The organism is Yoonia sp. (assembly GCF_965660735.1).
In the GTDB taxonomy this organism is placed as follows: Bacteria; Pseudomonadota; Alphaproteobacteria; order Rhodobacterales; family Rhodobacteraceae; genus Yoonia.
In genome coordinates, this window is sequence record NZ_CBFIBD010000009.1 from 1 (window position 1) to 56,896 (window position 56,896).

A 56,896-nucleotide genomic window follows, 5' to 3' on the forward strand; every position below is an offset into this window, starting at 1 on the left:
AAACCAAGCATGGGACTCCGACGCGCATATAAGAATTACGTCTTCAGCAAAATGAACAATGTCGCGTTCAAAGGATTGGATGTGCCATTCTCCGGCCCGCAATTTTCCAGCGCGATCAGGGAGCAGTTGCAAAACGGTTCTTATGAGATCAGTGAAATCAACGGCCTTCAGGCTGTCATCCGCCCCGCAGACAGGGTGCTGGAACTTGGCACGGGCCTTGGCATCATCACCTCTCTCGCTGCGAGACAGGCCAAGAACGGCCATGTGCTTAGCTTTGAAGCAAACCCCGATCTGATCGGGGACGCCCGCAACCTTGTCCGGCTGAATGGCCTTTCAAACGTAGAGATCCGCCATGGTGTCCTGCTCAAGGAGCCGACGACGGCGGAACAGACCTTTCATGTGGCGGCCTCCTTTGCCGAAAGCTCTCTGCGTCCGATGGCGAACGCAGTCACCAGCATCACAGTGCCCACGCATGATCTGTCAAAGGTGCTGACCGGGTTTCGGCCTGACGTCCTGATTTGTGATATTGAAGGGGCCGAGGCGGATCTGTTACCACAGGTGGACCTTGCCACGATCCGCGCAGCGGTTGTGGAGTTGCACCCGACTATTCTATCAGCAAGTGAGGTTGCGGGGATATACGACCACTTCATCGCTTACCGGCTTTATCCCAAGATAGAGCATTCCGGCGGAACCGTAGTGGTGTTTGAACGATTGGAACCCTAGACGATGCCCCAATCCATCCTTTTCGTCACCGGCACCCGCGCGGATTTCGGCAAGCTGGAACCGCTTGCCATCGCTGCGCGTGATGCGGGGTTTGATGTGGCGTTCTTTGTCACCGGCATGCACATGCTGGACCGCTACGGTCTGACCAAGCTGGAGGTGCAGCGCACCCCCGGTGTGGGTGTGCATGAATTCCTTAACCAGCGTCCGGGCGATCCGCAGGATATGATCCTGGCGAAAACGGTGATCGGATTTTCCGATTTCATCCATGAACACGCCCCCGATCTGGTGGTGATCCACGGTGACCGTGTCGAGGCGCTGGCCTGCGCGCTGGTCTGTGCGACCAATTACATCCGTTGCGCCCATGTCGAAGGCGGCGAGGTGTCGGGCACCATTGACGAGATTTACCGCCACTGCAACAGCAAGCTGGCCAGCCATCATTTCGTATCTTCCGATGATGCCGCCCGCCGCGTCATGGCGCTGGGCGAGGCGGCGGGCAATATCCACGCCATCGGATCGCCCGAGCTTGATTTTCACGCCGGCCCCTCTGGTGTGACAATCGCGGATGTGCGGGCGCGCTATGCCATTCCGTTCGACAATTTCGGGATTGCCGTGTTCCACCCCGTCACCTCTGAGACCGCGACGATGGCTGTGCAGGCACGCAGCCTGTTCGGTGCACTTGATGCCAGCGGGCGCAATTTCGTCGTGATCGCCCCCAACAACGATCCCGGGTCGGCCGATATCTTTGCCGCCCTTGATGCGCTGCCGACCGGCCGGTTCCGGGTGCTGCCATCCATGCGGTTTGCGCATTTTTCCGAACTGATGAAAAACGCCGCATGCATGGTGGGCAATTCATCCGCCGGCGTGCGCGAGGCCCCGTTCATCGGCCTGCCGTCACTGGATATCGGCACGCGGCAGACCAACCGGGCCAAGGCATCATCGGTATTTTTCGCTGATGCGACAGATACTGCGGCAATCGCAGGTTTCCTGGCCGATCAATGGGGGCAACGCTATCCGCGTGACGATGCCTTTGGCGGCGGGAGTGCTGCGGGCCGTTTCGTGGCCGTTCTGCAAGAGCCTGCGTTCTGGGAAGCGCCATTGCAAAAGACCTTCCATGACGCAGATGCCTGACATGCGGCGCGGACTGGCGCTGCGGGCGTATCTGCTGGCCAGCCATATGTTCCCGCCGATTGCCGCGCGCGTCTTGCGCAGACGGCTGGCGCGCGGCAAGGAAAACCCAGACCGCTGGCGCGAAAAGCTGGGGCTTGGGTTGGGGCGCCGTCCCGACGGGCCGCTGGTCTGGCTGCACGCCGTGGGCCTGGGCGAGGTTCTGTCGCTGCGCGGATTGATCGCGCGCTTGGCCGACCAGCGCCCCGATCTGTCATTTCTGGTCACATCCACCACCGTCACATCAGCGCAGGTCTTTGCCAAAAACCTTCCCACCCGCACGATTCACCAGTTTCTGCCCATCGACGCACCCGCCTATCGGGCGCGATTTCTGGATCATTTCCGCCCTGATCTGGCTGTCTGGGTGGAACAGGACATCTGGCCGGGTTTCATCAGCGACACGGCGGCGCGCGGCATCCCGCAGGCGGTGATCGCGGCGCGGATGAACGCCACATCGCACGCATCCCACCGCAAGGCCCGCGCCGTCTATCGCGATCTGTATCGCGCGATGGCACTGGTGACGGCGCAGGATCAGACGACCGCAGATCATCTGATGCAGCTTGGCGCGCGGGACGTCACCGTCACCGGATCGCTGAAACCTGCGGGCCCGCCGCTGGCCTGTGACGCGGCCGAACTGGCCCGGCTGCAAAAAGCGCTGGCCGGCCGCACCATCTGGGCCGTCGCCCCGTCGCACCCAACGGACGAGAGACTGGCCCTCGCGGCGCATGACGTGCTGCGCAGGGCCGACCCGACCGCGTTGCTGATTATCGCGCCACGCTTTCCTGACAGGCGGGATGCGATTACCGTGACGCCGGTCAGGATACGGTCAAAGGGCGAAATGCCCGGTGCCTCGGATCCGCTCTGGCTGTGCGATACCTTTGGCGACCTTGGGCTGATCTATCGGCTGGCCGATACCGTTTTGATCGGCGGCACATTTTGCGCCATTCAAGGCCACAACCCGTGGGAGGCGGCCGCACTGGGTGCCGCCATTTTGCACGGGCCACAATTGGCCAATTTTGCCAGTGATTTCGCCGGTCTGGACGCAGCAGGCGGCGCACGGTCCGTCGCCACGGCGCAGGACATTGCCGATGCGGTCCAATCGCCGGGCGCCTTGGCGGCGAACGCCACACAGATCAGTGTGACCGCAGCAGCGCGCACCGACGCACTGGCCAGCGGCCTGATTTCCCTGCTAAGGCGCTAGGATGCAAGCCCGATTTCCCAGCCTCAAGCTACGCCTTGGCCTGATCGCCTATAGCCTTTTGTGGTGGGTCTCGCTGCCCGCCATCCTGATCTATCTGTGGCGGCGCGGGCGGCGCGACCCCGACTATCGCGCGCATCTGGCCGAACGGTTTGGCATCTATGGGGCGGCGACCAAGGGTGCCGTCTGGGTACATGCTGTCTCGCTTGGCGAAATGCGGTCGGCAACACCGCTGATCCGGGCGCTGCTGGACCGCGGTGAAACCGTGATCACCACCCATTTCACCCCCGCCGGCCGCCGCGAGGCGATCCGCGAATTTGCCCCCGAGATTGCCGCAGGCCGGGTGCGCGCGCTTTGGGTGCCGTTCGAATATGGCTTTGCCTATCGCCGTTTCCTGCGCGCCTTTGCCCCGAAATACGGGTTGGTGATGGAGATCGAGATATGGCCGCGCATGATCATTTCCTGCCGCGCCAATGGCACCCCGCTGTTCATGTGCAACGCGCAATACCCGCAGAAAAGCTATGAAAAAGACGCGGGCGGTCTGCGTGCGGAACTGCTGCGCGGTTTCGCCGGTGGTTTCGTGAAATCCGAGGACCAGCGCGCCCGTTTTGCCGCCACCGGTATGCCGAACCTGCATGTTACCGGCGAATTGCGGTTCGATCAGCCGATCCCGCAGGCGCATCTGAGCGCGGCTGCCACCTTGCGCGATGTTCTGCGGCGGGGCCGCCCGGCCATCACCCTGACCAGCGTGGTCGCAGGCGAAGACGCGCTTTACATCGACATGATCCGCGCCTGTCCGGGCGTGTTTTTCATTTACGTCCCCCGCGCGCCCGAACGGTTTGATGCGGTGGCGACCATGCTGGCCGACGCGGGGATCAAATTTGCCCGGCGGTCGGACATGCTTGATGCCGATCTGCGGCTGACGGGCCCCGCCCCCGATATCGACGTGCTTTTGGGCGACAGCATGGGCGAGATGTATTTTTACCTTGGGCTGTGCGACCGCGCCATCGTCGGCGGCGGCTTTGTCACCAAGGGGGCGCATAATATCATCGAACCGCTGGCGCTGAAAAAACCTGTCATCGTCGGGCCCCATATCTGGACCATTGCCTATCCGGCGGTCGAGGCGATTGCCGCAGGGGTTTGCACCCATGTCCAGACGGCCGATGCGTTGCAGCAGGTGGTGCAACGGCCGCCCGCGATCACCGACGCGCAGATCAGCCGGTTTTACACGGATCACGCCGGGGGTGTCGCGCGGACCCTGGCGGCGATTGAAAAGGCGACGGGCGCTTAGACCCAGACGCGCAAGCGGTCTTTCAAAAAGGTCGCACGCTGTCGCACGTCGTCGTTGATTGCCCCTTTGCGCGGGGGATCGCGCAGGGTGCTGATCCAATGGGGTTGCGGGTGGTGCCGCCGGATCGGGCCATCCCAATGCAGGGCGGCCAATATACCCTGCGCCTGCTGCGGCAGCACAGCGGGGATTTCTGCGCCTGTCAGCGTCGCCCAGACCCCCGCCCATGCCCGCCCGACGGACCACGGGTTATACCCGCCACCACCCAGCACAAGATAGCGCGGCGCCAGCGGGCGCAGCGCGGCAACGATGGCCCAAAGGGCGTTGTTGGACAGGGCAAGGCGCGATTGCGGGTCTTCGGTCACGGCATCCGCCCCGCATTGCAACACGATGGCATCGGGACGGAACGCCGCGACCGCAGGCAGGATCACCTGGTCGCGGATCAGGGCCATGTCATCGTCATGCATCCCCGCAGGCACCGGCAGGTTGAACACCTGCCCTGCCCCGCGATCTGTCAGCGCGCCGGTGCGCGGCCACCGGTTTTGTTCATGCACCGACACCAACAGTGTATCGGGATCATCGGCAAAGGCATGTTCAACCCCGTCGGGATGATGCGCGTCGATATCGACATAGGCGATGTGCCGGGCACCGAAGTGGCGCAATGACTGGATCGCCAGCACTGCGTCATTCAGATAGCAGAACCCGTTTGCACGGTCAGGCAGGCCGTGGTGTGTGCCGCCACCGGGGCTGTGCAAGACGCCGCCATGCGCCAGCAACTCTCCTGCCAAAAGGGACGCGCCGGCAGCCGTCGCAGGACGCCGGAACATTTCGGGATAAACCGGGTTCGACGGTGTGCCCAGCGCGTGACGCGTGCGGATATCGTCGCTGACGGTCTGTGTCGCCTCTGCCTTTTGCAGTTCCGCAAGGTATTCCGGTGTATGATAGCTGGTCAGTGCCGCTGGTTTGGCACGCGGGCTGGTGATGAACTGTGCGGGGGGCAACCAACCCAGCGCGCGGGTCAGATCCATCACGGTTGACACGCGCGGCACTCGCAACGGATGCCAGCCGCCATAGCTGGAATGACGATAAATCTCGGACCCGATAAATCGGGGTAAGGGGGTTGTGGGCTGGCCTGTGGCGTGAATAACTGCGGACATACAAGCGGATGTAATCCAATTCGGGACCGGAACCATGGTGAAAGCATCTGCAACACAACTGCCGCTGAAATTTCCGACGGGCGGCAAGACGGATGTGCGGGCGCAATTCGCGGCCCTGTGCTGGCGGATCAAGGGTGGCAAGCTGCAGATCTGTCTGGTCACCAGCCGGACCCGTGGCCGCTGGATTCTGCCCAAGGGCTGGCCGATGCACAAACAAACCCCCGCCGAAGCCGCCGCAACCGAAGCCTTTGAAGAGGCCGGCCTGTCCGGAAAAGCCTTTGATACCTGCCTGGGGGCCTACAGCTATATCAAACCGGTGGATGCGGAAAGCACACCCATCATCACATTGGTCTATCCCCTGCACGTGCAGAAAGTATACAAGGTCTGGCCAGAAATGGAGCAGCGGCGGCGGAAATGGTTCACCCAGCAAAAGGCGGCCAAGAAACTGTCGGAACCGGCGCTGCAACGGATTGTCGCAACCTTTCAGCCGCACCCGTTCCTGCATGACCCTGCCATTGCAGGCGCTAAAAAACAGTCTATTTAAAAGGTGTCCATGTAACGATAGGCAAAAATGATCCGTTTTCACCTTAAATGCGACCACGACCACAGCTTTGAAAGCTGGTTTCAATCGGGCGATGCCTTTGACAAATTGGCAAGGGCCGGCATGGTGACATGCGCGACATGCGGCTCCGCAAAGGTGACAAAGTCGATCATGGCACCGGCGGTCAGCACGTCTTCGCAGGTTGCATCGCCAAAACCTCTGGATGCGGCATTGGCAAAAATGCGCGCCGCGGTGGAAAAGAATGCTGCTTATGTCGGCGGCAGTTTCGTCAAGCAGGCCCGCGACATGCATGACGGCGTGATCCCCGAACGCCCGATCTACGGCGAGGCGCGTCTGGACGAGGCGAAAAAGCTGGTCGATGACGGTATTCCTGTCATGCCGCTCCCCTTTATTCCCAGCAAGAAAACGAACTGAAAGGTCTGCCATGACAATCCTGATTACCGGTGCCAATCGTGGCATCGGCAAAGCCATGTTTGACAGCTATATCAGCCAAGGCGCCGATGTCATCGGCACCCACCGGGCACCTGATGCGGGTGCGATGCGCCAGCTTGACGTAACAGATCCTGCCAGTCATGCAGTTCTTGCCGGCCGGCTGGGTGACACTGCCATCGACCTTTTGATCTGCAATGCCGGGATTTATCCCGACAAGGGACAAACGCTGAATGACGGCTATCCGGCAGAAATGTGGGCGGATGGGTTTGCCACAAACGTGACAGGCGTGTTCCTGACAATCCAGCACCTGTTGCCGTGTGTGCGCCGCGCACAGGCGGGCAAGATCGCGATCATTTCATCGCAGATGGCATCCGATACCCGCGCGCCCGGTGGCAGCTATATCTACCGCGCCAGCAAGGCGGCCGCGCTGAACCTCGGCCGCAATCTTGCCAGCGATCTGGCCCCCGAGGGGATCAGCGTGGGCATCTATCATCCCGGCTGGGTGCGCACCGACATGGGTGGCGACGCGGCGGCGATTGATACTGGGCAAAGCGCGCGCGGCCTGATCGCCCGCTTTGCGGCCCTGTCGCCCGCCACGACCGGATGTTTTGAAACTTTTGACGGCCAGGTGCATCCTTACTAACTGATTGCCCTTGCAGATGACCACGTTTAAAGGGGGTTCGGATTTGAATGCCTCTTTTACCGGTGGAAGACCCTATGCCGACGCTTGTGATGAAATTTGGTGGCACCTCGGTGGCCAATCTTGACCGGATCGCACGCGCGGCGAAACGGGTCGCCGTGGAAGTGGCCAATGGTTATGATGTCATCGTGATCGTGTCGGCCATGTCAGGCAAGACAAACGAACTGGTCGGCTGGGTCGACGAAACATCACCCCTGTATGATGCGCGCGAATACGATGCGATTGTGTCGTCGGGCGAAAACGTGACTGCCGGGCTGATGGCGCTGCGGTTGCAGGAAATGGATATCCCCGCGCGCAGCTGGCAGGGCTGGCAGGTGCCGGTAAAAACCACCTCCGCCCATTCCAACGCACGGATCGAAGATATCCCGACCGACAACATAAGCGCCAAATTCGGCGAAGGCATGCGCGTGGCGGTTGTTGCCGGTTTTCAGGGGATCAGCCCCGAGGGCCGCATCACCACGCTGGGGCGCGGCGGGTCGGACACCACGGCGGTGGCCTTTGCCGCCGCATTTGGCGCTGAACGCTGCGATATCTATACGGATGTGGACGGGGTCTATACCACCGACCCGCGCATCACATCCAAGGCCCGCAAGCTGGACAAGATCGCGTTCGAGGAAATGCTGGAACTGGCCTCACTCGGGGCCAAGGTATTGCAGACCCGATCAGTCGAACTGGCGATGCGTTACAAGGTGCGCCTGCGGGTGTTGTCGTCATTTGAGGAACCTTGCGCCAGCGCCGGAACGCTGGTCTGCGATGAGGAGGAAATCATGGAATCCAATGTTGTGGCCGGTGTCGCCTATTCCCGCGACGAGGCGAAAATGACCCTCATCTCGGTCGCCGACCGCCCCGGCATCGCCGCTGCGATCTTTGGCCCGCTGTCGGATGCAGGCGTGAATGTCGATATGATCGTGCAGAACATATCCGAAGAAGGCCGCACCGACATGACCTTTTCCTGTCCGGTGGATCAGGTGCTGCGCGCCGAACGCGCGATGCAGGATGCCAAGGCGAAGGGCGATATCAACTTTCACGATCTGGTCGCCGACGAAGGTGTCGCCAAGGTCAGCGTCGTCGGGATCGGCATGCGCAGCCACACCGGTGTAGCCGCGAAAATGTTCCGTGTACTTTCGGCTGAGGGGATCAACATCAAGGTCATCACAACCTCAGAGATCAAAATTTCTGTTCTGATCGACCGGAAATACATGGAACTTGCCGTCCAAGCCCTGCATGATGCGTTCGAATTGGAAAAAGCGGGCTGATCCTTTACCGGATCGGCGCGCGTCAAGGGGCGCCATGCCACATCGGTCTGAAACGGAAAGCCGTAAACTGCTGGGACGGCTGCGCGAGGCGCTGGCCGCTGACAATGCAGGTCAGGAACGGCTGGACGAGGTCGTCGCACTTATTGCCGATTCGATGCAGACAGAAGTCTGCTCGATCTACCTGTTCCGTGATGCGGAAACACTTGAGCTTTGTGCCACCCAAGGTCTGCAAGCCGAGGCCGTTCACCAGACCCGGATGCGGCTGGGCGAGGGTCTGGTTGGTCTGACGGCCCGCACCCGCACGGTCGTCAATACTGCCGATGCGCCCGCCGCCAAAGGCTTTCGCTATATGCCGGAAACCGGCGAAGAACGTTATTCATCCTTTTGCGGTATCCCGATCCAACGGCTGGGCGATGTGCTGGGCGTGTTGGTCGTGCAATCCAAATCAGCCCGCGAATTTACCCCCGACGAGGTTTACGCCCTTGAAATCGTCGCCATGGTCATTGCGGAAATGACCGAACTGGGTGCCTTTGTCGGCGAAGGCGCTGCCTTGTCGGCCCGACACCAACAGGCGGTGCTGTTTCGCGGGTCCGTCGCACAGGAAGGCGCCAGCGAAGGGCAGGTATTTCTGCACGAACCCCGCGTGGTGGTCACCAACCCGATTTCGGACGATCCAGACACCGAACTGGCCCGCCTGCGCACCGCCGTAGAGACGCTGCGCAGATCTGTCGATAGCATGCTGACAGGCGCGCGATCTGTCGACGCGGACCAGATTCAAGTGCTAGAAGCGTATCGGATGTTTGCCAATTCCTCCAGCTGGATCAAGCGGATGGAAGAAGACGTTCAAAACGGCCTGTCCGCCGAGGCGGCCGTGGAAAAGGAACAATCCCTGTCGCGCGCACGGCTGGGCAAGGCCGCCGATCCTTACCTGCGCGAACGCCTGTCCGACCTTGATGATCTGTCCAACCGGCTGTTGCGCATCCTGACGGGCCAGGGGGCCGCGGCCCGCGCGGACATGCCGGAAAACCCGATCCTTGTGGCCCGCAACATCGGGCCCGGGGAACTGCTGGAATACGGCAAGAAGCTGAAGGGGATCGTGCTGGAGGACGGATCGGTCGGTAGCCATGCGACCATCGTGGCCCGGGCATGGGCCATTCCGCTGGTCATCAACGCCAAGGGGATTACCCGCGAGGCGTTGAATGGCGACACGATTCTGGTGGATGGCGATCAGGGCATTGCGCATCTGCGGCCGGACGATACGGTGCATGCCGCCTTTCGTGACAAGATTTCGATGCAGGCCCGCGCACTGGAACGCTATGCCTCGATCCGCGATTTGCCGGCGACCGCGAAATGCGGCACGACGGTTTCGTTACAGATGAACGCGGGTCTGATGGCTGATTTGCCGTCGCTTGCCGGATCAGGTGCCGAAGGTGTGGGGCTGTTTCGGACCGAACTGCAATTCCTGATCCGAAACCAGATGCCGCGGAGGGGCGAACTGTCCGCGCTTTACAGCCGCGTGCTGAAGGCAGCGCAGGGAAAGCGCGTGGCGTTCCGCACGCTTGATATCGGGTCGGACAAGGTGCTGCCCTATATGAAACCCAACGACGAACCCAACCCGGCGATGGGTTGGCGGGCGATCCGGGTGGGGCTGGACAAACCCGGCGTGCTGCGGATGCAGTTACAGGCGCTGTTGCGGGCCGCCAATGGGGGACCGCTGACGGTGATGTTCCCGTTCATCACCCAGATCAACGAATTTCGCGCCGCCAAGGCCGAGATGGACAAGGCAATGGACCGCGAAACCGTTCTGGGCCACCCCCTGCCGTCCAGCCTTGAGGTGGGCGCGATGCTGGAAACCCCATCGCTGGCCTATGCACCCGACGCGTTTTTCGAGGAGGTCGATTTCGTGTCGATCGGGGGCAACGACCTGAAACAGTTTTTCTTTGCCGCCGACCGTGAAAACGAACGGGTGCGCAAACGCTATGATACGTTGGACACCAGTTTCCTGTCCTTCATCGCGCATGTCATCAAGCGCTGTGAAAAGGCCGGCACGCCGCTGTCATTCTGTGGCGAGGACGCGGGCCGCCCGGTCGAGGCGCTGTGTTTCGCGGCCCTTGGTCTGCGCACGTTGTCGATGCGCCCTGCCTCTGTCGGGCCGGTGAAGCACCTTTTGCGCCGCGTCGATCTGCGCGAGGTCAAGGACGTGATGGACAACGCCATCGCCAATGGCGACCAATCGGTGCGCCGGGCCGTGTCCGACTGGCTGGTCTATCAGGTCTGAGGTGGTTTTGCGCCGGCCAGCGCGTGATGAAACACCTCTGTCACGGCCTCTTCTCCGTGGGTGCGGGCCAACCGTCGCAGGCCAAAATGCACATGGGCCAGCGCCACATAGTAATCGACGAAAGCGTAATTCGTGCCTGCCCCCGCAGCAGCGCCCAACACCGGTACGGCCTGCGCGGCCAGTTTTTGCGACAGCACGGCGGCAAATTTCGGCGCGACGCGGGCAATCAAGCCATGCACGGCCGCCCCTGACAGGCTGAGCCGGGCACCAATGAACGCGGTGTCGATCCCATCGTCCTGCGTACCCGGCCCGCCTGCACCGAACACGGCAAGACATTGCATGCGTGTTTCTTCGGCGTCCGGGTCTTCGCCGTATTCGGTGGCGACATGGTGCACCGCGCGAAAGATCACCGTGGTTGCAACGGGCAATTCTGCCAGCGCGGTAGGCAGGCCGCCAAAGCCGCCCATGGCCCCGGACAGCGTGCCCATCAGCCTGTGCAACCGGTCGGATCCGACATTACGCCCTGCACCTGTCCGCGACCTGCTGGCCAGATCATAGCTTTGACGCAGGGCGGTGCGCGCAATGCCGTCAAGCTGCGCGCGCGTGGCCGCTGGCAGCATTTTCAACCCATCCTCGACTTGTCCGCCAAGATATGTGATCGCCCGCATCAGAACGCCATTGGCCTTGCGCTGTCGTGCTGCAAGGGCGGTGATTTCAGCGATCACAACCGGGGTCAGCGGGGCTGGCACGCGGGCGGGGACGGTTTGCTTCATGACAACAGGTGTTTCATCCATGTCTTTCAAATGGGATCAGCCGACAGAAATGCAATCATCGGCCTTGCGCACCGTGCCTTTGACCCGGTCCCAGGCCCCGTCTTTCAGCGGCAGGCCCAACACACGGTCGGGGTTGGTCGGAGGCGGCATGATGACACCCGGCAGTCGGTCAAACCCGAAACGGCGATAATAGGGTAAATCACCCACCAGCAGCATCCGCGACCAGCCGGCATAATAGGCAACGTCAATCGCCTTGTGCATCAAAAGAGCGGCGACGCCTTCGCCCTGCCGCGTCGGGTGAACGGCAATCGGCCCCAGTAAAACCGCCACCTTATCGCCGACATACACCGGCCAGCAGCGGACCACGCCGGCCAGCACCCCGTCAGGGTCGCGCGCTGTCCAGCACAATTCGGGGATGGGTGCGACCCCTTCGCGCAGGCGGTAAGATGACAGCGCCGTGCGCCCCGGTGCAAAGCACAGGTCATAAAGCGCCTCGACCTCCCACCAGTCGTCAGGGGTTTCCGGGGCCAGTTGAACGGATAGTCTTTGCATGTCTCTTTCGTCTGGCCACCAGCGTTTCACCACGCTACCCAAAGGACAATCAGACGAAAAGGCCAGAGCGATGTTTTATGAACCCAAAGACGGGCACGGGCTGCCCCACAATCCGTTCAATGCGGTGATTGCCCCCCGGCCCATCGGCTGGATTTCGACACGTGGCGCGGACGGGCTGGATAATCTGGCCCCTTATTCCTTTTTCAACGCTGTGGCTTATGTGCCGCCGCAGGTGATGTTCGCCTCGACCAGCGCCAAGCCCGACCGCGACGGCACCAAGGATAGCGTCGCCAATATCCGCGACACAGGCGTCTTTGCCGTAAATGTCGTGGAATACGCCGCCCGCGACGTGATGAACAAGACATCGGGCAGCTGGGACCGGAATGTTGATGAATTCGCGCTTGCAGGCATCGAAAAAGCCGCATGCGAAACGGTCGATTGCCCGCGCGTCGCCAATGCCCCGGCCACACTGGAATGCAAGCTGACGCAGATCGTGCAATTGCCCGGAGAAGCCAATTTCGTCGTCTTCGGCGAGGTGACAGGCGTGCATCTGCGTGACAACTGCATCGTGGACGGCATGTTTGATGTCACCACGTTCAATCCACTCGCGCGGTTGGGCTATCGCGATTATTCGGTTGTGCGCGAGGTTTTCAGCCTGAACCGCCCGGGCGAATGAAGGCGGCGGCAGGCATGCTGATCTGCTTTCAGACGATCAGCGCCAGCGTATAGGCAACATAGGCTGCAACAAAGCCGACACCAGCACCCAAGGCCAACCGTCCCCGCAACACCAAGACCGCAGCAGGTGCCAGCGCCGCCGCCAGAAACACCCAGAGTGTCAGACCCAACATCTCGGGTGGGACAGACAGCGGATGCACCACGGCCGTGATCCCCAAAATGCCCAGCACGTTAAAGATGTTCGAGCCGATCACATTGCCGATGGCAATCTCGCCCTGCCCCTTGCGGGCGGCAATCACTGACGTCACCAGTTCCGGCAACGACGTGCCAACGGCTACGATGGTCAGGCCAATCACCGCGTCTGACACGGCAAAGGCGCGGGCAATGTCACTTGCCCCGTCCACAAGAAAACGCGCGCCGAACATCACGCCAATTAATCCTGCCAGAAACAGGCCCGCACCGCGCCAGACAGGCGGAGGTGGCACATCCTGCCCAACCTCCGGTGTCGTGCTCTGGCCTGACCGCAGGGTCAGTGTCAGGTAAACCGCCAGCACCGCAAGGCAGACCACCCCGGCCAGCCGCCCCACCGTGCCAGTCCACATCAGCGTGGCGCACAGCCCCGTCACCGCCAGCATGACCAATCCGTCACGCCGCAAAAACGCCTCCCCCGGCAGGGCGGCAATCACGGCAGACAGGCCCAAAATCAACAGAATATTTGCGATATTGCTGCCCACGACATTGCCTAGCGCGATGCCCGGCAACCCCTCGAACGCGGCGATGAGGCTGGTCATCAATTCCGGTACGGATGTGCCAAACCCCACCAGCGTCACCCCGATCACAAATGGCGAAAGCCCCGCGCGCAGGGCCACGGCCACCGCCCCGCGCACAAGCAGATCACCCCCAACGACAAGGGCCACCAGCCCACCCAGAACCAGCATCATATCGACAACCATCGCCAAAAATCCCGGTCGCTGCGTTTGCAGGGTGCAGCGCGCCAGCGACCGGGCGCGCACTGCGCAAGATGATGCCATATCAGCCGCAGTTCAAGTAGAGCATGCCACAACATACGGCCCGGGCTTCACATTTCACGGGTTCCGGTTCAGTCTGCGCGTGGCAGCGGTAAAGGATACAGAATGAAGACAAAAATCGGAATCATCGGCGGTTCTGGCGTCTATGACATGGACGGGTTGCAGGATGCGGCCTGGATCAGCGTCGACAGCCCTTGGGGTGCGCCGTCGGATGCCGTGCTGACAGGCACGCTGGACGGGGTCGCCATGGTGTTCCTGCCGCGTCACGGGCGCGGGCATGTGCACAGCCCGACAACCGTGCCCTATCGTGCCAACATCGACGCGCTGAAACGGCTGGGCGTGACCGACGTGATCAGCGTCAGCGCCTGCGGTTCATTCCGCGAAGACATGGCGCCGGGCGATTTCGTGATCGTGGACCAGTTCATTGACCGCACCTTCGCGCGCGAAAAATCATTCTTTGGCACCGGCTGTGTGGCACATGTCAGCGTGGCACACCCGACCTGCGGCAGGCTGTCGGATGCCTGTGACATCGCAGGCCGCGATGCGGGCATCACCATGCACCGGGGCGGCACCTATCTGGCGATGGAAGGCCCGCAGTTTTCCAGCCAGGCCGAAAGCAAGCTATACCGCGCATGGGGCTGTGATGTGATCGGCATGACCAACATGCCCGAGGCGAAACTGGCCCGCGAGGCAGAGCTTTGCTATGCATCCGTTGCGATGATCACCGATTACGACAGTTGGCACCCCGACCACGGCGCAGTGAATGTCAGCGATGTGATCAAGACCCTGCAAGGCAACGGGACCAAGGCGCGTGACCTGATCGCGCGGTTGCCCGCGCTTCTGGGGCCGGATCGCGCCCCTTGCCCGCATGGTTGCGACCGCGCGCTGGAATTTGCGCTGATGACCGCCCCCGACAAACGCGACCCGGCACTGGTCGCCAAACTTGACTCCGTCGCAGGCCGCGTATTGTGAATATTGGAGGCCACATGAAAACCGTTCAGGACTACATCCGCACGATCCCCGATTTCCCGCACAAAGGCATCATGTTCCGCGATGTCACGACATTATTCAGCGACGCACGCGGCTTTCGCATCGCCATCGACCAGTTGCTGCACCCCTACGCGGGCCTGCCCATCAGCAAGGTGATCGGACTGGAAGCACGCGGTTTCATTCTTGGCGGCGCCATTGCACACCAGCTATCCGTGGGCTTTGTGCCTGCGCGCAAAAAGGGCAAGCTGCCTGGCAAAACGGTCGAACAAAGCTACAAGCTCGAATACGGCGAGGCGATCCTCGAAATCCATGATGATGTCATCCAGCCGGGCGAAAAAATCCTGCTTGTCGATGACCTGCTGGCCACCGGTGGCACCGCCGAGGCCGGGATCAAGCTGGTCGAACGGATGGGCGCCGAGGTGATCGGCTGCGCCTTTATCATCGACCTGCCCGATCTGGGCGGGCGCAAAAAGCTGGAAGGTTTGGGTATGAACGTCCACGCACTCTGCGCCTTTGCGGGCGATTGACAAACCGCCCGCTTTCTTCCCACCCATAAACGCCCGCCAGAGGCGCCTGTGTTTTTTTGACCAGGCGCTTTTGGGTCAGACCTGCCGCAAAACCGCGCCGGGGTTCATGATGCCCTGTGGATCAAGTGCCGCCTTGATCGCCCGCAGCATCGCCAGCTTGACCGGATCGGCGTAGCGTTCCAGATCATCGACCTTCAGTCGGCCGATCCCGTGTTCGGCACTGACGGATCCCGCCATTTCGTGCACCAAATCATGCAGAACGCGTTTGACCGCAGGGCGCGCGGCCTCGTCATCGGCACGGGTGCGGCCTTGCTGGGGGAAAATATTATAATGCAGGTTGCCATCGCCCAGATGGCCAAAGCAGTTGATGCGGAAATCCCCGATGCCCGCCAGAATGCCGGGGGCGCGCGCGATAAAATCTGGCACCGCGCTTAGTGGCAGGGAAATATCGTGCGAACTGACCGATCCGATCCGGCGGTTCGCCTCGGGGATGTTTTCGCGGATATCCCACAATTCTTGCCGTTGGCCAAGGCTTTGGGCAATCACACCGTCAGTCACCAATCCGGCGTCGAACGCCACTTCGAACAGCCCTTCCAGTGCGGCATCAGGCGGCAGCCCCGCCGGCAGGCCCACATCGATCAGCACGCACCATTCCGGAATATCATCAAAGGGCTGTTTCACCTTTGGCCCCACCTCGGCCAGAAAATCGAACCCTTGCCGGTGCATGATTTCAAACGCGGACACGCCGTCACCGATCCGGTCACCTGCCAGCGCCAGCAATTCCAGCGCCGCGGTGGGTGATGGCACCGCCATCAGCGCCGCACCTACACCGACAGGCCGCGGCGCGAGTTTCAGCGCGGCCCCTGTGATCACACCCAACGTGCCCTCGGCCCCGATCATAAGGTCGCGCAGATCATAGCCGGTGTTGTCCTTGCGCAACCGCGTCAGCCCGTGCCAGATCGTGCCATCAGGGCGCACCACCTCAAGCCCCAGACACTGCGCGCGCGCATTGCCATAGCGCAGCACATTGACCCCGCCCGCATTGGTCGCCAACAGCCCGCCGATCCGCGCCGATCCTTCGGATGCCAGCGACAGCGGAAAGAGCCGCCCCGCATCAGCCGCCGCTTTCTGGATATCGGCCAGAATCACGCCTGCATCGCAGACCAGCACGTTTTCCATCGGGTAGATATCGCGGATGCGGTTCATCCGTTCCAGTGACAGGATCACCGGTGCGGGCCCATCCGCCATTAATTGCCCCCCCACCAATCCGGTGCCGCCGCCATAGGGCACAACAGGCACACCAGCATCAGCGCAGGCCTTCACGACGGCGGCAACTTCCTGTGTATTGGCCGGGGCCACGACCAGCCCTTGTCCAGTCCAGCGCCCGCGCGGTTCCTGCCGGTAGGGGGCCGTGTCCTCGCGAAAGGCGGCCGCAGACAAAAGGCCGCGCAGCCGGGCTTTGAATTCGGGGGTCACAGGGTTCAGCATCTTGCTGCTCCTTCGTGGATGGCCGGGCCGTTATCCGGCATCTGTCTTGCCGCGCCGGTCGTGGCGCAGGTTGGCATAGAGCACATGGTTCCGCCAGCGCCCGTTGATCTGCAAATAGCTTTGGGCGACACCTTCGTATTTGTACCCGCAGCTTTCCAGCAGGCTGCGCGACGGGGCGTTTTCCGGCAGGCATCCGGCCTCGATCCGGCTGATGTCCAGAACATTGAACGCGTGATGAACAAGGGCCGCAATCGCCTCGCGCATGTAACCCTGCCGGGCATGGGGCGCGCCGATCCAATATCCGGTCGTGCCGGCCTGCGCAGGGCCTCGGCGTATATTGTCCAGCGTGATTGCGCCCAGCAGCACCTCGTCGGTGCGACGCGTCAGGAACAGCGGCACGGCCGTCCCATTGGCGATGGACCGCTGCGCCCAATAGACCCGATTGGTAAAGGCCTTGCGTGAAAAATGATCAGGTGCCCATGTCGGTTCCCACGGCGTCAGGAAATCAGCGCTGTCGCGGCGCAGTGTCGTCCAGGCGCGGAAATCGGAATGCATGGGCGGGCGCAGGATCAGCCGTTCGGTGTCGATCCGAACCTTGCGCCTTGACCCCAGCATCAGGCGGCAAGCCGCGCTTTCAGCGCTGCCAGATCAGGTGCCGCGTCAGCCGGACCATAAAGCGCAAGCGCACTGCCAGCACCCCCCGCCATTTGACCGGCAAAGGTTTTTACATCACCGGTGGTCACCGCATCGATACGTTCGATCGTTTCACTAATATCCGGGATCCGCCCCCAGATCGATAGCAGCCGCGACAGGCGTTCGGCGCGGTTGCCGGGGCATTCCAGCCCCATCAGCAAACCAGCCTTCATCTGCGCACGGGCACGCGCGACCTCGGCGGCTGACATGTCATCGGCGGCGCGCTTCATCTCGTCCATGGTGACGTTGGCCAGTTCTGCGATCTGTTCGGCACTGGTGCCCGCATAGATCGTGGTCAGGCCCGTATCCTCATAGGCACCGGCCTGTGCAAGGATCGTATAGCAAAGACCGCGCTTTTCGCGCACCTCCTGGAACAGGCGCGACGACATGCCCCCACCCAGCGCATTGGCATAGATCTGCGCGGTATAGATCATCGGGTCGCGGTAATCGGGGCCTTCCAGCGCCAGCGCGAAATGGACCTGTTCCAGCTTTTTCAATTCACGCCGTTCGCCGCCGCGAAAGGCTGCGGGCTGCAACAGGGATGCAGGGCGCGTCACTGCGGGCAGATGCCCGAAAAGCGCCTCGGACTGACGGACGATTTCATCGTGATCAATCGCACCGGCCGCAGCAAGGATCATCTGGTTGGGGCCATAATGCTGACCTACGAACCCCTGCAGATCTGCGCGGTTGAATGCGCTGACCCGTTCAGACGGGCCAAGGATCGTGCGCCCCAGCGCCTGATCGGGATAAGCGACTTCTTGCAGCCAGTCGAAAATGATATCATCGGGGGTATCCAGCGCCTGCCCGATCTCCTGCAGGATCACGCCACGTTCAACCTCGATCTCGGCGGGATCGAAAACCGGGTTCAGCAGGATATCAGCAATCACATCCAGCCCAAGTGCGACGTCTTTTTCCAGCACCCGCGCATAATACGCTGTCATTTCGCGGCTGGTGTAGGCGTTGATATAGCCGCCCACATCCTCGATCGCCTCGGCGATTTGCAGGGCGCTGCGCGTCTTGGTGCCCTTGAAGGCCATATGTTCCAGAAAATGGGCGATGCCGTTCTGTTCGATACGTTCGTGGCGACCGCCCGCTTCGACCCAGATGCCGATACTGGCCGATTGCAAGCCCGGCATATGTTCTGTGACAATGCGAAACCCGTTGGGCAGTGTCGTAAGTTCAATCGTCAATTAGCTGATCCGTTCCCTGATAACAGTCTGCAGCGCGGCCAGATCATTTGACACACGGGCCACACGCTCTGGCCGGTCATACAGGTCTGCCATGCGCGGGGGAAGGGGGGGAATGATGCCTGTCGCGTGACTGACGGCATCGGGGAATTTCGCAGGATGTGCTGTGGCCAGCGTCACCATCGGGGTGGTGCCCAGATGCGCCTCGGCTACATGAACGCCCACGGCTGTATGCGGGCACAGCAATTCGCCGTGGTCGGCGCGATACCTTTTGATCGCCGCAGTTGTTTCCTCCTCAGAGACACGGCCGGATTTGAAGGTGTCCTTCAGCATCTGATAGGCACCCTGACTGATCTGAAAGCCGCCGTTTTTCAAGTCTGCCATCTGTTTGGCCACGGTGGCCCCGTCGCGCCCATAGGCATAAAACAGGGCGCGTTCAAAGTTGGAACTGACCTGAATATCCATCGAGGGGCTGATCGTCGGACTGACCCCTTGCTTGGTATAGGCGCCGGTTTGCAATGTGCGGTGCAGGATATCGTTGCGGTTCGTCGCCACCACCAGATCGGCGATAGGCAGGCCCATCTGTTTGGCGATGTAGCCTGCGAAAATATCGCCGAAATTACCTGTCGGAACGGTAAAACTGACCGCGCGATGTGGCGCGCCCAGCGACACGGCAGCCGTGAAGTAATAAACCACCTGCGCCAGAACCCGGCCCCAGTTGATCGAATTGACACCTGCCAGCCGCACCTCTTCGCGGAAGGCAAAATCGTTGAACATGTCTTTGACAGCCGCCTGACAATCGTCGAAATCACCATCCACGGCCAGCGCATGCACATTGGATTCGGTCGGCGTGGTCATCTGGCGGCGCTGCACCTCGGACACGCGGCCGTGCGGGAACAGGATGAACACATCCACATTGTCCAACCCGCGAAACGCCTCGATCGCGGCCGATCCGGTGTCGCCGCTGGTGGCGCCGACGATGGTCACGCGGTCACCCGAGCGCGACAGCGCGGCCTGAAACATCTGGCCGATCAGCTGCATCGCGAAATCCTTGAACGCCAGCGTGGGACCGTGGAACAATTCCAACAGGAAATGGTTGGCATCCAACTGCACCAGCGGGGCGCGGGCGGCGTGGCCGAAACCGGCATAGGCCTGCGCGATCAGGGTGCGGAATTCATCATCGGTAAAGGTGTCGCCGATAAAGGGGCGCATGACATCAAAGGCCACGTCCTCGTAGGTTTTGCCGGCCATTGCTGCGATCTGCGCGTGGGTCAGGGTCGGCACCTGTTCGGGCACATACAGCCCGCCATCGCGGGCAAGTCCGGTCAGCATCGCCTCTTCGAAGGTCAAAACTGGGGCGGTGCCCCGGGTCGAGATATAGCGCATGTGGTCAGGCGTCCTTTGGCCGGGTCGTGCGGAAAATCAGAAACACGGTCATAATGGCCCAGACAAGGGCCAACAGGAACCATGTAATCGCATATTCCAGATGGTCATTCTTGATGTCCGCCGTATTGACGGGAAGTGGGATCAGGCGCGGATCGGCAGGGGTCGTGTCTGTGGCGACCACCATCAGAGGTCGTGTCGACAGGACCTGCGCCATCGTGTCAACGTCCCGCGCAAACCAAATGTTCTTTTCAAGGTCGGGCGCGGGTGTGCCACTGTTTTGATCGTCCGGCCACAACAGCGTCCCGTTCACCTGCATGAAGGCTGTCACTGGATCCGCATCTTTGGCGTCCAGCGGCAAAAGACCAAGGTCGATCATGATCACAGCGCCATTTTCAAGCAGGAACTTGGAAATGACCCGATAACCGGTGCCGGCGGCCGTTCCGGACACCAGTACATGAAGCTCTTCGCCAGTGGGCGTTCCGGCAAGGGTCACACGCCTGTATTCGTCATCTGCCTCATGGCCTGCAAGCGGCACTGAAACCGGGGGTGCCGCAAGGCGGGCGTTGATACCCTCCAGAATGTCTTCTTTCCACGCCAAACGCTGCACTTGCCAGACACCAAGACTGATCAGCACACCGCAGCCGACAGCGCCCAAAAGAAGCGGAAAGATTATTTTGCGCAGCATCATATGCCTTTGACATGAAAAACGCGCGAGCCACCCCGCGCGTTTGTATTGCTGACAGACCCGTTGATCGGGGTTAGCCCCGACTTACCCGCCCCAAACGTAGACAGCGGCAAAGAGGAACAGCCAGACCACGTCAACAAAGTGCCAGTACCAAGCGGCAGCTTCAAAGCCGACGTGCTTTTCAGGGGTAAAGTCACCACGCTGCAACCGGATCAGGCACACCAGAAGAAAGATCGTGCCGATCAAGACGTGCAACCCGTGAAAGCCTGTCGCCATGAAAAAGTTCGCGCCATAGATATTGCCCGCAAACCCAAAGGCCGCGTGGCTGTATTCATAGACCTGAAACACAGTGAACAACGCGCCCAGTGCTACGGCAAGAATCAGGCCCCACTTCATGTCTTCGCGGTTGTTTTCATGCACCAGAGCGTGGTGTGCCCATGTAGCAGCCGCACCCGAACACAACAGGATCAGCGTGTTGATCAGCGGCAGGTGCCACGGGTCGAATGTTTCGATCCCCACAGGTGGCCAGACGCCATCCTGAATCGGGCTCATTGGCCCCATGGGATACATCGCGTGTTTGAAGAACGACCAGAACCACGCAGCAAAGAACATCACTTCGGACATGATGAACATGATGAACCCATACCGCAGGCCGATCCGCACAACGGGCGTGTGATCGCCGGCCCGGCTTTCATGCACCACGTCGGCCCACCATGCATACATGACGTACAGCACCGCGGCAAAGCCGATCAGAAAGATGTATGGCCCAGAGCCATGCATCCAGAGAGTCGCACCAAGCAACATGACAAAGGCACCAACACCGGCAATCAGCGGCCAGATGGAAGGTGGCAAAATGTGGTAATCGTGGTTCTTAGCATGCGCCATGTGCAGCGTTCCCTATCGGCTGGTCTTCAGTTCGTGTCTATGGCGCGTTGCGGCGCCGTTGTCAAAGCTGTTGCGGGGTCTATCGCGGCCTGCGCGTATTCTTCGGGCAAGTCGATCTGATAGAAGGTGTAGCTGAGCGTGATCGTGTGGACATATTGCCCTTCGCGGTCCTTAACGATGGCGGGGTCCACGAAAAAGCTGACCGGCATCATCACGGTTTCACCGGGTTGCAGCACCTGTTCGGTAAAGCAAAAGCATTCGATCTTGTCAAAGAAACCGCCTGCCTCGTATGGCGTCACATTATAGACCGCCTGCCCTGCGACCGGTTCATCCGTCGGGTTGTGCGCCTCGTAAAAGGCCAGCGCCGTTTCCCCGATCCGGACTTCCATCTCGCGGACCTCGGGTGTGAAAGTCCACGGCATATCCCGTTCAAGAGAAGCATCGAACCGCACCTTGATGGTCTGGTCAAGGATCACATCGCTGCCCGCCTCGGCCACATCGGTGATACCCCCAAATCCGGTGACCCGGCAGAACCAATCGTAAAACGGCACTGACGCCCAAGCCAGCCCGCCCATGAAGATCACCACGAAAACGGCCTGCGCTGCAGTGCGGTTCGGCCCTTGCAGGTTTGGGAAAATCTTCATTCTGTTCCCTCCCCTTCGGGGATGATCTGTGGACGTGCCACATGGTCAAATGTTTCGAACTGCTTGGCATTTCCAAGCTCCAACACCTTGACCACAGTCAGCCCGAAAACGATGCCGATAAAGCCCACGAGAAGTAGCCCGACGCCGATGTTGCGGCCCAGACGGCGGTTATGGATTTCATGTTCAACCCTGATCACCATCACCAGCCTCCAAAACCGTAGGGACGCAGGGCCGCCTCGGCCAGCAACGCGCCAAAATGCAGAAACAGATAGTATAGCGAAACCTTGAATACACCGATTTCCACCTTGTGCTTGTCCGCCTCGCAATCTGCATCCGTGCGGCGCCAGATGTCATAGGCCCCTTTCAGGAACCAGACATTCATGACAACCGCAATGGTCATGTAGATAGGCCCGCCGATCGACGTCAGCCCAAGGCCCAGCGCCACGGGCACGAGCAGTAGCGTGTAGATCAGCACATGCCGCCGGGTGATGTCGCGCCCATGCGTTTCGGTCAGCATCGGCACACCCGCACGACCATAGTCGGATTTGACAAACAATGCCAAAGCCCAGAAATGCGGTGGCGTCCACATGAAGATCAGCGCGAACATCAGCGCGCTTTCGATGCTGACAGTGCCAGTTGCAACAGCCCAGCCGATCATAGGGGGAAAGGCACCAGCCGCCCCGCCGATTACAATGTTCTGCGGCGTAGCCCGCTTCAGCCACATCGAATAGACGACCGCATAAAAGAAGATTGTGAAGGCCAGCAGGAAAGCCGCAAGGAAATTAGTGGCCAGCGCCAGCAGCACGATGGAAAAACCCGACAACGCCAACCCAAGGCCCAGCGCCTCGCCCGGGGCGACGCGGCCCGACGGGATCGGGCGGCCGACGGTGCGTTTCATGCGCGCGTCGATGTCCGCGTCCCACCACATGTTCAACGCACCCGATGCACCGGCACCCACAGCAATGCACAAGATCCCGACAAACCCGATGAACGGATGCACCGGCCCGGGGGCCACCAGCAGCCCGACCAAAGCGGTAAAGACGACCAGCGACATGACACGCGGTTTCAGCAGGGCGAAATAATCGCCCATCCCGGTTTCATATGCGCCTTCCTGCAAACTGACGTCGCTCATCTGAACCTTTCAAGCCAGAGTGGATCCTGCCCACCCTGCAAAGTTAACTCCGGTAAGGTGGGGATTGCCCCACCGCACGTTCAAGAGGTGCCTTTGGCCTCTGCAAGCCATTGGTCATATGTTTCCTGACTGACGACCTTGACCGTGATGGGCATATAGGCGTGGTCCTTGCCGCACAGTTCCGAACACTGGCCGAAATAGATGCCTTCGCGTTCGGCGGCGAACCAAAGCTGCGCCAGACGACCGGGGACCGCGTCCTGCTTTACGCCAAAGGCCGGGATCGTCCACGAATGGATCACATCAGCGCCAGTGACCTGCATCACGATCGTTGCCCCCACAGGCACAACGACAGATGTGTCTGTCGCCAAAAGATACTCGTCGCGGCTATAGCCGAACTCTTCAAGCTCTTCCTCGGCCAGCATGAAACTTTCAAAGCTGACACCTTCGTCCACGTATTCGTAACCCCAATACCACTGATAGCCGGTCACCTTGATTGTGATATCAGCCTCGGGAATCTCCTGTTGTTTGAACAGGACCGGCAGCGAAAACGCACCGATGAACACCAGAATCACGATTGGCACGACTGTCCACGCAACCTCTAACGGAGAGTTGTGGGTAAAGGTCGCAGGCTCTGCCTGGCGTTTCTGGTTGTAACGGATTGCGACCCAAGCCAGCAGGCCAGTTACGAACAGCGTAATGGCGGTGATGATCACCAACAGCATCCCGTCCAGCCACTGCACATCGCGCGCCAGTTCGGTCGCAGCGGGTTGAAAGCCCGTCCCGCCCAATGTGGGTTTGCCGATAATCTCAAGCTCTTGATTGACTTGCTGCGCTACAGCGGTGCTTCCCGCCATAATCAAGCCGGCCGTAGCCCAGAGTGAGGTCGCAAAGGTTTTCAGTCGCATATTCTACCCTAACTTCGTGGCGCATCTTGCGCGTCTGTCGCAGGCTCCCTGACAGGAATCCCGTTGTATCTGAACGATCATGTCCCATATCCTGATGAACAACTCAAGAACCGCTGTTGCGGCAAACAGACGCTTTTTCCCCGAAATTGCGGCGGCCAAAGGAAATTCTTTATGTCTACCGATGTTTTTCGTCCTTTCGAAACCAATCTGGATCAGGAAACTGCACTTGCATTGCTGCGCGAAGCAACCGCAGGGGCCGATGATGGCGAACTTTTTCTGGAACGGCGCAAGTCAGAGGTGCTGTCGTTTGACGATGGCCGTATCAAAACGGCCAGCTTTGACGCCGCCGAAGGGTTCGGTCTAAGGGCTGTGCGCGGCGAAACGGCGGGGTATGCCCATTCCACCACCATCGACGAACATGCGCTGAAACGCGCTGTGGCCACTGCGCGGCTGGCGGTTGGCGATGGCGGCGGCACGATGGCGGCCGGCCCTGCCGGGACCAACGTCAAGCTCTATTCCGACGAAGACCCGATGCTGCAGGCCACATTCCCCGCCAAGATCGACCTGCTGCGCGAAATAGATGCCTTTGCCCGCGCGCTTGACCCGCGTGTCGTGCAGGTGTCGGCCACGCTGGCTGCCTCTCATCAAGAGGTGCTGATCCTGCGGCCTGAAGGCACGCTGGTCACCGACACCCGCCCGATGTCGCGGCTAAACATCAGTGTGATCGTCGAAGACAATGGCAAACGCGAAAGCGGCAACATGGGCGGCGGCGGGCGTGCCGGGCTGATCGGGCTGATCGGGCGCGAAAGCTGGGAACCCGTCGCCCGCGAGGCCCTGCGCATCGCCCTTGTGAACCTGGATGCCGAACCCGCCCCTGCGGGTGTGATGGATGTTGTGCTTGGCCCCGGCTGGCCCGGTATCCTGCTGCACGAGGCGATCGGCCACGGGCTTGAAGGCGATTTCAACCGCAAGGGATCATCCGCCTTTGCCGGGTTGATGGGACAGCAGATCGCGGCGAAAGGCGTGACCGTGCTTGATGATGGCACCATTCCCGACCGGCGCGGGTCGATCACCGTCGATGACGAAGGCACGCCCAGTGCGAAAAACACCCTGATCGAGGACGGTGTCCTGGTCGGCTATATGCAGGACCGCCAGAATGCGCGGTTGATGGGTGTGGCACCCACGGGTAACGGTCGGCGCGAAAGCTATGCGCATGCGCCGATGCCGCGCATGACCAACACCTATATGTTGTCAGGCGATGCCAGCCCCGAAAGCCTTGTTTCCGAACTGAAGGACGGCATCTATGCCGTCGGCTTTGGCGGCGGGCAGGTCGATATCACCAACGGTAAATTCGTGTTTTCCTGCACCGAGGCCTACCGCGTGAAAGACGGTATCGTCGGCGCGCCCGTCAAAGGCGCGACGCTGATCGGCGACGGGGCGACCGCACTGCAAAAGATTCGCGGCATCGGCAATGATCTAGCGCTCGATCCGGGCATCGGAAACTGCGGCAAGGCGGGCCAATGGGTGCCGGTGGGCGTGGGGCAACCCAGCCTGCTGATCGGCGGGCTGACCGTGGGCGGGGCGGCCGCGTAGGGGGGACCCCACCCTACAGTCCCGCACTGCATCGCGACCAATGATTCGCAATCTGCAGCACCATGGGCATTTTTCCTGCCGCCGGACCGGAGCTTGCGGCCGGTTCGGCGTTTCCATCTGCATTGCGCAGACCAGAAACGCCGTAATTAGCTCTTCTTTTCAATTTATTGTAATATTCATCGGCGCGATTCACACCTCATTAACTCTGTCGTCCTATCCCTGATCGGGCAATATGGCGGAGCATCGGGATGGTCGGACAAAATCAATCTTCCACTCACCCCCCACTCCTACCCACCACGGAAGAGGATACGGTCAACCGGCTTCGCCTATTGCGCTCTCGGCGGGTCGGGGTGATGACCTATCGGCGGTTGCTGGCCGAACATGGCAGTGCCGCCAGCGCATTGGACGCGCTGCCTGACATAGCGCGGGCGGCAGGTGTCGCGAATTATCAAACCTGCCCGGCCGCTGTTGTCATGGCCGAGATCAAGGCTGGCCGCGCGGCAGGCGCACGTCTGATCTGCGAAGGCAAGCCCGGGTATCCCACGTCCCTGTTAGATATTGCGGACGCACCGCCGATGTTTTGGACCATCGGACAGACCGACCTGCTGGCACGGCCGATGATCGCCCTTGTCGGCGCGCGCAACGCGTCGTCGTTGGGCACGCGCATGGCCAAGCGGCTGGCCGAAGAATTGACGGAGGCGGGATTTGTCGTCGTGTCCGGGCTGGCACGCGGGATCGACACCGCCGCCCACCACGGCGCATTGACCGGTGGCACCATCGCAGTGCAGGCGGGCGGCGTGGATGTGATCTATCCGGCGGAAAACACGCAGCTGGCGCATGACATTGGCAAGAACGGGTTGCGCCTGTCGGAAATGCCGATGGGGCTGCAACCGCAGGCGCGGCATTTTCCAGCCCGCAACCGGATCATATCGGGCTTGTCCCAAGCGGTCGTCGTGGTCGAAGCAGCGGCAAAATCCGGCAGCCTGATCACGGCGCGCAACGCACTCGACCAGGCGCGCGATGTGCTGGCCGTGCCGGGCCATCCGCTTGATGCGCGGGCCGCTGGCTGCAACATGCTGATCCGTGACGGGGCAATCCTGGTGCGCAACGCTGCCGATATCATTGAATCGCTGCAATCGGTCGCGCCACAGGTGGCCGAAATACCTCGCCCCCCTGCCCCGGCCCCGGTGCGGCCCCTGCGCGATACGGCCGCGCTTCATGCCGAAATCCTGGCCCGGCTTGGTCCGGCCCCCGTGGCCGAGGATCAGCTTTTGCGCGACATTGCCGCCCCTGCGACCGCTGTGGCGCCGGTGATTGTCGATCTGGAACTGGACGGCAAGATCGTTCGGCAGGCTGGTGGTTTGCTGTCGCGCAGCGTCTGACACGGTGCCGTTGCGCAACAGTTTTCAGGCTGCATTGACATTCACCAAGCACAGGCCACATCTTGCGCGACCATATTGCATGCTTTGTTGAATAAGGATTCCCATGCCAGTTGTTGTCGTCGAGTCCCCCGCCAAGGCCAAGAAAATAAACGGTTATCTTGGTAGTGGCTACACCGTTCTGGCATCCTACGGGCACGTGCGCGATCTGCCGCCCAAGGACGGTTCCGTCCTGCCGGACGACGATTTCGACATGAAATGGGAAATAGCGAGCGACAGCAAGAAACACATCAAGGCCATCGTTGATGCCCTGAAAGAGGACAACGCACTGATCCTCGCGACCGACCCCGACCGCGAAGGCGAAGCGATCAGCTGGCACCTGACCGAGGCATTGATTGCACGCAAGGCAATCAAAAAGGACACGCCCGTAAGCCGGGTCGTTTTCAACGCGATCACCAAAACGGCCGTCACCGACGCAATGAAAAACCCCCGTCAAGTCGATCAGCCGCTGGTCGAGGCCTATCTGGCCCGGCGTGCGCTGGACTATCTTGTGGGGTTTAACCTCTCACCGGTTCTGTGGCGCAAACTGCCCGGTGCCAAATCAGCAGGTCGCGTGCAGTCGGTCTGCTTGCGCATCATCGTCGAACGCGAAATGGAGATCGAGGCCTTTCGCGCCCGCGAATACTGGACCGTCAAGGCGCTGCTGGAATCGTCACGCGGCCAGACGTACGAGGCGCGGCTGACAACGCTGGCTGGCAAAAAGCTGGATAAATTCGATCTTGCCAATGAAACGCAGGCCGAAATGGCCGTGCAGGCGATCAATTCGCGCGATCTGGTCGTTACATCAGTCGAGGCGAAACCGGCGACACGCAATCCTTCGCCGCCCTTCATGACATCGACCCTGCAACAAGAGGCGAGCCGCAAATTCGGCATGGGTGCCAAGCAGACAATGTCCGTCGCCCAGCGCCTCTACGAGGCCGGCCTGATCACCTACATGCGGACCGACGGCATCGATATGGCCCCCGAGGCCGTGGTCGACACCCGCGATGCCATCAAGGCGAAATTCGGTGGCACCTACCTGCCGGATCAGCCACGCATCTACAAGAATAAGGCCAAGAATGCGCAGGAAGCCCACGAATGTATCCGGCCCACGGAAATGTCGGTGGATACGGCCGCTGCCGGGATTACCGATGCCGACCAGCGCAAATTATACGATCTGATCTACAAGCGGACCATGGCCAGCCAGATGGCCGCCGCACGCCTTGAACGCACGACCGTAGACATCGGCAGTGCTGACGGACAAGTCATATTGCGTGCAAACGGGCAGGTCATGCTGTTTGACGGCTTTATCGCCATCTACGAAGAAGGCCGTGACGACAGCGTTGTCGATGATGACGACAAACGCCTGCCCCAACTGGCCGAAGGCGAGAAAGCCGCGAAGAAAAGGATCGACCCCGAACAGCATTTCACCCAGCCCCCGCCCCGCTATACCGAGGCGACGCTGGTCAAACGCATGGAAGAACTTGGCATCGGGCGCCCGTCAACCTATGCCTCGATCGTGACGACCATCCAGGATCGCGGGTATGTGGAAAAGGACAAGAACCGTCTGGTTCCACAAGACAAGGGGCGCCTGGTCACGGCGTTTCTTGAAAACTACTTCCGCAAATACGTAGGCTATGATTTCACCGCAGATCTGGAAAACCAGCTTGACGAGGTCAGCGCGGGCCACGCGGACTATAAAAAGGTGTTGCGCCAGTTCTGGCGCGATTTTTCCGCCGCCATTGCCGAAACTGCTGATCTGCGCATCACCGAGGTGCTGGAAAAAATCAACGAGGTGCTGGAACCACATCTGTTTCCGCCAACCGAAGATGGCAGCGACCCGCGCCTTTGTCCGAACTGCGGGGCGGGCCGTCTGTCGATGCGCACGGCCCGGTCCGGTGGGGCGTTCATCGGCTGTTCGAATTATCCCGAATGCCGTTACACGCGCCCCTTTGGCCCGCCCGACCCCGAGGCAGAAGCATCGGCCATCCCCCCCGACGGCAAGCTGTTGGGCACGGATCAGGGCGACGAAATACGTGTCTTCAAGGGCCGCTTTGGCCCCTATGTGCAACGCGGCGCAGCAACCGAAGAAACCCCCAAACCGCCGCGCCAGTCCATTCCCAAGGAATGGGAGCCCGAAGAACTTGACCTTGAACATGCGCTGATGCTGTTGTCGCTGCCGCGCGAAATCGGTCCCCACCCGGACGACGGGGTGATGGTCTGGGCGAATATCGGCCGCTATGGCCCTTACCTCAAACACGCGCCCAGCACATCAGACAGGGGCGGCACCAATGCCAATCTTGACGGCATCGACGAAGTGTGGACCGTGGGCATGAACCGCGCGGTGCAGTTGCTGGCGGAAAAGGTCGCCTCGCGCGGTGCGCGTGGCAAGGCCGCCACCCCGATCCGCGAATTGGGCGAACACCCGCAGGCTGGCGGGCCGGTCAATATTTATGACGGCAAATATGGGCCCTATGTGAAATGGGAAAAGATCAACGCGACGATCCCCGACACCATCACCCCCGATGATCTGACGATGGCGCAGGCGGTTGATCTGATTGACGAACGGGCGGCCAAGTCGGGCAAGAAGGTTGCCAAAAAGAAACCAGCGGCTAAGAAAAAACCTGCGGCCAAGCGAAAGCCCGCAGCAAAGAAAGGCTAGTCTACGCTGCGCCGCAGCATGTGAATTGACTTTGGTTGCGACCGGGGTCAGGGTTTCGCGCGAAGCACAAATGGGGATAAAGTCCATGAAAAAGATATACGGCTCGGCGGGCGAAGCGCTGGACGGTTTGTTGCATGACGGCATGTTCATCGCGGCAGGCGGGTTCGGCCTTTGCGGCATTCCAGAACTGCTGCTTGCAGCGATCAAGGATGCAGGCACAAAGGATCTGACCTTTGCCTCGAACAATGCCGGCGTCGATGATTTCGGCATCGGCATCCTGCTGCAAACCCGGCAGGTCAAAAAGATGATCAGTTCATATGTCGGTGAAAACGCTGAATTCATGCGGCAATATCTGTCAGGCGAACTGGAGCTGGAATTCAACCCGCAGGGCACGCTGGCCGAGCGGATGCGCGCGGGGGGCTGCGGCATCCCGGGGTTTTATACAAAAACCGGCGTTGGCACCGTGATTGCCGATGGCAAGGAACACAAGGAATTCAACGGCGACACCTATATTCTGGAACAAGGCATCGTGGCGGATCTGGCGATCGTGAAGGCCTGGAAGGCGGATGAAACCGGCAATCTGATCTTTCGCAAGACTGCCCGCAACTTTAACCCCCCCGCAGCGATGTGCGGCAAGACCTGCGTCGTCGAGGTCGAAGAAATCGTGCCCACAGGCAGTCTTGACCCCGATCACATCCACCTGCCCGGCATCTATGTGCATCGGATCATCCAGGGCGACCATGAAAAGCGTATCGAACAGCGCACCGTGCGGGAGAAAGCATAATGTGGGATCGCAACCAAATGGCCGAACGGGCCGCGCAGGAACTGGAAGACGGGATGTATGTGAACCTCGGCATCGGGATACCGACGCTGGTGGCCAACTACGTCGGCGACAAGGATATCACGCTGCAATCCGAAAACGGCATGCTGGGCATGGGCCCCTTCCCCATCGAAGGTGAAGAAGACCCCGACCTGATCAATGCGGGCAAGCAGACCATCACCGAACTGAACCGCACCGCCTATTTCGACAGTGCCACGTCGTTCGGGATGATCCGTGGTGGCAAGATCGCCGCAGCGATCCTGGGCGCGATGGAGGTATCTGAAACCGGCGATCTGGCAAACTGGATGATTCCCGGAAAGCTGGTCAAGGGGATGGGCGGCGCGATGGATCTGGTCGCGGGTGTAGGTCGTGTGATCGTGATCATGGACCACACCAACAAGCACGGGCAAAGCAAGGTGCTAAAGAACTGCACCCTGCCGCTGACAGGCAAGGCCGTGGTGGACCGCATCATCACCAACCTTGGCGTGCTGGATGTGACCCACAAGGGCCTGCATATCCAGGAACTGGCCCCCGGTGTGACCCGCGAAGCCATGATCGCCGCCACCGAAGCGAAAATTGTATGATCAAAAGGGCGTTGCAGCATCTGGCCGCAACGTCCTCTTTTTGTCCGCTCTGCCCGGTCAGATGCCGTTGACGTTAAAGACGCAGCCATCCGTGATCAGTTCCGGCGGGGTCCGGCACAGCCCCTTTGCAACCTGCCAAGCCGCCAGCACCTTGGGCACATAGGCGCGCGTTTCGGCAAAGGGCGGCACACCTTCATGGCGCGCGACATTGCCCTCGCCTGCGTTATAGCCTGCCAGCACAAGGACCGGGTCATTCCCGAAATGCCCCAAAAGCCAATCCAGATAGGCGACACCGCCCTTGATGTTTTGCCCCGCATCCATGCTGTCGGACACGCCAAAGCGTGCGGCGGTCGCGGGCATCAGTTGCATCAGGCCTTGCGCGCCCGCACTGCTGACAGCATCCAGACGCCCGGCGCTTTCGACGGCAATGACGGCCAGCACCAGCGCAGGGGACACTTTGGTGCCAACGGTTTCCTTGAGGATCGCCGTGCCATGTGCCGCTGCAATGTCTTGCAGTCCTTGCAGGCGCGGTGCCGGTACGCGAACGCCCGACGGAGGGCTGTTGATCTGTGCCATCGCCAGTTCCAAACGGCCCGGGCCCGCGTCAAACAGGCTGGGCGAAACGCCTGCCCAGAACCATTCCATCCCGGACCGCACGGGCGGGATTGCTGCGTTACTGGTTGGCGGAAGGGCTGGCGTGGCATAGACCGGCCCCAATCTGGGTGCATCGGGGTCAATCTGCACGGTGATCCGGTTCCGGGTTCCCGGCGCAGGCACCGTGACACGCTTGGCCGAAAAATCCGGCAACAGTCGTAACACCTCGGCCATTGCCGGCGGCGCCCCCAGGGACAGGGCCCAAGCGATCAAGACAATGATCTTGCGGTTCATTTTCTGCGCTGCCCATCGTGTCTGTTTCCCTGATCATGGCAGAAAACCGCCCTGTGGCCACCGAAACCGGGACAATTTTGGCAATTTGGCCGTATTGCGGGCTTTTCAGCAACGTCAGCACGCAGAACGCGGTATCCGCTGTAGGAATTTACCTATTATTATCAGGATTTTATCAATTTTTTCGACCGGTTATCAAAAGGACATGAAAAAAAAGAGTTCGTGCCAAACTCCCGCCCCATTCGCTTGGCTATATAGGCACATCCAAAGACGGGGCAGCGTATCTTGTTAGTTTGCAGGACACCCGGCCAGGAACAGAACAAACATCAGCGATACCCTGAGGAGGGAACACAATGCTTAACTTTATCAAAAACTTCCGCAATGACGAAGACGGCGCAGTCACAGTTGACTTCGTGGTCCTGACCGCAGCCATCGTTCTGCTGGGCCTGCTGGTCGGCAACACGCTCCGCACCGGCGCCACTGAACTGGCCACCGACATCACGACCGACCTGCAAGGCATCGATCCGAGCAACTCGGCTACGTTTGCAGCACAGTAAATTTGTTAAAGGCCGCGTCGGATTACGACGCGGCCTTTCTACATCTCCATGGATTGCCACAGGGCAAAGCATGGCCGCTCGATCAAGCGTCACGTGACACATCATAAGGTGAACGTTGTGCAGGAAAATCACCGGCAGGTATTCATGACAAAAGCCATTCAGACGTTCGTCGGCGATGAAGATGGCGCAGTCACACTGGATTTTGTGGTTCTGACTGCTGCAATCGCGCTTATGTCGCTTACCTTTATTCCGGCCCTGCGCGGCGGCGCCACCAAAATTGCCACTGAAGTCTCAACCGACATGCAAGCCATTGATCCAGGCAACTCGGCCACGTTTGTCGCAAAATAACTCTGCCAAAGGCGCGCTCTGATCACGACGGGGCATTTCTGCATCACCATGGCGTGCTGCAAGTCAAGATATCGCCGCCCTTTCAAGCGCCATGCGACGCGCAAAAAAACGACCGTTGTGCAAAAAACCGCCTTGATATCAAAGGACGGCATTGATTGGTCAACACCCTGAATATCTCTGCCCGCGACGATTGCGCTCTGTCTTTCCGCTATGCTGTTGAAGACGGGCGTTATTATTGTTTTAACGTGATTTGCTTAAATATGGACCTCAATCGGTGCGGGTGTTATCCGTGGGGCGTGTGCGATGTAGTGCGATGTTGATTGCTTTACGTTGGGCAAAATAATCATGACCTGACATTCGGTGCCGGCCACAGGTCCGAAGGCCGGTGATACTTGAAAAGAGGTGGGCACGATGCGTGCAGTATTTGGTTTGGTGCTATTGATCGGTATGGGCCTTGCGGGTTTTGCCGTTTACATGGTGAAGGGTTATTTTGATACCCAGTCCGTCCAGTTGCAGCGCGAACGCGCGCGTGCGGCTTCTGCTATCGTGACGGTCGATGTCTACGCCCCGACGCGGGCGCTGACCTATGGTGAGCTGCTGATGCCAGAGGATGTCCAGCTGATAAAATATGCACGGGATTTTCTGCCCGAAGGTGTTTTCCAGACCGAAGAAGCGTTGTTTCCCGCCGGGCTGGATACGCCACGCGTGGTGGTTCTGCCCATGCAGATCAACGAACCGATCATGGCAAACAAGGTCACTGAACCCGGTGCCAGCCGCGGCCTGACGGCACTTGTCGAGCCGGGCATGCGGGCGTTTCCGATTTCCGGTCGTGTGGCTTCGGGGTTTGGCGCGTTGCGCCCCGGTGACAGGATTGACGTTTACTGGACAGGGTTGTTGCGCAACGGGGCCGAGGTCACGAATCTTTTGAAGTCCGGGCTTCAGATCATTGCCGTCACCGGTGACCAGTCAGAGCGTGGGGGGCCGCAAAACGTGGTTGTCCAGGTCACACCCGAGGAAGTGGCCCTGCTGACGCAGGCCGATAACAGTGGCGCCTTGACGCTGTCACTTGTCGGTGCGGGGGATGAGGCGACCGTGGGGGCGATCCAGGTAGACAACCAACAGATCACCGGCGAACAGGATGCCGTGGTCGAGGCCGCACCGGAACCCGAGCCAGAGGAAGAAAAGTGCTTTATCATTCAGCGCAGCGGAACGGAGCGGGTGCAGGTCGAGATTGAATGCGCCGACTGATCCCTATCGAAATCAGGCACTAGATGAGGCGCGTCCGGGGTGATCCGGGCGCGTTTTGTAGTGGCCGGGGCGAATGTGTTGCCCGTTATCCACATCCGATTCGCCCTCCAACGCATTGATTATTGCAATAAATGGGGAACTGCCCCATGGTGATCCGATAGCGGGCATCCAAGACCCAAAATGAGGCGTGATCGGAGAGGCAGGTCACTTATGACATATAATAGACTTATGAAGGCTGCATTAATGGGCCTGACGGTGTCGCTTGCTGCGGCGCCTATGGCGGCAACGGCGGAAACACTGCGCGTGCTGAATGGCCCCGCATCGACAAGCCTGAACGTCCCGATGAGCAGGGCGATCGTTGTCGAAAGTGATGTTCCATTTGCAGAATTATCCATTGCGAACCCCGGTATTGCTGACATTTCGTCCTTGTCGGACCGCACGATCTACGTGCTGGGGAAAGAGCCGGGACGCACCACACTGACCCTTTTGGGCGCAGATGGCAGGCTGATCGCCAACGTCGAGGTGCAGGTTTCACCCGATATGAGCGAATTCAAGGAACGGTTGACGCAGATCCTCCCCGGGGAGGATATCGAGGTGCGCACTGCGAACGATGGCATCGTGCTGTCCGGCACAGTCAGTTCCATCGCGCGGCTTGACCGGGCGCTGGAACTTGCAAATCGCTACGCCCCCGACCGGGTGTCCAACCTGATGAGCGTTGGCGGCACCCAGCAGGTCATGTTGCAGGTCCGATTTGCGGAAATGCAGCGGTCTGTGCGTAAATCGCTGTCCAGCTCGCTGGCGTTCAACGGAACTGGGTTCAACAATAAGGCCCTGATCGATGGCGGCAGCGGTAGCGGTAGCTTGACCAACATTCCCGCAAATCTGACCCCTGCCGGCGACAGCAACGGCGCCATCACCTTTGGCTTCGATGTCGGCAGCCTCGAGGTTGGCTTGCTGCTCGAAGCGCTGGAATCGCGCGGCGTCGTCCGGACACTGGCAGAGCCGAATCTGACCGCGCTTAGCGGGCAGAGCGCCAGTTTTCTGGCGGGTGGCGAATATCCCATCCCGGTTTCGGACGATGGCGACATCACGGTTGAATTCAAACCCTTCGGCATCGAGCTGAACTTCATCCCCACCGTGGTCGATGACGATATCATCAACCTTGAACTGCAGGCTGCCGTTTCGGCGGTCGACACCACAAATGCCTTTCAGGCTGGCGGGATCACCATCAACGCATTCTCGCGGCGTGAAACCAAGACCACTGTTGAAATGCGCGACGGCGAAAGTTTTGCGATTGCCGGGCTGCTGCAAGACGACTTTCGGGATCTGAACGGCCAGGTGCCATGGATCGGCGACATTCCGGTTCTGGGGGCCCTGTTCCGCAGTGCCGAATATGAACGGCAGCAGACAGAGCTGGTCATCATCGTGACACCGCATCTGGTTTCACCGACCCGCGGGGCCGCGCTTGCACTGCCGACGGATCGTGTGCGGCCACCATCCGAGGCAGATCTTTTCCTGCTTGGCAAAACCGTCGCCGGAAATGGCCCATCGGGTAGCGCAGGTGAAGTAGCGCGTCAGGACTTTAGCGGGTCCTACGGCTATGTCCTGGACGAATGAATTGGAGCACAGGTCAATGAAAACTCTCATCACTACTGCGTTGGCTGTTGCGCTTCTTGCGGGATGTGCAGAACAGGACGCAAACGACTTCACCGCGCTTCAAAACGAAGCAGGTGCTGTTCTTGACAACGGTACGTTCGGCAATGCCACGATGAACAACGTGCAGCTGCAAAGCAACCAGCAGGAATACACCATCAATCTGGCGCGTCGTTTCGCATCTGAAGTGAATTCGACCGTGAACTTTGCCTTTAACAAGGCCGATCTGGATGCAAACGCCCGCGCGACGTTGATGCGACAGGCCGATTGGATCCGCCAGTTCCCAGAGGTGCGGTTCCGGGTTTACGGGCACACCGATCTTGTCGGCAGCCAGGCCTACAACCGGTCACTCGGGCTGCGGCGCGCGCAGGCTGTCGTGGCCTTCCTGACAGCGCAGGGCATTGATCGCAGCCGGCTAGAGGCTGTTGCCTCTTTTGGTGAAACACAGCCCATCGTGCAAACCGAAAGCCGCGAACGCCGCAACCGGCGCACCGTGACAGAGGTGTCCGGCTTCGTGGAAACTGATCCGATGCTCTTGAACGGCAAATATGCACAGGTCATCTTTCGCGAATATGTGGAAAGCGCCAGCTATCCAACGCGTGTCACCGACACAGCTGGTTTTGCCGACGGCGAATGATCTGCCATCTGTATTTATGACGAACTTTACGCCGGGCCCTGTGTCCGGCGTAAACATTTCAGCATATTATCAAAGATAGTAGCGAAATTTCGCACAATTGCGCTTTTTGGTCGAATTCTCGACATGATTGTTCAGCATAGTTTCTTCACGGCGGCACTGCCGTCTTTGAAGAGGCGGGCCTGGTAAATGTCTGTTGATTGTGTGCGTGTTAAACGGGTGCTTCAGCGATACCGCCAAACAGATGAGGACACGAAACGATGAGCACAGAGCCGGTCGTCCAACACGATCCCCCACAAATCGTCGCCTGCACGATCAGCCGGGACGTGCAACTTTTTGATCTGCTGATCGAAGATATGGAATCCGCGCTTGGTGATTCTTGGGGCGATCTGAGTTTTGATGACGCCGTCACGTTTCTGGGGCAGCCGGAATCGCATGGTTTACAGTTTGTCACCATCGCGATGGATGCCCAAGACGAAGACAATATAGATACCGTGACAGATGTCATTGCCGCCGCCAAGCAGGCCGGGATCAAGGTCATTCTGATTGCCGAAGACGTCAGCCCGACCGCCCTGCACCAGCTATTGCGCCAGGGTGGTGATGAGTTTGTTCCATATCCACTGCCTGAAAACGAACTTGCCCGCGCCATCGAGCGTGTGCTGACTGCGACCCCCGAACGCCCTGCACAAGCCACAGACGCCCAACACAAGAAAACGGGCGACCGTTCAGGGGTCATTATCCCCGTTCAGGGCTTGGCTGGCGGGACGGGCGCGACCATGATGGCCGTCAATCTGGCCTGGGAACTGGCCAACATCGACAAGGATGACCCACCTCTTGTCTGTCTTCTTGATCTGGATTTTCAGTTTGGCACCGCCGCGACCTATCTTGACCTGCCGCGCCGTGAAGCTGTGCTTGAAATGTTGACTGACACCGAGACAATGGATTCCGAGGCTTTCACCCAGGCCATGCTGACCTATGAACAAAAGCTGCATGTGCTGACATCGCCAACGGATATGATCCCGCTCGACATGATCAGCCCCGATGACATCAGCCGCCTGATCGACATGGCACAGTCGAATTTCGACTATGTTATCATCGACATGCCGACCACGATGGTCGAATGGTCGCAGACCGTGCTGGAGGCGGCGCATGTCTACTTCGCGATGATCGAGCTTGATATGCGGTCGGCCCAGAACACGCTGCGGATCAAACGTGCGCTTCAATCCGAGGATTTACCGTTCGAAAAGCTGCGTTTCATATTGAACCGCGCACCCGGTTTCACCGACCTCAACGGCAAAAGCCGCGTCAAGCGCCTTGCTGACAGCCTTGGCATCTCGATCGAGGTTCTGTTGCCGGACGGTGGCAAGCAAGTCGCGCAAAGCGGTGATCATGGCACACCGATGGCTGTCGGACTTGCCAAGAATCCGCTGCGCAAGGAAATTATGAAACTCGCGAAATCCCTGCATGCGGTCAACCAGGCCGACACAGCCGAAGCCAGAGCGTAAGAGGCACACACATGTTTTCAAAATACAAGAAACCGGCAGTTGGGAAAAATGGGACGGCAAATGCTACAGCCGCCAAGACACCCGTGACACCGGCACAGGCCCCCATCGTCGAAGAGCCGCGCAAGAACCTGATGAAGTCCATGCCGATCCGCCCCGCCGAGGTTGGCGCGCATGACAAGGAAAAGCGCCGCAAGGAGCGTCTGGGTGAAATCAAGCTGGAACTGCACAAGGCCCTGCTGGATAACCTGAACCTTGCAGCGCTTGACACGGCAACAGAGCAGGAACTGCGCACCGAAATCAACGCCATCGCAAACGAAACCCTTGAGGATATGGGCGTCGTCCTGAACCGCGACGAGCGACAGACGCTGAGCCAGGACTTGTTCTTTGAGGTCACCGGCCTCGGCCCGCTGGAAACCCTGCTGAAAGACGACAGCGTCAACGATATCTTGGTAAACGGGCCCCAGCAGATCTTTGTCGAACGCGATGGCAGACTGCAACTGACCGACATCACCTTCAAGGATGAACGCCATCTGCTGCGGATCATCGACAAGATCGTATCAGCGGTGGGCCGGCGTGTTGACGAAAGCAACCCCTATGTGGACGCCCGCCTTGCCGACGGTTCGCGTTTCAACGCGATGGTCCCGCCAATTGCTGTCGATGGCAGCCTTGTGTCCATTCGTAAGTTCAAGAAAGACAAGCTCGGTATCGAAGAGCTGGTGAAGTTCGGCGCCTTTACCGAAGAAATGGCCGCCTATCTTCAGGCGGCCGTGTCCACACGGTTGAACATCATCGTGTCGGGCGGGACGGGCTCGGGCAAGACCACAACGCTGAACGCGTTGTCAGGCTTTATCGACGACGCCGAACGCATCCTGACGATCGAGGATACGGCCGAACTCCAACTGCAACAGACCCATGTGGGGCGGATGGAAAGCCGCCCGCCCAACGTAGAAGGCAAAGGCGGCGTATCCCAGCGCGACTGTCTGAAAAACGCCCTGCGGATGCGCCCTGACCGGATCATCGTGGGGGAAACCCGGGGCGAGGAAGTCATCGACATGTTGCAGGCGATGAACACCGGCCACGACGGATCCATGACCACGATCCACGCCAACAGCGCCCGCGACGGTGTATCGCGTCTGGAAAACATGATTGCGATGGCGGGCATTGAGATGCCGATCAAGGCGATGCGCAGCCAGATTTCATCGGCTGTGAACCTGATCGTGCAGGCCTCGCGTCTACAGGATGGCTCGCGCCGGATGACATCAATCACCGAAATCACCGGCATGGAAGGCGATGTCATCTCGATGCAGGAAATCTTTCGATATCAACGGGTTGGCCTGACACCAGACAACAAGATCATTGGCCACTTCACGGCGACCGGCGTGCGCAGCCACTTTTCCGAACGCTTCAAACTTTGGGGCTATGACCTGCCCCCCGCCATTTTTGAACCCATGGTCGCGGAGTAACTGATATGATTTCAGCAGAACCGCTTATCTACGTCATCATATTTGTTGCCGTGCTGGCACTGGTTCAGGGCGCATACCTTGTCATTTTTGGCAAATCCATCAGCATGGATGGCAAGGTGAACCGCCGGCTGGACATGCTGGACAAGGGTGGCAACCGCGAACAAGTGCTTGACCAGCTCCGCAAGGAGATGACCCAGCACATGAAATCGCAAAGCATCCCCATCTATTCGTTGCTTGCTAACAAGGCACAAAAGGCCAACATCGCCTTTACCCCTGCACAGATCATACTTGTGATGATACTTGTCAGCGCGGCCGCATTTGTCATGTTGACGGTCATGACGGACGTCAGCGTAGCCGTGCGTGCACTGGTTGCTGTGCTGATGGGGGTTGGCGGCGTCTATACCTGGATCAGCCGCAAGGCCAAGAAACGGATGGACATGATCGCCGAACAGCTGCCAGAAGCGGTCGAGCTGATGGTGCGTTCCTTGCGCGTTGGCCACCCGTTTTCCTCTGCTGTCGCGATCGTCGCCCGAGAGGTGCCGGACCCGCTGGGCACCGAAATGGGTATGATATCGGACGAGGCTGCATATGGCCGCGACATGGGTGAAACTCTCAAGGCAATGGCAGAGCGCCTGGACATTCAGGATTTGCGCTTTCTTGCGGTGGCTGTGACGATCCAGCAGACATCAGGCGGTAACCTTGCGGAAATTCTTGACGGCCTTGCCAAAGTGATCCGCGCCCGGTTCCGGTTGTTCCGCCGCGTGGCCGCCATCACGGCCGAGGCGAAATGGTCTGGCAAATTGCTGTCGGGCTTTCCCGTTCTGGCGCTGATCGGAATCAACCTCGTGCAGCCGGATTATTTCGACGAAGTGATGGAAAGCCCTCTTTTCATTCCAGCGGTTCTGGTTGTCGCGGCGTTTCTTGTGATCAACCTGATTGTCATGCGCGCATTGGTCGACATCAAAGTCTGAGGAGACGTCAATGGAAGCCATCCAAACCATCATTACCGACACATTAGGCCCCTTCGGCCCACTGATGATTGTCGGGCTTTTGGGGGTGTTCTTGATCCTGATCACCCTGCCTGTGTTGCTCAAGCGCGAGGTTGATCCGCTGGACAAGCTCAAGGCCAGCAACCGGGCGAACACCGATAAACCGACCAAGGGCGAGAAGCTGCGTGCGCCGACAAGCAAGGACAAGCTTGAAAAATATTCCAACTTTCTCGAACCGCAGAACGCCGAAGAATACAGCGCCGTCAAGCTCAAGCTTTTGCAGGCAGGCTATCGCGGCAAGAACTCTGTGCGCATCTACCATTTTGCGCAGTTCGCACTGGGGATTCTGGGGCTCACGCTGGGCGGAATCTATGCGCTGTTGCAATCCATGCAGGGCACGGTTGCGACTCAGGAACTGGCCATCATGATCATGGGTCCGGGCGGCGCGGGATATATCTTGCCGAAATATTGGGTCACACGCCGTCAGGCCATTCGCAAGGTCGCGATCACCAACGGGTTTCCCGACAGTCTGGACATGATGCTGGTGTGTGTTGAAGCCGGGCAATCCATGGACCAATCCATCATTCGGGTCGCCAATGAGCTTAAGTCCGGTTTCCCGGAACTTGCAGAGGAATTCGAAATCGTAAGTCAGGAAATCAAAGCAGGCAAGGACAAGAACAGCGTCCTCAAGGACATGTCGGAACGGGCAGGTGTTCAGGATATTTCCAGCTTTGTCACGGTGCTGGTCCAATCGCAGCAGTTCGGCACATCCATTGCCGATGCGCTACGGGTCTATGCCTCGGAAATGCGGGACAAACGTGTCATGCGCGCCGAAGAGGCGGCCAACAAGCTGCCCACCAAGATGACGCTGGCGACCATGATGTTGACGGTGCCGCCTTTGATGGCCATTCTGATCGGACCATCGATCTATTCGATCGTAAACAACCTTGGGGGCGGTTGATTTCATGCAGGGACGGCGGGCCGCTTTCGGTCTGGTTATGATTGTTCTGGCCGCCTGTTCCTCAGGCGGCTTTGACCGTTCAGACGATGCTGTCTTTGCCCCTGGCGTTGCCGGCCCATCTGATATTGACGGGCTGATCGTCGGCCATCGGCTGATGGGGGCCGGCGAATATGATCTGGCGCTCAAGGCGTACAATCGCGCGGCAGCCCAACAGGGGCTGAATGTGGATACCATGTCGGCGATCGGATCGGCCAACCTCAACCTAGGACGGCTCAATCAGGCCGAACGCTGGCTGCGCCGCGCCACACAAGAAGACCCCGGTTTCCCCCCAGCCTGGAACAATCTGGGTGTGGTTTTGATGGAAAAGGGCCAAGCCAGCGAAGCAAGCGAGGTTTTCCGCCGCGCGTATGCCGCAGATAATGGAAATTCGGACGAAATTCGCGACAATCTGCGCCTGGCGCTCGAAAATTTGGCAAATCCCGGCAATATTGTGTTAGAGAAATCTCAGGACTACAATTTGATCCGGCGTGGCGCAGGCGATTTTGTGCTGATGACGGACCTATAGGCAAGAGCAGCAAAAGGACGCAGAAACATGCGCCACCCCATTATTCTGACGCTATGCGCGGCGGCGTTCGGCCTGTCCGCCTGTGAAAAATCCGGCGACGCAGAGGTTGAACGGGCCCTGCAAGACCTGAATGTCGTCGATGAATCAAATCTGAACGATGTGATGCTGACGGTGGGCGACCCGGACGAGGCTGTCGCCTATTTCAGCCGGGCAAACGCCAGCGACCCGGGCCGGATCGATTTGCAGCGTGGGCTTGCGAAATCGTTGATCCGCGCCGGGCGCAACCCCGAAGGCGCCGCCGCATGGGAGGTCGTGACCATCCATGAAGACGCTGAAAATACCGACAGCGTTGAACTGGCCGATGCACTGATCCGCAATAACCGCTGGGATGATGCCGCAGCCACGCTGAACACGATCCCCCCCACCTTTGAAACCTTCAAGCGCTACCGCCTGGAGGCGATGGTCGCGGACAGCAAGCAGCAATGGGAAAAAGCGGACAGTTTTTATGAAACCGCCGCAGGCCTGACGACCCGGCCGGCAAGCGTTTATAACAACTGGGGCTTTTCGAAATTGACGCGCGGTGACTATCCCGCAGCAGAGCGGCTGTTTGTCGATGCACTGCGTTACAACAGTGATGTGTTTACCGCCAAGAACAACCTTGTTCTGGCCCGTGGCGCCCAGCGCAATTATACTTTGCCGGTCGTGCCGATGACCCAGATTGAACGCGCCCAACTCCTGCACACCATGGCGCTGGCAGCGATCAAGCAGAACGATGTCACAATCGGTAAATCGCTGTTAAACGATGCAATCGAAACGCACCCCCGATTCTTCCCCGAAGCCGTCCGCGCGCTCGAGGCGCTTGACGCCAACGTGATAAACTGAACCTCATGGAACTTACGGCATACGCGGCTTTTTGGTTCCTGCCAGCCGTCATTCCCATCGCGATCTATGTCTCGTGGAGCGACATGAGCACGATGAAAATTCCCAACAAGGCTGTCATGGCGCTTGTCATCGCTTTTGCTGTGCTGGGGCTGTTTGCATTCCCTTTCCAGACATATCTTTGGCAGTGGACGCATCTTGTCGTCGCCCTTGTGGCCGGAATGGGCTTGAATGCGGCGCGCGTCATGGGGGCCGGTGATGCAAAATTCATCGCTGGTGCGGCCCCGATGCTGGGTGTCGGTGACCTAAGGTTGATCGTGTTGCTTTTCGCGTCTTGTCTGTTGGCCGGCTTTGCGGCTCACCGCATCGCAAAACACACTGGCCTGCGCAAATTTGTCCCCACCTGGCAAAGCTGGGAAAGCGGAAAACGCTTCCCCATGGGATTTCCGCTGAGTATGACGCTGCTTTTCTACCTTATCTTGGTCGCAATTTTTCGAACCCCCGGATGATAATGCCTTGGACTAGTGCATGTTTGTTCACGATTTCGCCATAATGCACTGCGATGCATGATCCATGCGGGGTTGACGCGAACCCCGGGTCAAGAATGGGCGAAAGAGTCATGAACATGCAATCCACCAGCGTTCTTGCCCCCCCGGCGCCGCGCAGTCTTGATGCGATGCAGCTGCCAAGGGCGATGATGCGCGACATCCTGATCAAGACGATGTTTCGCATGAATCTGGAACTTGTGTCGCACATCAGCCGTGCAGTGTGCCTGCCGGTGCCTGTGACACAGGAACTGGTGGATATGGCCCGCAGTCAACTGCTGGTCGAGGCGACAGGCACCCTGAACGCCAACAATGGCAACGAAATGGGTTATCAGCTAACGGATGCCGGACGCGCCCGCGCGCTTGATGCGGCAAGCCAGTCGGAATATTTCGGCCCTATGCCCGTCCCGCTTGCGGTCTATCGCGAGCAGATCGCACGACAGTCCATTCGCAACATCCAGATCACCCGCGATCAGCTATCTACCGCAATGGGTCATCTGATCCTGCCCGATGATCTGCTTTCAAACCTTGGCCCGGCTGTCAGTGCTGGCCGATCGATCCTGATGTATGGCCCCCCCGGAAACGGGAAATCCTCGATTTCGAACGGGATCAGAAACGCCTTGGGCGACAAGATCTATGTGCCGCGTGCAATTGAATATTCCGGTCAGGTCATCACGGTTTATGATCCTATCGTCCATTCGGCCGCCGAGGATGACGTGGACGATCCCAACAGCCTGCGCCGTACATCCGGGCGGTTTGACACGCGTTATGTGCGCTGCGAACGCCCGACGGTCATCACCGGCGGTGAATTGTCCCTGTCGATGCTCGATCTGGTCTACAATCCGACCGCCCGCACCTATCAGGCCCCGTTACAGCTGAAATCCACCGGCGGCATCTTTATCGTGGACGACCTTGGCCGTCAGGCCGAACCGCCGCAGACGCTTGTCAACCGCTGGATCGTGCCGCTGGAAGAAAACAAGGATATCCTTGCGCTGCAATCGGGTGAAAAATTCGAAGTGCCGTTCGACACGCTGGTGATCTTTTCAACCAACTTTCACCCCAATGCGATCTTTGATAAGGCGGCGTTGCGCAGGATTTTCTATAAGATCAAGATCGACGGACCAAACCAAGAGGATTTCCTGAAGATCTTTGCGCTGGTCGCACGCCAGCGCAAGATGCCCCTCGATGAAGCGACATTGATTCACTTGCTGAACGTGCGATATCCCGAGATCGACAACACCTATGCGAACTATCAGCCCGTGTTCCTGATTGATCAGATGATTTCAATCTGCGACTTCGAAGGCATCCCCTATCAGATGTCACCAGAACTGGTCGACCGGGCCTGGGCCAACATGTTCGTCAAGGAAGAAGAGATTGTGCGCTGACCAGTACCCTCAGTTTTTGAGACATTCCCAAGCAACTGGCTTCCCTCGACGTTGAGGGAAGCCTTTTTTCTTTTGAGAGGCGCAGCCTTGAAAAAGATCACCCGTATCTTGATCCAACCGGCGCTGGCCCCACCTGCAACCCATGACATCCCTGCCCCCGATCATATCCGACTGGCTGCTATCGCGCGGGTGGTCCATCCACCCCCATCAGCAAGCCATGCTGGACCAGGCGGGTGCCTCTGCCCTGTTGCTGATCGCGCCCACCGGTGGGGGCAAGACGTTGGCGGGTTTTCTGCCCACATTGGCGGAACTTGCCGGGGGGCAACACACAGGGCTGCACACACTTTATGTGTCCCCGCTCAAGGCGCTGGCGGCCGACATCAAACGCAACCTGCGTAAGCCGGTCGCGGAAATGGACCTGCCTATCCGGATTGAGGATCGCACGGGCGATACGACTTATACGCAAAAACGCAGGCAGCGGGCCGACCCGCCACATATCCTGCTGACAACGCCGGAATCGCTTGCTTTGTTGACAAGCTACGAAGACGCGCCGCGCATTTTTGCAGGTCTGAAACGGGTCGTCGTTGATGAAATCCATGCACTTGCCGAAAGCAAACGGGGCGACCAGCTGATGCTGGCGCTGTCCCGGTTGCAAACCCTGGCCCCTGGCCTGCGTCGCGTCGGCCTGTCCGCCACTGTCGAAGATCCCGCCGCCATCGTGCGGCAACTGGCCCACCATCCCGACACGTGCAAGCTGATCAACGCCGATCCCGGCCCTGACCCTGACATCGCGATGCTGATCACCGATGAAAACCCGCCGTGGTCAGGCGGCGGGGCCGCCTATGCCATCCCGGCCGTGCTGGATCAGGTCCGCCAGCACAGGACCACCCTGATTTTTCACAACACCCGGGCGCAGGCCGAAATCTTCTTTCACAACCTCTGGCTGGCAAATACCGACGACCTTCCGATCGGTATCCACCACGGGAGCCTGTCACGCGAACAACGCGAAAGAGTCGAAGCGGCAATGGTCGCGGGCGAATTGCGCGCGATCGTCTGCACGGGATCGTTGGATCTGGGGATCGACTGGGGTGATGTCGATCTGGTCATTCAGGTCGGCGCGCCCAAGAACGTCAAACGGTTGGTCCAGCGGATCGGCCGGGCGAACCACCGCTATAACGCGCCATCCAAGGCATTGCTGGTCCCTGCCAACAGGTTCGAGGTGGTGGAATGTGTCGCCGCACTGGAGGCCGTCAAGGAACACGATCTGGACGGCGACCCAAAGGGCCCGGGCCCCCGCGATGTGCTGTGCCAGCATATCCTGATACGGGCCTGCGCCGGGCCGTTCCACGCAGATGATCTGTTCGCCGAAGTCCGCTCTGTCGGGGCATATCGTGCCCTTGATCGTGCGGCCTTTGACGCCTGTCTGGATTTTTGCGCCACAGGCGGTTACGCCCTGCGCGCCTATGACAAATGGAAACGGCTGATGCAGGCTGCGGATGGCAAGTGGCAATTGCGCGACCCGCGCGCAGCACAGCGTATCCGCATGAATATCGGCACCATTCAGGATACCGACACGCTCAGGGTGCGGCTGAAAGGCGGGTTCAAACCCTTGGGCGAGATCGAGGAGAGCTTTGCTGCGACCCTGACACCCGGCGACACCTTTCTGATCGGGGGCCAGATCGTCCGCTACGAAGGCCTGCGCGACATGACGGTCGAGGTGACACGCCGCGCCGACAAGACCCCAAAGATCGCGACCTTCATGGGCACGAAATTCGCCAATTCGACGCAGTTGTCGCAACGCATCCTGTGCATGTTCCGCCAAAACAACTGGCCCAACCTGCCCCGGCACACCGCCGAGTGGCTGGCATTGCAGCGAGACGTGTCCAAACTGCCCGAGGCAGATCGGATCCTTGTCGAGACATTTCCCCACGACGGGCGCCACCACCTGTGTGCCTACGGCTTTGCCGGGCGCAACGCGATGCAGACGCTTGGTATGCTGCTGACCCAGCGGATGGAGGAATTGGACCTGCATCCCCTTGGCTTTGTCAGCACCGATTACGCAACGCTGATCTGGGGGCTTGATCCTGTCAGTGACCCTGCCCCCCTGTTCAGCGCACCCGATCTGCGCAATGGATTTGAAACATGGCTGTCCGGCAATGCCGTCATGAAACGGACCTTTCGCGGTGCGGCCACCATCGCCGGGCTGATTGAACGCAATCTGCCGCAAGCACGCAAGACCGGGCGGCAAGCAACCTTCAGTTCCGATATTCTTTATGACACGCTGGCCAAATACGATCCGGATCACCTGATGCTGCAAATTACACGCGAAGAGGCACTGCGCGGCCTTGTGGATTTTGCCCGGATTGAGGAAATGCTGACCCGCACCAGGGGCCGGGTCGATCACATCTCACTCGGCCGGGTCACCCCGCTTGCGGCACCCCTGTTTCTAGAGGCAGGGCGCATCCCCATTGCCGGCACCGCGCAAGACAGGCTGCTAGAGCAAACCGCTGCCAGCCTGATGGACACCGCCGGCGTCAGCGGACTTTGACCATTGCAGTGCGGCGCGCAAAGGCGCATGAAATCATTCATGAACGGCCATGACTTCACATTCTGCGGTACACGCTGCACGGCGCTGCCCACTGGCGCGCTGTGCCTGCCGGATCACGCCGCACTCTGCATATCTGATCTGCACCTTGGAAAATCCGACCGAATTGCGCGGCGCAGCGGTGTCATGCTGCCCCCATATGAAACGCGCGACACACTGGAAAAGCTCGACGCCGACATCGCGGCGACCCGGCCCGAGACCGTTATTTGCCTTGGCGATAGTTTCGACGATCCAGAAGCCGCAGACAGTCTCAAACAGGACATGCGCCTTTGGCTGTCCAGGTTACAGGCCGGGCGGCACTGGATATGGATCGCAGGCAACCATGACCCTGAACCGCACGCACTGGGGGGGACCCATCAGGTTCAGACCCGGGTCAACACTCTGACCTTTCGGCATATTGCAACCACTGCAACCGCCGAGGTTTCAGGCCACTATCACCCAAAACACCGGATCGCAGCACGCAGTTACCCGGCTTTTCTGTTTGACGATCACCGCATGATCCTGCCCGCCTACGGCACCTATACCGGCGGGCTGGCCAGTGACTCGCCCGTCTTGCGCGGGATTTTCGCAACGCGACCCACTGCGATCCTGACGGGCCGCAAGGCAATTGCCGTGCCGGTCATTGAAACCCCGAAACCTGCGGCGCGGCGCGGCAGACCGGGTTGACCGGTGGCAATACCGGGCGGTCTAGGCCGTCAGCCCTTCGGGTTCAGGCAAACCATGGGCACGGCAACAGGCCGTGACCGTGTTGGCCAAAAGGCAGGCAATGGTCATCGGGCCAACACCACCGGGCACCGGCGTGATGGCACCCGCTACCTGCGCGCAACTGTCATAATCCACATCCCCCACCAGACGCGTGCCGCCACCCGGTTTGTCGATGCGATTGATGCCCACATCAATGACCGTCGCACCGGGCTTGATCCAGTCACCCGGCACCATCTGTGGCCGGCCAACGGCCGCCACGACGATATCGGCGCGGCGCACGACACCGGGCAAATCCTTTGTCCGGCTATGCGCAATCGTCACGGTGCAGCTGTCACCCAGCAACAGCTGCGCCATTGGTTTGCCCACGATGTTGCTGCGCCCGATGATCACCGCATCCATCCCTGACAACGACCCGTGATAGTCGCGCAGCATCATCAGACAACCCAATGGCGTGCAAGGCACCATGCTTTTCTGTCCGGTCGCCAGCAAACCCACGTTCGAGATATGAAAACCATCGACATCCTTGGCCGGGTTGATCGCATTGATCACCAGATCACTGTCCAGATGCCCCGGCAGCGGCAGCTGCACCAGAATACCATGCACGGTCGGGTCATTGTTCAGCCGGTCGATCAAAGACAGCAGATCGGCTTCCGACACGTCGGCATCCAGTTTATGTTCAAAGCTGGCCATGCCGACCTCGACCGTCATCTTGCCCTTGGATCGCACATAGACCTGGCTCGCGGGATCCTCGCCCACCAGAACAACCGCCAACCCCGGCGTGATCCCATGTTCATCCCGCAGCGTGTCCACATGTGTCGCCACATGTGCGCGCACGTTCGCTGCAAAGGCTTTGCCGTCAATCACTGTCGCTGTCATTTCGCTTCTTCCGAGTAAAAATATCCCCGCCGGAGGCAGCGGGCGGGTGGGTGGGGCGATGGCGCAAGCCGAGCGTCGCCCCACCCGCTTTTTCAGAACAACCCTTCGATCTCGCCGTTTGCGTTCAGTCTGATCGCCTCGGCCGATGGGACACGGGGCAGACCAGGCATGGTCATGATTTCACCGCAGATAACCACGACAAAACCGGCACCGGCGCTCAGCCTGACTTCGCGCACCGGCACACTGTGGCCCGTTGGCGCCCCGCGCAAGTTGGGATCGGTCGAAAAGCTGTATTGCGTTTTTGCCATGCACACCGGCAGGTGGCCATAACCCTGCTCTTCCCATTGGCGCAACTGGTCGCGGATCTTGCTATCCGCGATCACCGCATCCGCGCGATAGATCTTTTTGGCAATCGTGTCGATCTTGTCGAACAGGCTCATGTCATCGGGATAGATCGGGGCGAAATCCGCATCGTCCGCATCGGCGATCGCGGCCACACGCGTCGCCAGGTCCCGCGTACCCTCAGAGCCCAGCGCCCAGTGCTTGCACAGGATCGCCTCGGACCCTTGCGTCGCGACATAGGCCTTCACGGCCTCAACCTCGGCATCCGTATCGGTCACGAAATGGTTGATCGCAACCACAACCGGCACGCCAAAGCTTTTGACGTTCTCGATGTGGCGGCCAAGGTTGGCACAGCCCGCTTCGACAGCCGCGACATTCTCGGCGCCCAGATCAGCCTTGGCCACTCCGCCGTTCATCTTCATCGCGCGCACCGTGGCCACGACCACGACGCAGGAAGGCGCGATGCCTGCCTTGCGGCATTTGATGTTCATGAATTTTTCAGCACCCAGATCAGCCCCGAAACCGGCCTCTGTCACAACGTAATCGGCCAGTTTCAATGCCGTTGTCGTCGCCGTGACAGAGTTGCACCCATGTGCGATATTCGCGAACGGGCCGCCATGGACAAACGCGGGGTTGTTTTCCAGCGTCTGCACAAGGTTCGGCTGCATCGCGTCCTTCAGCAGCACCGTCATCGCGCCGTCTGCCTTGATATCGCGGCAATAGACGGGGCTGCGGTCGCGGCGGTAGGCCACGATGATATCACCCAGTCGCTTTTCCAGATCCTCAAGGTTCCGTGCCAGACACAGAATCGCCATGACCTCGGATGCGACCGTGATGTCAAAACCGGTCTCGCGCGGGAAACCGTTGGCGACACCGCCCAGGCTGGTTGTAATCTGGCGCAATGCCCGGTCGTTCATATCCATCACGCGACGCCACACGACACGGCGGATGTCGATATCAAGTTCATTGCCCCAATAAATGTGGTTGTCGATCATTGCCGACAACAGGTTGTGGGCGGAAGTGATGGCGTGGAAATCACCGGTGAAATGCAGGTTCATGTCCTCCATCGGGACAACCTGTGCATAGCCGCCACCGGCAGCCCCGCCCTTCATGCCGAAACACGGACCAAGCGATGCCTCGCGGATACAGACGGCTGCCTTTTTGCCGATGGCGTTCAGGCCGTCGCCCAGTCCCACGGTCGTCGTGGTCTTGCCCTCGCCTGCGGGCGTCGGGTTGATCGCGGTGACAAGGATCAGCTTGCCATCCGCACGATCCTGAACGCTGTCGATCAGGCGCTGGCTGACCTTGGCCTTGTCGTGGCCGTAGGGCAGCAGATCATCACTGTCGATGCCAAGTTTCGCACCTATTTCCTGAATGGGCCGCTTTTGGGCGGCGCGCGCAATCTCGATATCCGATTTATATTCCATGAAAGACTTCCCTGTCCGAGGCATGTGCCACCCTTGTTCACCTCGCTTCTATCTGCGTCGCAACCCGCCATGCGCGGCGATTGCGACATTTTCGCACCCGGAATCGGCGGCGGTAAATTCAACTGTCGCCGATGGGAAACCTATGGCCGCCATGCGCGCTGATCGGGAATATGCAAACGCACCGTATCCCCCACCTGCATCCGCCCTTCGCGTTCGACCCATGCGGTGACACCGCGCCGTCCCTTGGCCGCCACTTTGAACGCATTCCCCGCACCGGGATGTTGCGCGTTGATGGGCTTGGCCGGCAGGTGACAGGGGCGGTTTTCCATGTCGATCACAAGTGTCGCGCCGCTGGTCATTTGCAACCGCGACGATGGCGGCACATGCGTGAAATCCGGGATTCCCCGGATCACCAGTGACGCGCCCACCAGCGCCGGGTCAAGGCTGTCCAGCCCGCAATCCGCGGCAATCGCGGCAAGATCTTCTTCGGACACGACCGATAATTGCCGGGCATTGCGAATTTCGGTCCCCCTGGGGTGTTGGCTGATCACGCGTGAACACGATGGGCGGGTCAGCCCGCCATGCACCTCGCCGGGGATGCCGGCGAATGTCAGCATGGCCTCGCGGCAGGTTTCAGAGCGCAGCGATGCGTCACGGTCCGGCACATGACCGATCCAGACGACCGCGCCCGTTATGTCGGTCGGTTTCAATGCGGGCATCAACGGTCCTCCGGTTCAATGCAAGGCAGGGCTATCCGATCCACTGTGCTGGTTCAATCGCCTCTAAAGCAGCAGCGGCCATTTCCGGGAGAGACAGGTCGCACACAGCACTGTTTTACCGGAGATTGATCTTGCGCAAAGCGCCGCAAGGACTGGCATGCAATTTTCCGGCCCAGATGGGTGATGCAGCGCCCTTGGAACAGGAAAAGGCCAGCCAGTGTTTGAAAGCCCTCTCGAAGCTCTTTTCAACCCAGATGGGATCGCGGTTTTTGGTGCCAGCGAGTCTGAAACAAGCGTTGGATCAAAGGTGCACGCCAATCTTCTTGCGGGAAAATACAAAGGCGCAGTCGTGGCGGTGAACCCGAAATACGATACGGTTCGCGGACAGACATGTTACGACGGGATCGCCGACGTGCCAGACAGCATCGACCTTGCCGTGATCGCGACACCGGCAGAAACGATACCGGCGATCATGCAGGAACTCGGGGCTGCGAATGTCGGTGCCGCTATCGTGCTGTCCGCCGGATTTCGCGAGGCCGGCGACGAGGGCCGCGCACTTGAAGAAAAGCTCAAGGCGGCGGCACGCAAGGCAGGCGTGCGTTTTCTGGGGCCGAACTGCGTCGGGCTTGTGCGGCCCTGGATCGGGATGAACGCCACGTTCCTCAATTCCGAGGCGCCAAAGGGCCGGTTGGCGCTGGTGTCACAGTCGGGCGCACTTTGTTCGGCCATCGTTGATTGGGCCGAACCGCATCACCTTGGGTTTTCGGCAATCGCAAGCTTGGGCAATTCCGCTGATACGGATTTCGGCGATGTGCTCCAGTTTCTTGCGACTGACGCGAAAACCGATGCGATCCTGCTTTACATCGAAGGCATCAACGACGCCCCCTCTTTTCTGAGCGCGCTTAGGTCAGCGGCACAGTCCAAGCCTGTGATCGTGCTAAAGTCCGGTCGTCACCAGCAAAGCTCGCAGGCCGCGAATACCCATACCGGGGCCTTGATCGGATCAGACGCCGTGTTTGATGCGGCGCTGTCCAGATCGGGTGCCGTGCGCACGACCACGTTCGGGCAGCTATTCGCCGCCGCGGAAATTCTATCGGCCCACAAGCGGACTGACGGCCCACGGCTTGGTATTGTGACCAATGGTGGGGGTGCCGGTGTTCTGGCCGCAGACCGCGCCGGTGACGTCGATGTGGACGTGCCTACACTGTCAGACAAGACGATCGAGACACTGGACAAGCTGCTGCCCCCCTACTGGAGCCGGGCAAACCCTGTCGATATTCTGGGTGATGCATCGGCAGAAACCTATTCGGCTGCGGTCAAGGCCTGTCTGGACGATCAGGGTCTGGATGGGGTTCTGGTGATGCTGACACCGCAGGCAATGACCGACGCAAAATCGGCGGCGCAGGCGGTGATCGACGCGGTGCCCGAGCAAGGCCAAAAGCCGGTGCTTGCCTGCTGGATGGGCGAGATTTCCGTTGAGGAAGGCCGCAAGCTCTTGAGCAAGAGCGGCATTCCCGATTTCACCACGCCGGAACGCGCGGTCGAGGCGTTTTCCTATCTCGCCCAGCATCACCGCCACCAACGCCTCGCGCTCGAGGTGCCGGCCCCGTTGACCGACACACGTTCGCCCGATCTTGAGGGCGCAAGGATGATCATTGACACGGTCATCCGTGAAGGGCGCGATTTGCTGAATGACATTGAAAGCAAGGCGATTCTGCGGGCTTTTCACATTCCCACGACGATGACGGTCGCGGCGGAAACGGCCGCAGGGTCCTTGGTCGCTGCGGAAACGGTCGGCTTTCCGGTGGCGATGAAAATTCTCAGCCGACAGATTTCGCACAAATCGGATGTCGACGGGGTGCAGCTTGGCCTGAAGACCCCAACCGAAGTGATGAGTGCCTTCCGTCGGATCACTGAACGGGCACAGGAATTGCGGCCTGATGCCGTCATAGATGGCGTAACTGTTGAAAACATGGCCCAGGTTGAAGACGCACGCGAACTGGTCATCGGGGTAAGCCGCGATCCGGTTTTCGGGCCTGTCATCATGTTCGGGGCGGGCGGCACGATGGTTGAAATTCTGCGGGACAATGAATTTGCCCTGCCACCGCTGAATGCGGTTTTGGCGAACCGACTGATCGACCGGACAAACGTGTCGCGCCTGCTCGGGTCATTTCGCAGTCAGGAACCGGTGGATCGCGAGGCCGTCGTCAAGATCCTTTTGCGGGTATCGGATATGGTTTGTGAACTGCCCGAAATCCAGGAAATGGATCTGAACCCGTTTTTCGCGGGTCCAAAGGCGGTGATGGCGGTCGATGCGCGCATTTCCGTCCGCCCCCCACCCAGCAAGGATGGCCCCTATGATCATATGGCCATTCACCCCTACCCCCGGCATCTGGTGAAAAAAATCCATTTGACCGACGGTCGGCCCCTGACAATCCGCCCGATCAGACCAGAAGATGCCGAGGCCGAGCGCGCCTTTGTGCGCGGGCTGTCCCCGCAGGCCAAACGGTTCAGGTTCATGGGCACGATCAGCGAACTATCCGCCGAAATGCTGGCGCGTTTTACCCAGATCGACTATCGCACCGAAATGGCGCTTGTTGCCGTGCTGGGGGACAATGGCGCGCAGGAACAGGTCGGCGTCGCCCGCTACACCATCAACCCGGACCGCGCGAGTTGTGAATTCGCAGTCGTAGTGTCTGACAAGGTTCAGCATCAGGGGATCGGAACACGTTTGATGAAGGCGCTCATGGATGCTGCGCGCGATCAGGGCCTGTCGCGGATGGAAGGCATGATCCTGAAGGAAAACAAGCAGATGCTACATCTCATGGAAGAGCTTGATTTTTCCATTGCGCCCATTCCGGATGACCCCGACGTGGTCGCGGCGAAAAAAGAACTATAGGACCGGACGCTGATGCTGGCCTATATTTCTCATGCCGACTGCCTTGGTCACGATGCCGGCGGGCTGCATCCCGATCAGCCCGAAAGGCTGACGGCGATTTCGGATCAGTTGATCATGTCCGGGCTTGATTTCGTGATCCAGCATCGTGATGCGCCAAAGGTGCTGCGCACACAGTTGGAACGGGTCCACGACCCTGCCTATATCAAGCGGATCTACGCCATGGCGGATGCGCAGAAGCCGGTTCAGATCGACGGTGATACGGTCATGTCACCCGGCACATTGCTGGCCGCTGAACGGGCCGCGGGGGCGGGCGTGATGGGTGTGGACCTTGTGATGTCGGGCGATGCCCACGCGGCTTTTTGCGCAGTGCGCCCCCCGGGCCACCATGCGGAACATGGGCGGGCCATGGGGTTCTGCATTTTCAACAATATCGCCGTCGCCGCCGCACATGCGTTGCAGGCCCATGGCCTTGAACGGGTCGCGATCGTCGATTTCGATGTCCACCATGGCAACGGAACAGAGAATATCTTTCGATCCGACCCACGCGTGCTTTTCTGCTCTTCGTTTCAGCACCCTTTCTACCCCTTTACGGGACACGAAAAAGAGACCCGAAACCTTGTCGATGTGCCCCTTGCATCGGGGATGGACGGCCCTGGGTTCCGCACCGCCATCAGCGAACACTGGTTGCCAGCGCTGGACAGGTTTGCACCGGAATTTCTGTTCATCTCGGCCGGATTTGACGCGCATGCCGCAGACGACATGTCGGACCTCCTTTTGACCGAAAGCGATTACAGATGGGTCACTGAACAGCTTGTCAGAATTGCTGGAACCCATGCACATGGCCGGATCGTGTCCATGCTGGAAGGCGGATATGTGCCTGACGTTCTGGCAAGAAGCGTCGCAGCGCACATCAATGCACTGATCGGATAACGCGTTTTGGAAAATCCGTGTCGTGGCACGCGCGATTTTGCAGATGCTGCCCGCGCCGCGCAGATGGAAATCGTCTGCGCACCGGGTCTGTTTGGCTTGCATTGCCGACATATTTCTGAAACGTAAGACCCACCACAGGGGAGCCGCGTCATGCCGCGGCTGAGATGGGGGCGCAAGCCCACGGACCCTCAAAGCTGATCTGGATAATGCCAGCGTAGCAAGGAGGACAGAAATGTTTGCAGGCGCACAAGTTTCCCTTTACCCGATGACCGACGGTTTCGTTGACGTGATCTTGTCATCGCTTGACGCACTTGATCCATGGCGCGACAGGCTGCGGATTGAAACGGACGATATATCAACGCTTGTCGTTGGCCCGCCCGAGGTGCTTTTCCCCGCGCTGCGCGATCTGTACACGGCGGCGGCATCGACTGGGCAGCATGTGGTCTTGCGGGCCACGCTGTCACGCGGATGCCCCGGTGAACCGGACGACCCGATTTGCCAGACCAGCGCGTTGGCCAACCCCGCAGAGCCGTTGAAACTGCGCCAGGAAAACGCGCTTACGGCGATTGCCGCGACACCTCAAAAGGGTCAGACAGCAGATGCGCAATTTTCGCTTTATGTCATGGGCGCCGGCGATCACATGGCCGAGATCATGGGCTGCATCGACTTCCTGCGGCAAAGCGGGACTTTTGACCGGTCCAAAAATTTCTGTACGCGCCTGACCGGTGACGCAGGGCCGGTCTTTGCCACGCTGCAGCAGGCATTCTGCCAGTTCGGTCCGCCAAACGGGCATGTCACGGTTGATCTGACGGTTTCGGCCAACAGCCCCAGCAAACGCTGATCCGATGCAATCCGATGTACCTCGCCGCCCCGGCAGAGGTCTGGCCCGCGGTATCCCTGCCGTCATAAGTGTGGTCAGCGCCTTTCTGATCTGGGAATTTTACGTCCGTTTGTCGGGTATTTCCCCGCTGATGCTGCCCGCGCCGTCGCGGGTGCTGGACCAGATCGTGCTGAACCGTGCCCTGTTATGGGACAACACGGTGCCGACGCTGCAAGCCACCTTTGCTGGATTTTCCTTGTCGCTGACCGTGGCCTTCGGCCTGTCGGTCGTGCTGGATTTCATGCCGCGCGTGCGCCGTGCGCTGTTCCCGATCTTTGTGGTGAGCCAGACATTGCCGCTGGTCGCCATCGCGCCCTTGGTGGTGCTGTGGTTCGGGTTCGATCTGACGCCCAAGGTTCTTTTGGTGGCGCTTGTGACTTTCTTTCCCATGCTGGTGGCCCTTGTAGATGGTTACACCGGGACGGACCCCGAAATTCAGGATTTGATGCGGTCGATGGGCGCCACGCGCGGCCAGATATTTCGCAGCGCACGGTTTCCATCCGCGATGCCG

At 59.8% G+C, this 56,896-nt stretch carries 54 protein-coding genes and 1 riboswitch (1 of these 55 cut by a window edge); of the genes, 36 read left to right on the forward strand and 18 right to left on the reverse strand.

The features are described from left to right. The 4 genes from ACTG4B_RS05545 to ACTG4B_RS05560 all read left to right on the forward strand — a co-directional run. A partial coding sequence (locus ACTG4B_RS05545; protein WP_439154694.1) for an FkbM family methyltransferase occupies positions 1-723 on the forward strand: 723 nt, incomplete at its 5' end. Between the two features lie 3 nt (positions 724-726). After that, a complete protein-coding gene (gene neuC / locus ACTG4B_RS05550) occupies positions 727-1,851 on the forward strand; it encodes a UDP-N-acetylglucosamine 2-epimerase (protein ID WP_439154695.1) in 1,125 nt (374 codons plus the stop codon). Next, complete coding sequence (locus ACTG4B_RS05555; RefSeq protein WP_439154696.1) at positions 1,835-3,088, forward strand: 3-deoxy-D-manno-octulosonic acid transferase; 1,254 nt, start codon at positions 1,835-1,837, stop codon at positions 3,086-3,088. The genes neuC and ACTG4B_RS05555 overlap by 17 nt, the downstream gene beginning before the upstream one ends. Position 3,089: 1 nt before the next feature. After that, positions 3,090-4,376: a 3-deoxy-D-manno-octulosonic acid transferase gene (locus ACTG4B_RS05560; protein ID WP_439154697.1), complete on the forward strand. Its 1,287-nt coding sequence runs from the start codon at positions 3,090-3,092 to the stop codon at positions 4,374-4,376. Here the strand turns inward: ACTG4B_RS05560 and ACTG4B_RS05565 are convergent. Beyond that, on the reverse strand, positions 4,373-5,530 hold the full coding sequence (locus ACTG4B_RS05565) for an acetoin utilization protein AcuC (protein WP_439154698.1): 1,158 nt from the start codon (positions 5,528-5,530) through the stop codon (positions 4,373-4,375). The genes ACTG4B_RS05560 and ACTG4B_RS05565 overlap by 4 nt on opposite strands. Positions 5,531-5,564: 34 nt before the next feature. On the opposite strand from ACTG4B_RS05565, the gene ACTG4B_RS05570 reads away from it, so the two are divergent. From ACTG4B_RS05570 to ptsP, 5 genes are all read left to right on the forward strand, one after another. After that, positions 5,565-6,074, forward strand: a complete 510-nt coding sequence (locus ACTG4B_RS05570) for an NUDIX hydrolase (protein ID WP_439154699.1) — start codon at positions 5,565-5,567, stop codon at positions 6,072-6,074. Positions 6,075-6,101: 27 nt separating this feature from the next. Next, entirely contained in the window at positions 6,102-6,506 is a 405-nt protein-coding gene (locus tag ACTG4B_RS05575; RefSeq protein WP_439154700.1) for a DUF1178 family protein, read from the forward strand. A 10-nt stretch (positions 6,507-6,516) separates the two neighbouring features. After that, positions 6,517-7,167 carry an SDR family NAD(P)-dependent oxidoreductase gene (locus ACTG4B_RS05580; RefSeq protein WP_439154701.1) on the forward strand — a complete coding sequence of 217 codons (651 nt, stop codon included), beginning with the start codon at positions 6,517-6,519 and terminating at the stop codon, positions 7,165-7,167. Positions 7,168-7,241: 74 nt separating this feature from the next. Next, on the forward strand, positions 7,242-8,480 hold the full coding sequence (locus ACTG4B_RS05585; RefSeq protein WP_439154762.1) for an aspartate kinase: 1,239 nt from the start codon (positions 7,242-7,244) through the stop codon (positions 8,478-8,480). A 34-nt stretch (positions 8,481-8,514) separates the two neighbouring features. Beyond that, positions 8,515-10,758 (forward strand): phosphoenolpyruvate--protein phosphotransferase, encoded by a 2,244-nt coding sequence (gene ptsP, locus ACTG4B_RS05590; RefSeq protein ID WP_439154702.1) that lies wholly within the window; start codon positions 8,515-8,517, stop codon positions 10,756-10,758. Here ptsP and ACTG4B_RS05595 read toward each other — a convergent pair. Continuing rightward, the gene (locus tag ACTG4B_RS05595; protein ID WP_439154703.1) at positions 10,749-11,531 is read right to left on the reverse strand and encodes an EcsC family protein; all 783 of its coding nucleotides are present in this window, start codon (positions 11,529-11,531) and stop codon (positions 10,749-10,751) included. The genes ptsP and ACTG4B_RS05595 overlap by 10 nt on opposite strands. 36 nt (positions 11,532-11,567) lie before the next feature. Then, positions 11,568-12,083, reverse strand: a complete 516-nt coding sequence (locus tag ACTG4B_RS05600; protein WP_439154704.1) for a GNAT family N-acetyltransferase — start codon at positions 12,081-12,083, stop codon at positions 11,568-11,570. Between the two features lie 70 nt (positions 12,084-12,153). On the opposite strand from ACTG4B_RS05600, the gene ACTG4B_RS05605 reads away from it, so the two are divergent. Beyond that, entirely contained in the window at positions 12,154-12,759 is a 606-nt protein-coding gene (locus ACTG4B_RS05605; protein WP_439154705.1) for a flavin reductase family protein, read from the forward strand. A 28-nt stretch (positions 12,760-12,787) separates the two neighbouring features. Here ACTG4B_RS05605 and ACTG4B_RS05610 read toward each other — a convergent pair whose 3' ends face one another. Then, positions 12,788-13,789: a calcium/sodium antiporter gene (locus ACTG4B_RS05610; protein WP_439154706.1), complete on the reverse strand. Its 1,002-nt coding sequence runs from the start codon at positions 13,787-13,789 to the stop codon at positions 12,788-12,790. A gap of 102 nt (positions 13,790-13,891) precedes the next feature. Here ACTG4B_RS05610 and ACTG4B_RS05615 point away from each other — a divergent pair, with 102 nt between their 5' ends. Both ACTG4B_RS05615 and ACTG4B_RS05620 read left to right on the forward strand, forming a co-directional pair. Next, positions 13,892-14,758, forward strand: a complete 867-nt coding sequence (locus ACTG4B_RS05615) for an S-methyl-5'-thioadenosine phosphorylase (RefSeq protein ID WP_439154707.1) — start codon at positions 13,892-13,894, stop codon at positions 14,756-14,758. Between the two features lie 14 nt (positions 14,759-14,772). Further along, a complete protein-coding gene (locus ACTG4B_RS05620) occupies positions 14,773-15,303 on the forward strand; it encodes an adenine phosphoribosyltransferase (protein ID WP_439154708.1) in 531 nt (176 codons plus the stop codon). Positions 15,304-15,378: 75 nt separating this feature from the next. Here ACTG4B_RS05620 and ACTG4B_RS05625 read toward each other — a convergent pair whose 3' ends face one another. From ACTG4B_RS05625 to coxB, 10 genes are all read right to left on the reverse strand, one after another. After that, on the reverse strand, positions 15,379-16,791 hold the full coding sequence (locus ACTG4B_RS05625; RefSeq protein ID WP_439154709.1) for an FAD-binding oxidoreductase: 1,413 nt from the start codon (positions 16,789-16,791) through the stop codon (positions 15,379-15,381). A 30-nt stretch (positions 16,792-16,821) separates the two neighbouring features. Then, positions 16,822-17,406, reverse strand: a complete 585-nt coding sequence (locus ACTG4B_RS05630; protein WP_439154710.1) for a GNAT family N-acetyltransferase — start codon at positions 17,404-17,406, stop codon at positions 16,822-16,824. After that, a complete protein-coding gene (locus tag ACTG4B_RS05635) occupies positions 17,406-18,674 on the reverse strand; it encodes a M16 family metallopeptidase (RefSeq protein ID WP_439154711.1) in 1,269 nt (422 codons plus the stop codon). The genes ACTG4B_RS05630 and ACTG4B_RS05635 overlap by 1 nt, the downstream gene beginning before the upstream one ends. Then, the gene (gene thrC, locus ACTG4B_RS05640) at positions 18,675-20,057 is read right to left on the reverse strand and encodes a threonine synthase (RefSeq protein WP_439154712.1); all 1,383 of its coding nucleotides are present in this window, start codon (positions 20,055-20,057) and stop codon (positions 18,675-18,677) included. It lies immediately after the preceding gene. A gap of 4 nt (positions 20,058-20,061) precedes the next feature. Next, positions 20,062-20,742, reverse strand: coding sequence for an SURF1 family protein (locus tag ACTG4B_RS05645; protein ID WP_439154713.1), 681 nt, complete (start codon positions 20,740-20,742; stop codon positions 20,062-20,064). Positions 20,743-20,826: 84 nt separating this feature from the next. Continuing rightward, positions 20,827-21,627 (reverse strand): cytochrome c oxidase subunit 3, encoded by an 801-nt coding sequence (locus ACTG4B_RS05650; protein WP_439154714.1) that lies wholly within the window; start codon positions 21,625-21,627, stop codon positions 20,827-20,829. 26 nt (positions 21,628-21,653) lie between these two features. Continuing rightward, positions 21,654-22,271, reverse strand: coding sequence for a cytochrome c oxidase assembly protein (locus ACTG4B_RS05655; RefSeq protein ID WP_439154715.1), 618 nt, complete (start codon positions 22,269-22,271; stop codon positions 21,654-21,656). Continuing rightward, positions 22,268-22,471 carry a hypothetical protein gene (locus ACTG4B_RS05660; RefSeq protein ID WP_439154716.1) on the reverse strand — a complete coding sequence of 68 codons (204 nt, stop codon included), beginning with the start codon at positions 22,469-22,471 and terminating at the stop codon, positions 22,268-22,270. Before ACTG4B_RS05660 ends, ACTG4B_RS05655 begins: the two co-directional genes overlap by 4 nt. After that, on the reverse strand, positions 22,471-23,403 hold the full coding sequence (cyoE, locus tag ACTG4B_RS05665; protein WP_439154717.1) for a heme o synthase: 933 nt from the start codon (positions 23,401-23,403) through the stop codon (positions 22,471-22,473). The genes ACTG4B_RS05660 and cyoE overlap by 1 nt, the downstream gene beginning before the upstream one ends. A gap of 80 nt (positions 23,404-23,483) precedes the next feature. Then, positions 23,484-24,308 carry a cytochrome c oxidase subunit II gene (coxB, locus tag ACTG4B_RS05670; RefSeq protein ID WP_439154718.1) on the reverse strand — a complete coding sequence of 275 codons (825 nt, stop codon included), beginning with the start codon at positions 24,306-24,308 and terminating at the stop codon, positions 23,484-23,486. A gap of 171 nt (positions 24,309-24,479) precedes the next feature. Here coxB and tldD point away from each other — a divergent pair, with 171 nt between their 5' ends. From tldD to ACTG4B_RS05695, 5 genes are all read left to right on the forward strand, one after another. Further along, on the forward strand, positions 24,480-25,901 hold the full coding sequence (tldD, locus tag ACTG4B_RS05675; RefSeq protein ID WP_439154719.1) for a metalloprotease TldD: 1,422 nt from the start codon (positions 24,480-24,482) through the stop codon (positions 25,899-25,901). A 248-nt stretch (positions 25,902-26,149) separates the two neighbouring features. Further along, the gene (gene dprA, locus ACTG4B_RS05680; protein ID WP_439154720.1) at positions 26,150-27,283 is read left to right on the forward strand and encodes a DNA-processing protein DprA; all 1,134 of its coding nucleotides are present in this window, start codon (positions 26,150-26,152) and stop codon (positions 27,281-27,283) included. A 103-nt stretch (positions 27,284-27,386) separates the two neighbouring features. Further along, the gene (topA, locus tag ACTG4B_RS05685; protein WP_439154721.1) at positions 27,387-29,981 is read left to right on the forward strand and encodes a type I DNA topoisomerase; all 2,595 of its coding nucleotides are present in this window, start codon (positions 27,387-27,389) and stop codon (positions 29,979-29,981) included. A gap of 85 nt (positions 29,982-30,066) precedes the next feature. Next, positions 30,067-30,765 (forward strand): CoA transferase subunit A, encoded by a 699-nt coding sequence (locus ACTG4B_RS05690; RefSeq protein ID WP_439154722.1) that lies wholly within the window; start codon positions 30,067-30,069, stop codon positions 30,763-30,765. Further along, a complete protein-coding gene (locus ACTG4B_RS05695) occupies positions 30,762-31,385 on the forward strand; it encodes a 3-oxoacid CoA-transferase subunit B (protein ID WP_439154763.1) in 624 nt (207 codons plus the stop codon). The genes ACTG4B_RS05690 and ACTG4B_RS05695 overlap by 4 nt, the downstream gene beginning before the upstream one ends. A gap of 57 nt (positions 31,386-31,442) precedes the next feature. Here the strand turns inward: ACTG4B_RS05695 and ACTG4B_RS05700 are convergent, their stop codons facing one another. After that, a complete protein-coding gene (locus tag ACTG4B_RS05700; protein ID WP_439154723.1) occupies positions 31,443-32,273 on the reverse strand; it encodes a lytic transglycosylase domain-containing protein in 831 nt (276 codons plus the stop codon). A gap of 350 nt (positions 32,274-32,623) precedes the next feature. On the opposite strand from ACTG4B_RS05700, the gene ACTG4B_RS05705 reads away from it, so the two are divergent. From ACTG4B_RS05705 to pdeM, 15 genes are all read left to right on the forward strand, one after another. Further along, entirely contained in the window at positions 32,624-32,827 is a 204-nt protein-coding gene (locus ACTG4B_RS05705; protein WP_439154724.1) for a Flp family type IVb pilin, read from the forward strand. 144 nt (positions 32,828-32,971) lie between these two features. After that, positions 32,972-33,175: a hypothetical protein gene (locus ACTG4B_RS05710; RefSeq protein WP_439154725.1), complete on the forward strand. Its 204-nt coding sequence runs from the start codon at positions 32,972-32,974 to the stop codon at positions 33,173-33,175. Between the two features lie 411 nt (positions 33,176-33,586). Next, positions 33,587-34,423 (forward strand): Flp pilus assembly protein CpaB, encoded by an 837-nt coding sequence (gene cpaB / locus ACTG4B_RS05715; protein WP_439154726.1) that lies wholly within the window; start codon positions 33,587-33,589, stop codon positions 34,421-34,423. Positions 34,424-34,633: 210 nt separating this feature from the next. Beyond that, on the forward strand, positions 34,634-36,040 hold the full coding sequence (locus ACTG4B_RS05720; protein ID WP_439154727.1) for a type II and III secretion system protein family protein: 1,407 nt from the start codon (positions 34,634-34,636) through the stop codon (positions 36,038-36,040). A gap of 16 nt (positions 36,041-36,056) precedes the next feature. Next, entirely contained in the window at positions 36,057-36,713 is a 657-nt protein-coding gene (locus tag ACTG4B_RS05725; protein WP_439154728.1) for an OmpA family protein, read from the forward strand. Between the two features lie 257 nt (positions 36,714-36,970). Next, a complete protein-coding gene (locus ACTG4B_RS05730) occupies positions 36,971-38,215 on the forward strand; it encodes an AAA family ATPase (protein ID WP_439154729.1) in 1,245 nt (414 codons plus the stop codon). An 11-nt stretch (positions 38,216-38,226) separates the two neighbouring features. Then, on the forward strand, positions 38,227-39,678 hold the full coding sequence (locus tag ACTG4B_RS05735) for a CpaF family protein (protein ID WP_439154730.1): 1,452 nt from the start codon (positions 38,227-38,229) through the stop codon (positions 39,676-39,678). A 5-nt stretch (positions 39,679-39,683) separates the two neighbouring features. Beyond that, the gene (locus ACTG4B_RS05740) at positions 39,684-40,649 is read left to right on the forward strand and encodes a type II secretion system F family protein (protein ID WP_439154731.1); all 966 of its coding nucleotides are present in this window, start codon (positions 39,684-39,686) and stop codon (positions 40,647-40,649) included. 10 nt (positions 40,650-40,659) lie between these two features. Further along, on the forward strand, positions 40,660-41,628 hold the full coding sequence (locus ACTG4B_RS05745) for a type II secretion system F family protein (protein ID WP_439154732.1): 969 nt from the start codon (positions 40,660-40,662) through the stop codon (positions 41,626-41,628). A gap of 37 nt (positions 41,629-41,665) precedes the next feature. Further along, entirely contained in the window at positions 41,666-42,193 is a 528-nt protein-coding gene (locus ACTG4B_RS05750; protein WP_439154733.1) for a tetratricopeptide repeat protein, read from the forward strand. Positions 42,194-42,220: 27 nt separating this feature from the next. After that, positions 42,221-43,075, forward strand: a complete 855-nt coding sequence (locus tag ACTG4B_RS05755) for a tetratricopeptide repeat protein (RefSeq protein ID WP_439154734.1) — start codon at positions 42,221-42,223, stop codon at positions 43,073-43,075. 5 nt (positions 43,076-43,080) lie between these two features. Next, entirely contained in the window at positions 43,081-43,581 is a 501-nt protein-coding gene (locus ACTG4B_RS05760; RefSeq protein ID WP_439154735.1) for an A24 family peptidase, read from the forward strand. 110 nt (positions 43,582-43,691) lie between these two features. Further along, positions 43,692-45,002 carry an ATPase gene (locus tag ACTG4B_RS05765; protein ID WP_439154764.1) on the forward strand — a complete coding sequence of 437 codons (1,311 nt, stop codon included), beginning with the start codon at positions 43,692-43,694 and terminating at the stop codon, positions 45,000-45,002. A gap of 142 nt (positions 45,003-45,144) precedes the next feature. Beyond that, positions 45,145-47,550 (forward strand): ligase-associated DNA damage response DEXH box helicase, encoded by a 2,406-nt coding sequence (locus ACTG4B_RS05770; protein ID WP_439154736.1) that lies wholly within the window; start codon positions 45,145-45,147, stop codon positions 47,548-47,550. Positions 47,551-47,589: 39 nt separating this feature from the next. Continuing rightward, positions 47,590-48,273 (forward strand): ligase-associated DNA damage response endonuclease PdeM, encoded by a 684-nt coding sequence (gene pdeM, locus ACTG4B_RS05775; RefSeq protein ID WP_439154737.1) that lies wholly within the window; start codon positions 47,590-47,592, stop codon positions 48,271-48,273. Positions 48,274-48,294: 21 nt separating this feature from the next. On the opposite strand, the gene folD is transcribed toward pdeM, so the two are convergent. The 3 genes from folD to ACTG4B_RS05790 form a co-directional block, all read right to left on the reverse strand. Beyond that, positions 48,295-49,188 carry a bifunctional methylenetetrahydrofolate dehydrogenase/methenyltetrahydrofolate cyclohydrolase FolD gene (gene folD, locus ACTG4B_RS05780; protein ID WP_439154738.1) on the reverse strand — a complete coding sequence of 298 codons (894 nt, stop codon included), beginning with the start codon at positions 49,186-49,188 and terminating at the stop codon, positions 48,295-48,297. A gap of 92 nt (positions 49,189-49,280) precedes the next feature. Continuing rightward, entirely contained in the window at positions 49,281-50,957 is a 1,677-nt protein-coding gene (locus ACTG4B_RS05785; protein ID WP_439154739.1) for a formate--tetrahydrofolate ligase, read from the reverse strand. Between the two features lie 140 nt (positions 50,958-51,097). Further along, positions 51,098-51,676, reverse strand: coding sequence for an MOSC domain-containing protein (locus ACTG4B_RS05790; RefSeq protein WP_439154740.1), 579 nt, complete (start codon positions 51,674-51,676; stop codon positions 51,098-51,100). 217 nt (positions 51,677-51,893) lie between these two features. Between ACTG4B_RS05790 and ACTG4B_RS05795 the strand changes: the two genes are divergently transcribed. The 4 genes from ACTG4B_RS05795 to ACTG4B_RS05810 form a co-directional block, all read left to right on the forward strand. After that, positions 51,894-54,575 (forward strand): bifunctional acetate--CoA ligase family protein/GNAT family N-acetyltransferase, encoded by a 2,682-nt coding sequence (locus tag ACTG4B_RS05795; RefSeq protein ID WP_439154741.1) that lies wholly within the window; start codon positions 51,894-51,896, stop codon positions 54,573-54,575. 12 nt (positions 54,576-54,587) lie between these two features. Continuing rightward, entirely contained in the window at positions 54,588-55,505 is a 918-nt protein-coding gene (locus ACTG4B_RS05800; RefSeq protein WP_439154742.1) for a histone deacetylase family protein, read from the forward strand. A gap of 126 nt (positions 55,506-55,631) precedes the next feature. Beyond that, positions 55,632-55,744, forward strand: a riboswitch (TPP riboswitch). After that, the gene (locus ACTG4B_RS05805; RefSeq protein WP_439154743.1) at positions 55,738-56,346 is read left to right on the forward strand and encodes a YkoF family thiamine/hydroxymethylpyrimidine-binding protein; all 609 of its coding nucleotides are present in this window, start codon (positions 55,738-55,740) and stop codon (positions 56,344-56,346) included. Its footprint overlaps the riboswitch before it by 7 nt. 4 nt (positions 56,347-56,350) lie before the next feature. Beyond that, positions 56,351-56,896, forward strand: the 5' portion of a protein-coding gene (locus tag ACTG4B_RS05810; RefSeq protein WP_439154744.1) for an ABC transporter permease. It continues 243 nt past the right edge of the window; 546 of the gene's 789 nt are visible here — the first part of the coding sequence; its start codon is at positions 56,351-56,353; the stop codon falls past the right edge of the window.

What these genes read in the sequence shown, in the direction of transcription:
- neuC (WP_439154695.1), top strand. Translation starts at nt 727, where the DNA reads ATGCCCCAATCCATCCTTTTCGTCACCGGCACCCGCGCGGATTTCGGC.
- ACTG4B_RS05555 (WP_439154696.1), top strand. Translation starts at nt 1,835, where the DNA reads ATGACGCAGATGCCTGACATGCGGCGCGGACTGGCGCTGCGGGCGTAT.
- ACTG4B_RS05560 (WP_439154697.1), top strand. Translation starts at nt 3,090, where the DNA reads ATGCAAGCCCGATTTCCCAGCCTCAAGCTACGCCTTGGCCTGATCGCC.
- ACTG4B_RS05565 (WP_439154698.1), bottom strand. Translation starts at nt 5,530, where the DNA reads ATGTCCGCAGTTATTCACGCCACAGGCCAGCCCACAACCCCCTTACCC.
- ACTG4B_RS05570 (WP_439154699.1), top strand. Translation starts at nt 5,565, where the DNA reads ATGGTGAAAGCATCTGCAACACAACTGCCGCTGAAATTTCCGACGGGC.
- ACTG4B_RS05575 (WP_439154700.1), top strand. Translation starts at nt 6,102, where the DNA reads ATGATCCGTTTTCACCTTAAATGCGACCACGACCACAGCTTTGAAAGC.
- ACTG4B_RS05580 (WP_439154701.1), top strand. Translation starts at nt 6,517, where the DNA reads ATGACAATCCTGATTACCGGTGCCAATCGTGGCATCGGCAAAGCCATG.
- ACTG4B_RS05585 (WP_439154762.1), top strand. Translation starts at nt 7,242, where the DNA reads ATGCCGACGCTTGTGATGAAATTTGGTGGCACCTCGGTGGCCAATCTT.
- ptsP (WP_439154702.1), top strand. Translation starts at nt 8,515, where the DNA reads ATGCCACATCGGTCTGAAACGGAAAGCCGTAAACTGCTGGGACGGCTG.
- ACTG4B_RS05595 (WP_439154703.1), bottom strand. Translation starts at nt 11,531, where the DNA reads ATGAAGCAAACCGTCCCCGCCCGCGTGCCAGCCCCGCTGACCCCGGTT.
- ACTG4B_RS05600 (WP_439154704.1), bottom strand. Translation starts at nt 12,083, where the DNA reads ATGCAAAGACTATCCGTTCAACTGGCCCCGGAAACCCCTGACGACTGG.
- ACTG4B_RS05605 (WP_439154705.1), top strand. Translation starts at nt 12,154, where the DNA reads ATGTTTTATGAACCCAAAGACGGGCACGGGCTGCCCCACAATCCGTTC.
- ACTG4B_RS05610 (WP_439154706.1), bottom strand. Translation starts at nt 13,789, where the DNA reads ATGGCATCATCTTGCGCAGTGCGCGCCCGGTCGCTGGCGCGCTGCACC.
- ACTG4B_RS05615 (WP_439154707.1), top strand. Translation starts at nt 13,892, where the DNA reads ATGAAGACAAAAATCGGAATCATCGGCGGTTCTGGCGTCTATGACATG.
- ACTG4B_RS05620 (WP_439154708.1), top strand. Translation starts at nt 14,773, where the DNA reads ATGAAAACCGTTCAGGACTACATCCGCACGATCCCCGATTTCCCGCAC.
- ACTG4B_RS05625 (WP_439154709.1), bottom strand. Translation starts at nt 16,791, where the DNA reads ATGCTGAACCCTGTGACCCCCGAATTCAAAGCCCGGCTGCGCGGCCTT.
- ACTG4B_RS05630 (WP_439154710.1), bottom strand. Translation starts at nt 17,406, where the DNA reads ATGCTGGGGTCAAGGCGCAAGGTTCGGATCGACACCGAACGGCTGATC.
- thrC (WP_439154712.1), bottom strand. Translation starts at nt 20,057, where the DNA reads ATGCGCTATATCTCGACCCGGGGCACCGCCCCAGTTTTGACCTTCGAA.
- ACTG4B_RS05645 (WP_439154713.1), bottom strand. Translation starts at nt 20,742, where the DNA reads ATGCTGCGCAAAATAATCTTTCCGCTTCTTTTGGGCGCTGTCGGCTGC.
- ACTG4B_RS05650 (WP_439154714.1), bottom strand. Translation starts at nt 21,627, where the DNA reads ATGGCGCATGCTAAGAACCACGATTACCACATTTTGCCACCTTCCATC.
- ACTG4B_RS05655 (WP_439154715.1), bottom strand. Translation starts at nt 22,271, where the DNA reads ATGAAGATTTTCCCAAACCTGCAAGGGCCGAACCGCACTGCAGCGCAG.
- ACTG4B_RS05660 (WP_439154716.1), bottom strand. Translation starts at nt 22,471, where the DNA reads ATGGTGATCAGGGTTGAACATGAAATCCATAACCGCCGTCTGGGCCGC.
- cyoE (WP_439154717.1), bottom strand. Translation starts at nt 23,403, where the DNA reads ATGAGCGACGTCAGTTTGCAGGAAGGCGCATATGAAACCGGGATGGGC.
- coxB (WP_439154718.1), bottom strand. Translation starts at nt 24,308, where the DNA reads ATGCGACTGAAAACCTTTGCGACCTCACTCTGGGCTACGGCCGGCTTG.
- tldD (WP_439154719.1), top strand. Translation starts at nt 24,480, where the DNA reads ATGTCTACCGATGTTTTTCGTCCTTTCGAAACCAATCTGGATCAGGAA.
- dprA (WP_439154720.1), top strand. Translation starts at nt 26,150, where the DNA reads ATGGTCGGACAAAATCAATCTTCCACTCACCCCCCACTCCTACCCACC.
- topA (WP_439154721.1), top strand. Translation starts at nt 27,387, where the DNA reads ATGCCAGTTGTTGTCGTCGAGTCCCCCGCCAAGGCCAAGAAAATAAAC.
- ACTG4B_RS05690 (WP_439154722.1), top strand. Translation starts at nt 30,067, where the DNA reads ATGAAAAAGATATACGGCTCGGCGGGCGAAGCGCTGGACGGTTTGTTG.
- ACTG4B_RS05700 (WP_439154723.1), bottom strand. Translation starts at nt 32,273, where the DNA reads ATGAACCGCAAGATCATTGTCTTGATCGCTTGGGCCCTGTCCCTGGGG.
- ACTG4B_RS05705 (WP_439154724.1), top strand. Translation starts at nt 32,624, where the DNA reads ATGCTTAACTTTATCAAAAACTTCCGCAATGACGAAGACGGCGCAGTC.
- ACTG4B_RS05710 (WP_439154725.1), top strand. Translation starts at nt 32,972, where the DNA reads ATGACAAAAGCCATTCAGACGTTCGTCGGCGATGAAGATGGCGCAGTC.
- cpaB (WP_439154726.1), top strand. Translation starts at nt 33,587, where the DNA reads ATGCGTGCAGTATTTGGTTTGGTGCTATTGATCGGTATGGGCCTTGCG.
- ACTG4B_RS05720 (WP_439154727.1), top strand. Translation starts at nt 34,634, where the DNA reads ATGACATATAATAGACTTATGAAGGCTGCATTAATGGGCCTGACGGTG.
- ACTG4B_RS05725 (WP_439154728.1), top strand. Translation starts at nt 36,057, where the DNA reads ATGAAAACTCTCATCACTACTGCGTTGGCTGTTGCGCTTCTTGCGGGA.
- ACTG4B_RS05730 (WP_439154729.1), top strand. Translation starts at nt 36,971, where the DNA reads ATGAGCACAGAGCCGGTCGTCCAACACGATCCCCCACAAATCGTCGCC.
- ACTG4B_RS05735 (WP_439154730.1), top strand. Translation starts at nt 38,227, where the DNA reads ATGTTTTCAAAATACAAGAAACCGGCAGTTGGGAAAAATGGGACGGCA.
- ACTG4B_RS05740 (WP_439154731.1), top strand. Translation starts at nt 39,684, where the DNA reads ATGATTTCAGCAGAACCGCTTATCTACGTCATCATATTTGTTGCCGTG.
- ACTG4B_RS05745 (WP_439154732.1), top strand. Translation starts at nt 40,660, where the DNA reads ATGGAAGCCATCCAAACCATCATTACCGACACATTAGGCCCCTTCGGC.
- ACTG4B_RS05750 (WP_439154733.1), top strand. Translation starts at nt 41,666, where the DNA reads ATGATTGTTCTGGCCGCCTGTTCCTCAGGCGGCTTTGACCGTTCAGAC.
- ACTG4B_RS05755 (WP_439154734.1), top strand. Translation starts at nt 42,221, where the DNA reads ATGCGCCACCCCATTATTCTGACGCTATGCGCGGCGGCGTTCGGCCTG.
- ACTG4B_RS05760 (WP_439154735.1), top strand. Translation starts at nt 43,081, where the DNA reads ATGGAACTTACGGCATACGCGGCTTTTTGGTTCCTGCCAGCCGTCATT.
- ACTG4B_RS05765 (WP_439154764.1), top strand. Translation starts at nt 43,692, where the DNA reads ATGAACATGCAATCCACCAGCGTTCTTGCCCCCCCGGCGCCGCGCAGT.
- ACTG4B_RS05770 (WP_439154736.1), top strand. Translation starts at nt 45,145, where the DNA reads ATGACATCCCTGCCCCCGATCATATCCGACTGGCTGCTATCGCGCGGG.
- pdeM (WP_439154737.1), top strand. Translation starts at nt 47,590, where the DNA reads ATGAACGGCCATGACTTCACATTCTGCGGTACACGCTGCACGGCGCTG.
- folD (WP_439154738.1), bottom strand. Translation starts at nt 49,188, where the DNA reads ATGACAGCGACAGTGATTGACGGCAAAGCCTTTGCAGCGAACGTGCGC.
- ACTG4B_RS05785 (WP_439154739.1), bottom strand. Translation starts at nt 50,957, where the DNA reads ATGGAATATAAATCGGATATCGAGATTGCGCGCGCCGCCCAAAAGCGG.
- ACTG4B_RS05790 (WP_439154740.1), bottom strand. Translation starts at nt 51,676, where the DNA reads ATGCCCGCATTGAAACCGACCGACATAACGGGCGCGGTCGTCTGGATC.
- ACTG4B_RS05800 (WP_439154742.1), top strand. Translation starts at nt 54,588, where the DNA reads ATGCTGGCCTATATTTCTCATGCCGACTGCCTTGGTCACGATGCCGGC.
- ACTG4B_RS05805 (WP_439154743.1), top strand. Translation starts at nt 55,738, where the DNA reads ATGTTTGCAGGCGCACAAGTTTCCCTTTACCCGATGACCGACGGTTTC.